Source organism: Sorangium sp. So ce590 (assembly GCF_051521365.1).
Taxonomy (GTDB): domain Bacteria; phylum Myxococcota_A; class Polyangia; order Polyangiales; family Polyangiaceae; genus Sorangium.
Genome location: NZ_CP150346.1, coordinates 2,772,501 through 2,830,171 on the forward strand (window position 1 = coordinate 2,772,501; position 57,671 = coordinate 2,830,171).

The following is a 57,671-nucleotide window of genomic DNA, read 5'->3' on the forward strand; positions in this document are numbered from 1 at the left end:
ATGGCCACGACCGAGGTCGGGATGCTCGGCGCGATGAACCTCGAGAAGACGATCGTCGACCTGGCCGGCCTCAACGACCGGCGCTTCGCGCTCGAGCCGTTCTCCGCGGACAGGCTCTTCGAGGCCTACAAGCCCGAGCTCATCTACATGCCACATCCTCATTACGTGAAGATGATCGATGACCTGGGGCCCACCCGGAGATGTCCCGTTATGTCGTTACTCGCAGAAGAAGCTCGGGACAGCGCTGTTCGGCATCGCCGTCCGGCGCGACGGCCCCTACTTCGAGCGATTGCAGCAGATCGTGAAGAAGAAGCTGGGCTCGAAATGACGCCCGCGGCGCGAGGTCGCTCGTCCAGGCGCTGCGGCTCGCGCCGGACTGCTCCGCGTGACGCCGGCTCTTCACGCGCTCCGACCCGTCTGATAGCATCGAGCCGGACCGCGGCGCCCGCCGCACTGGAGAGCGCGACGTGAACTGCCCGAAATGCACGGCCTCGATGGATGTCATCACCTTCGGCGGGGTCGATGTCGACCGGTGTACCGCGTGCGGCGGGATCTGGTTCGACAGCCGTGAGAAGGAGTCGCTCAAGGCCATGGAGGGCTCGCAGCAGATCGACACCGGCGACCCCGCGGTGGGGCGGAAGAACAACCAGATCCGGCGGGTGCCGTGCGCCCGCTGCTCGACGCCGATGGTGCGCATGGTCGACCCGCAGCAGCCGCACATCTGGTACGAGAGCTGCAGCGTCTGCGGCGGCGTCTACTTCGATGCCGGCGAGTTCCGCGATTACAAGGAACACACGCTGAGCGATTTCTTCCGGGACCTGTTCGCGCGCCCGCGCGGCTGACCGCGATCCGCCGTCCGGCGCCGCGGATGGAAGCCACCTCAGCCGTGCAGCTCAGCCGTGAGGCGCCTGCCCGGCGCCCCCCGGGAGCTCGCTCGACACGGGGGCCTCGGGGCCGGAGGCCTGGGGAACGACGCCAGGAGCTCGCCGGCGCGGAACACCCAGAGGGTGCCGGGCGTCGCCTTGCGCCAGAGCTCGTCGCGCGTGAGCGGCTCGGTGGCCACGACCGCCATGCGCGCGTCGGGGCCGAGGCCCTGGACGTCGTTGAAATTCACCTTGAGGTCGGCGTCCACGAGCGTGGCCTCGCCGAACGGGGCCTGGCGGAGGATGCAGGACAGCACACATGGCGCATATCCTCCCGTGGCGTGCGCGCATCGTCGACGATCAAGAGCCCTGTGACGCCGCCGCCCGCAGAGACGTTGCTCACCGCCGAGGCCGACAGCCGCACCATGGCGCCCTCCATGCGACCGGCGAACACGAAGGGGCAAAGGTCGAAGTAGACCTCCTCCTCCACGAGGCCGCCGCCTCGGAGCGTCGGCATGCGCGCCGTGCGCGCGCGGCTGCGCTCCTGCACGATCGTGCGCTGATCCGCGGCGCCGCGGACAGCCTTCCTCCACGCGTCCGGAGGCGTCTGCCACCCGAGCAGCACGCCTTTGCCGCCGTACTCGTCGTTCGGCTTCAGCACGAAGCTCTCCTGCTCGCCGAGGACGAGCTCGACTCCGCCGGCGGAGAGGCGGTCGCCGTCGATCTCGAGCTGGCCCGGATCGAGGATCAGCGTCCGGTGCCCCTCGGCCGAGAACAGCCCGGAGAGCACCTTGAACTCGGCCGAGGTGTCGACAGCGGCCCGGTCGACGATGGCTATCGTCGGCCTCGCCTCGCGCCCGCCCCACGCAGCGTACCCCTCGCGCAGGGCGCGCAGGAGCCCCCGGTGCGGCGCCGGCGTGCGCACGCCTGGCCCGCCCCGGAGCGGCGCCAGGTGGGGGGAGCGCCATCAGCGTCTGCTCGACGAGGAGCTGGTCGGTGATGCCAGCGGGGGAGTCGGCGTTGTACTCGATGAAGGAAAAGCCGCCCTCGGTGACCAGCATGTCGAGCCGCCCGACCGTGAGGAACGGCCCCTCGCCGGGATCGAGGGCGGCGAGGGCGCGCTCGTCCGCGGAGAGCCCCAGCTCCTCGGCGAGCGCGGCGTCCTCGAGCGCGCGCCGCGCGACGCGCTCGAGCGCGGCGGCGATCCGCTCGGCGGCGCGCGCGACCGCGGCGTAGTCCTGCGCCGCGATGAGGTAGGGCCGCAGGTGGCGGCACAGCGCGCGCGCGCCGTGCACCAGCCCGAGCCTCCACTGGCCGTCGAGGAACGACGCGAACCGCGCCGCGTCCATCGCATCGGGCGCGGCCAGCCGAGCGTCGATCTGCTCGGCGAGCGCTCGTGTGGCGTCCCAGGTCATGGCGACCTCATGTCGCGCCGGCGCCCGGGATCGCCCAGGCGTGCACGGGGTTGCCGGAGTCGACCTCGGCCATGTACCGCTCGAGCATGCGCCGGAGCGCCTCCTCGCGCGGTAGATGGCCCAGGCCGAACCCCGGCCGGCTGAGCACCATCTCCAGCGCGGTGAGGTGCTGCTGGAGGCGCGCTTTGAACAGCCCGTAATCGACGGTCCTGAAGTGATCTTGCTGGATCTCGATGCCCAAGGGACCTCCCGCGGCGATCTCGGCGAGAGCTGAGCCGCTGTTCTTCACGGCGAGCGCCGTGGGGTGGAGGGTCGTCCGTCGCCGGGATCGCGATGTTCCCGGCTCTGCGCAGTGCAAACACAGGGCCAGGACCGGCGGCCTCGGCGCGAAGGACGCCGGAGAAGGGCCGCCTGGCGGCGTTGGGCTCGATCGATGTGGCGCAGGTGCGGCCTGTGGCGAAACGCACCGTGGGGGGGTTGCTCGGCGGCGCCGTTCACCGGCCGGCCGCGCAACGGCAGGTCACTGTTCGACGTGCGGGACGCGCTCGACGACGCACTGCCCCGCCTTGCAGCGGGCGACCGAGTCCTCCTTCGGCGCCATGCACTTGGCGACCGGGCAGCTCTCGGCGGCGCAGCTCGCGGCGCGCCACTGCTGGAGCGCCGCGAGCGCGTCGCGGTGGAACGCCTGGTCGCACGGCGGGCACAGCTGGTCGCAGCACTGCCCGGCCCGCGCGCAGGACGCCACACAGTCGGCGTCCGCCTCGCATCGCGGCTCGGTCGCCGCGCCGCTGCCGTCGGCCGACGCGCCGCTGCCGTCGCCCGGTGCGGCGCCGGTCGCGGCGGGGTCCTGCGTCCGAGGCATTGCGTCGACCGCCGGCGGGGCCTGCGCCGGGGCTTCCTTGTGACAGCCGGCGGCGAGACCGGCGAGACCGACGAGCATGAGGGACGGCGAGAGCGACAGGGGCTTCATGCCGGCCATGATGGCACGGGAGGCGGTCGTCCTGGGGTCCGTGGGGCAGGGGACCATTGCCGCGCAGTCGGGCAGGGCTCCCAGCGGCACCCGCGCGATCGAGGCGCCTTCCTGGCGCCGCGCGGATCCGGTAGTCCTCGCCCTGCTCCGGTTCCCCGCATGCTCCCGTCGAACACGCCTCTCCCCGTCGCCCAGCGCCTCGCGCGCGCCCTCGAGGTGCTGGCGCCGGCGCTCGATATCGTCGAGGCGCGCGTCGACGAGGGCGCGCCGCCGGCCTGGTGCGAGGCGCGGGGCTGGACGGGCTTCCTCCTCTCGCTCACGGACGGCGAGCTCGCCCGCTGTGAGGCCGACGGGCTCGCGGCGTGCATCGACGGCCTCGACGGCGCGCCGGCGAGCCTCAGGGCCCTGGCGGGCGCCGCGGACGAGGCCGCGAGGCTGCCGCGGCGGCCGGTCCAGCCGCTCCCGCCGGCGTCGCTGGACGAGCTCCGGGCGGTGCCGGCGCGCAAGCGGCTCCAGCTCGAGGCCCTGCTCGGCGCCGTGGCTCCCATGGCCGTCCGCGCCCGCCGCCTCGTCGACGTGGGCGCGGGGCACGGGCACTTCACCCGCCTGGCCGCCGCGCGCTTCGATCGCGACGCGATCGGCCTCGAGCGCGAGCCCGACCGCGTCGCGACGGCCTCCGCGCTGGCCGCCGGGGGCCGGGCGCGCTTCGTGGCGTTCGACGCCTTCCAGCAGGCGCTCGCGTTCGCGCCGGACGACCTGCCGGTCGGCCTGCACGCCTGCGGGGAGCTCGGGGATCGCATGGTGACGGCGGCGGGGGCGGCGCGCTGCGATCTCGCGCTCGTCTCGTGCTGCTTGCAGAAGATCGGCGCCCCGGCCCGCGCCCCCCTCTCGGCGGCGGCAAGGGCCGCGGGGCTCGTCCTCCGGCGCGAGGCGCTGGGCCTCACCAACCTCACGGCGCGCCGCGCGGGGGTCGAGGCCAGCCTGGACGAGGAGCTCGCGGCGCGCGAGCGGCGGCACGCGCTGCTCTCGCTGCTCCGCGGCCGCGGGCTCGACGTCGCCCTGGGCGAGGAGATGCGCGGGATCAACCGGCGTCGCGCGCACGGCGGCCTGCGCGAGCTCGCGGCGCGGGCGCTCGAGCTGCGGGGCCTCTCGCCGGCGACCGAGGTCGAGCTCCGCGAGCGCGAGCGCGCGGCGCGCGCGGCGTTCGGCCGGATGCGCCGGCTCACGCTGCCGCGCTCTCTCCTGGCCCGCCTCACGGAGGTCGCCGTCGCGCTCGACCGCGCGATGGCGCTCGGCGAGCAGGGTCACGAGGTCGAGGCGGCGATCGTCTTCGACCCCGAGGTGACGCCGAGGAACGTCGCGATCTTCGCGAGCGCGCGCCCGGGAGGGCTCGGCGGCTGACTCCGAGCCGCCCCGGCCGCGCGCGCCCGGCCCGGGGCGAGCCGCGCTGGGGCACGCTCCGCCGCGCGCGGCGCCCCGCCTGGCCTACACGGTGTCCCCCCGCCAGCATCGTTGCGGATCGAGTGCTCCCCTGGAAGCAGCACGACGCGCCGGACCGCTGATTTCAGGGGCTCCAGCGGGTGGCATGTCCGGTGCACATGGCCGCACCATGGATAGACGTCAGTTCTTGGGAGGCGCTGCGGCGGCGGTTTCCGGAGCGCTCCTGGCAGGCAGCGCCCAGGCCGCTGGGCCCAGTGTGATCCGTGTTGGCGTGCCGGGCGTCGGCGTGGGCAATCGCCCCGTCACCGGGGGCAGCTATTTCAGCCTCTTGCACCTCCAGGGGACCCTGGCCGAGGAGTTCAAGAAGGACGGCATCGAGGTCAAGTGGAGCTTCTTCCGCGGCGCCGGTCCGGCCGTGAACGAGGCGGTGGCGAACAACCTGCTCGACATCTGGACTCACGGTCACCTGCCCTCGGTGGTCGGCCGGGCCAGCGGCCTCAAGACGCGGCTCCTGGCCAGCGCCAGCCGGCGCGGCCACGCCTATCTGGTGGTGCCCGCGGACTCGCAGATCAACGGGGTCCGTGATCTGCGCGGCAAGAAGGTGGCCTACCAGAAGGGCACGGCCACCCAGCTCTCAGCGAACCGCGTCCTCGAGGGCCACGGCCTGACCGAGAAGGACATCCGCTCCATCAGCATGGACACGGCGACGGCGACGGCGGCGCTGGCCACGAAGGACGTCGACGCGGTGTTCGGCGGCACGAGCTTTCTCTCCCTGCGCGATCAGGGGATCGCCAAGATCGTCTACTCGACGAAGGGCGATTCTCCGACCTACCCGAGCAATTCAGGCGTCGTCGCGCGGGAGGACTTCATCAACGAGCACCCCGGCATCGTGCAGCGCATCATCACCACCGCGGTGAGGTCCGCGGCGTGGGTCTCGGACGAGAAGAACCGCACGCAGGCCTTCCAGCTGTGGTCGAAGTCGGGCACGCCCTTCTCGAACTTCAAGGAAGCGCAGCAGGGCGAGGACATGAAGCAGAACGCCAGCCCGCTGCTCGACGAGTACGCCATCGCCCGGTACAAGTCGGCGGTCGCCGATTCGAAGAAATTCGGCCTGATCAGGAGCACCTTCGACGTCGAGTCCTGGACCGATCGGCGCTTCCTCAACCGCGCGCTGAAGGACCTCGGCCACGAGCGCTTCTGGGTGGAGTGGGACGCGAACGGCAAGCCGAAGGGGTGACGGCGCGCGGCCCGCGCGCTGCGGCCCGCCCCAGCGCAGCGCCCCGGCGCACGCGTCGAGCCGCCGTCGCGAGGAGCCATCGCGCGCTCCCTCGAGCCTCGACGGCCTCTCGCAGCGGGAAAGCAGGATTCAACGCTCAGGCGCAAAGAGGCAAGGGATAGGGTGCATGGCAGTTTCGTCATCAGCGGTGCGTGTGCAGGCTGCCGTCGAGCAGCTCCGGTCCGGCGGCATGGTGATCCTCGTCGACGACGAGGCGCGCGAGGACGAGGGAGATCTCGTCGTCCTGGCGGAGCACGCGACGCCGGCCGCCATCAATTTCATGGCGACCCACGGCCGGGGGCTGATCTGCCTCGCGCTCACGGAAGAGCAGGTGGACCGCCTCGGGCTGCCGCTCATGGCGACCCGGGCCGGCTCCCGCCGGACGACGGCGTTCACGGTGAGCATCGAGGCGCGCGAGGGCGTCACGACCGGCATCAGCGCCCGCGACCGGGCGCGCACCGTCGCGGCCGCCATCGCCCGGGGCGCGGCGCCGCGCGACGTCGTGTCGCCGGGGCACGTCTTCCCGCTCCGGGCGCGCCGCGACGGGGTGCTCGAGCGCGAAGGGCACACCGAGGGCGCGGTCGACCTGGCGCGGCTCGCCGGGGCGACCCCGGCCGCCGTCATCTGCGAAATCATGAACGATGACGGGACGATGGCGCGCCGCCGGGACCTCTCGCGCTTCGCGGCGCGCCACGGGGTGCCGTTCGTCGCCATCGGGGACGTCATCCGCCACAGGGTGCAGCGCGAGGACATCGCCACGCGCGTCCGGACCACCCCGTTCCGGCCCGCGGGCCTGAGCGGCGAGTGGCGGGCGCACACGTACAGGCTGCGTCGCGAGCGGCAGCTGCTCCTCCTGACGCACGGCGCGCCGGCGCCCGCCGACGCCCGCGCCATCGTGTACACCCACCGCGCGGCGCTCGTCTCGGACCTCCTCGGCGACGCCGACCTGTTCGGCGCCCTGCGGGACATCGAGGCCGCCGGCTCCGGCGCGGTGGTCTACATCCCCTCGTCGGCCGACCCGGGCGCCGACGACACCGCCGGCCTCGAGCTCGCCGTCGCCGCGCGCGAGCTGGGGGCGCTCGGGTACCGCCGGGTGACGCTCCTCGACTCGAGGCCGTTCCGGCCCGCCGGGTCAAGGAGAGAGATCGACCTCGAGACCGGCGAGCCGCCGGGCGCGGTCTGGGTCGGCGCGCACGAGAGGCGCAGCGGCGAGAGCGAAAAAGTGGCTTTACAGATCGTGTAAGAGGTGGATCATGCGGTGACATGAAAGTGTTTCGGTTTGCAGGTGGCGGCGGGCCGCGCCTCGGGCTCGAGGACGAGCGGGGAGCGCGTCACGATCTCACGGCGGCGTCCCCGGAGGCGTTCGCGTCCGTCGCCTCGTGGCTCGCCTTGCCCGATCCCCTCGGCGCTGTGCGCGACGCGCGCGCCACAGCCCACCCCCTCCCGCCCGACGTCCCGCTGCTCGCCCCGATCGACGTGCAGGAGGTCTGGGCGGCGGGCGTCACCTACGAGCGCTCGCGCAACGCGCGCAAAGAAGAGAGCGCCGGCGGCGGCGACTTCTATGACCGCGTGTATGACGCCGAGCGCCCGGAGCTGTTCTTCAAGGCGATGCCCCGCCTGGTCGCCGGCCCGGGCGCACCGGTGCGCGTCCGGCGCGACTCGAGCTGGAACGTGCCCGAGCCGGAGCTCTCGCTCGTCGTGTCCGCGGCGGGCCGCATCGTCGGCTACACGGCCGGCAACGACGTCTCGTCGCGGTCCATCGAGGGCGACAACCCCCTCTACCTGCCGCAGGCGAAGGTCTACGACGGCTGCTGCGCGCTCGGCCCCGTCATCGCGCTCGCGGACGAGCCCGGGCTGGATCTGCGCGCGCTCCCCATCGAGCTCGCGATCCGGCGCAGGGGCGAGGCGGTGTTCACGGGGGAGACCTCGACCGCGAGGATGCGGCGCTCGCCCGAGGAACTCGTCGCCTACCTCATGCGCGAGCTGAGCTTCCCCGCGGGCGTCGTCCTGATGACCGGGACCGGCATCGTGCCGCCAGACTCGTTCACCCTGGAGCCTGGCGACCTCGTGGAGATCACGATCCGCGGCGTCGGAACGCTGGCGAATCCGATATCTCAAGGTTGACGAGGCGCATCTTGCGAAGAGCACGCGGCTCGATGCGTTCCTCCTCGTTTCCGCGTAGGCCCCCGAGTACGTTCACGCCCCAGGAGAAGAATGAAATGCTGCGTTCGATCGATCCGGCTGGCACGCTCGTGAGCTTCGCTTCCCGCTGACCCCATGGAATTCTTCGCCCACAACGCCGCCACCGGGGAAAAACTCGGCGCCTACCGCGACGCCACCGCCGCCGAGATCGACGCCGCCGCCCGCGCCGCCGCCGCGGCGGAGCGGGCCTTCGCCGGCCTCGCGCCGGAGATGCGCGCCCGGTTCCTGGAGACCGCCGCCGACGAGATCATGGCGCTCGGCGAGGTCCTGATCCAGACCGCACACAGGGAAACCGGGCTGCCCGTCGCCCGCCTCGAAGGCGAACGCGGCCGCACCACCGGCCAGCTGCGCCTCTTCGCCGCCGTCGTGCGCGAGGGCTCCTGGGTCGATGCCCGGATCGATCCCGCGCTGCCGGATCGCAAGCCGCTCCCGCGCCCCGACGTGCGCCGCATGCTGCGGCCGATCGGCCCGGTCGCCGTCTTCGGCGCGAGCAATTTCCCCCTCGCGTTCTCCGTTGCCGGCGGCGACACCGCCTCCGCCCTCGCCGCAGGCAACCCGGTCGTGGTCAAGGCCCACCCGGCGCATCCCGGCACCTCCGACCTCGTGGCCTCGGCCCTGCGCTCCGCCGTTCAGAAGGCGAACCTGCCTGCCGGCGTCTTCGGCATGGTGCACGGTGCCTCGCCCGAGGTCTCGCTCGCGCTTGTGCGCCACGAGGCCATCCAGGCGGTGGCCTTCACCGGGTCCACCCGCGCCGGTCGCGCCCTCTATGACGCCGCCGCCGCCCGCCCGCGGCCCATCCCCGTCTTTGCCGAGATGAGCAGCATCAACCCGCTGGTCGTGCTGCCCGGCGCGCTGCGCGAGCGCCGCGACGCGATCGCCGAGGCGCTGGTCGGCTCGTGCACGCTCGGCGTCGGCCAGTTCTGCACCAAGCCGGGCCTTGTCCTGGGGTTGGCCTCCCCTGAATGGGATGCGTTTGCGCAGTCGGTCGCCAGCCGAGCCCGCGCCGTCACCCCCGGTGTGATGCTGCACGCCGGTATCCAGGCGTCGTTCGACCGCTCCGTGCGGGAGCTGCAAGGGGTGGCGTGGCTGACCGACACCGGCGCGCGCGTCGCTCGCGTCTCCGCCGCCGACTTCGCGCGGCAGCCGCACCTCGCGCACGAGATCTTCGGACCGTACACGCTGCTCGTCACCGCTTCGAGCCGCGGAGAGCTACTTCAGCTCCTCGGCGCGCTCGATGGCCAGCTCACCGCCACGCTTCACGGGACCGCCGACGATCTCGCCGCCGCCCAGGACCTTGTCGATGTCCTCAGCCGGGTCGCGGGCCGCCTTGTCTTCAATGGCTACCCGACGGGCGTGGAGGTGTCGCACGCCATGCACCACGGCGGGCCGTATCCAGCGAGCAGTGACGCGCGCTTCACCTCGGTTGGAGCCGCGGCCATCCTGCGCTTCGCAGGTCCCGTCTGCTACCAGTCGTGTCCGCCCGCGCTGCTCCCGTTGGAGCTGCGCGACGAGAATCCGCTCGGGATATCACGGCTCGTCGATGGCCGCGCCACCCGTGACCCCATCGCGCCCCGCGCATGAACCACGACCCGGTGTTCGAGTCCGGCAGCGAGGCGATCTACACCCTGCGCACCACCGCGCCCGGACCGTCGGGGCGCCTCCCGCTCGGGGCCGAGCAGCTACGCGCCATGTCCAGCGGCGAGCTGTTCGGCTGGACCCAGAATGCCGGGATGGGGTGGGATCCTGCGCGCCTGAGCGGGAAGCAGTTCCTCGTGCTCAGCACGCAGGGGGGGATCCGCGCGCCCGACGGCACGCCGATCGCGCTTGGGTACCACACGGGGCATTGGGAGGTGGGGCTGCTCATGGAGGAGGCCGCCCGCACGTTCACGGCCAGCGGAGCCATTCCGTTCGCCGGCTATGTCAGCGATCCGTGCGACGGGCGGACCAATGGCACCGTCGGCATGCTCGACAGCCTCGCTTACCGCAATGACGCCGCCATTGTATTCAGGAGGCTGATCCGCTCGCTGCCCACCCGCCGAGGCGTGCTCGGCGTCGCCACCTGCGACAAGGGCTTGCCGGCCATGTTGATGGCGCTCGCCGGCACGCTCGACCTCCCCGCGGTGCTCGTGCCGGGAGGCGTCACGCTCCTCGCCGAGGAGGCGGAGGACACCGCCAAGGTCCAGACCCTCGCGGCGCGCTATGCGCGCGGGGAGGTGAGCCTCGACCACGCCGCCGAGATGGGCTGCCGCGCCTGCGGTTCCCCCGGCGGCGGCTGCCAGTTCATGGGGACGGCCGCGACGAGCCAGGTGGTGGCGGAGGCGCTCGGCCTCGCCCTCCCGCACGGCGCGCTCAGCCCTTCGGGCGCCGAGATATGGCGCGACCTCGCCCGCCGTTCGGCGCACGCGCTCATGGCCCTCGAGCGACGTGGCGTGACCACGCGGGACATCGTCACCGACGATTCCATCCACAACGCCATGGTGCTGCATGCCGCCGTCGGCGGGTCGACGAATCTGGTGCTCCATGTGCCGGCCATCGCCCATGCGGCCGGACTCCGACGCCCCACGGTGGACGACTGGGCGCGCGTCAACGCCCTCGTTCCGCGCCTGGTGGACGTGCTGCCCAACGGGCCCCGACACTATGCCACGGTGCAGGTCTTCCTCGCGGGAGGCGTCCCGGAGGTCATGCTCCATCTGCGCGCGCTTGGCCTGCTGCGGCTCGATGCGCGTACCGTGAGCGGCCTCACGTTGGGCGAGAACCTCGAGTGGTGGGAACGCAGCGAGCGGCGCCGGCGCCTGCGCGACAAACTGCGGCAGCTGGACGGCATCGACCCGGACGACGTGATCATGTCCGCCGGGACGGCACGCGAGCGCGGGCTCACCAGCACGGTGACCTTTTTGCGCGGCAACCTCGCGCCCGAGGGAGCGCTCGTGAAGAGCACCGCGATTGCTCCCCAGGGGATCGGACCGGACGGCGTCTATCTGCACGAAGGACCTGCGCGCGTGTTCGGCAGCGAGCACGCGGCGATCGAGGCGATCAAGACGGGCGCGGTGCAGCCGGGTGACGTGATGGTGTTGATCGGCATCGGTCCCGGTATCGGAATGCCGGAGACCTACCAGATCACCTCCGCCCTCAAGCACGTGAAGGACGGGCACCGTATCCCCCTGGTCACGGACGGTCGTTTTTCCGGCGTCTCCACCGGGGCGTGCATCGGCCACGTCAGCCCGGAGGCGTGGGCGGGGGGGCCCATCGGCCGCGTGCGCGACGGCGACCGCATCAGGCTGCGGATCGACACGCGCAGGCTGGAGGGGACGGTGGACGTCGTGGGCGTGGAGGACGGCGGTCTTGCCGCCCGTTCGCCCAATCCAGCCCTTCAACCGGACGGCCGAGTGAACCCGGATACGCGGTTGTGGGCTGCGCTTCAGGATGCCAGCGGCGGCAGCTGGGGTGGTTGCGTCTATGATGCGGAGCGCATCATCGGGCTCCTCGGTCGCGCCATCGCCGCTGAGCGGAGCTCCTCTGGCACATAGGCTTCTGATGTGGCGTTATTTTTCCAGGAAGGCGGATCGCGCGAAGTTCCATCATTCAGCCAGCGCGTGCAGCGTGGCTGTACGATGTGAACGGTCACAACGAGGAACTTGACTTCCGGATCGCGTTTGGATTTCCTAAGCCCCGAAACCAGAAGATCTCTCGTGGCAGGCCCCACGAGCGTCGCCGATCGGATCATTGAATTTTGAGGGCGCTCGCGAAATCCGCGTGGTGCCCCGGGAATGACGCGCGACACCGTCGCTCGCCAAACGCGGATCGTTTGTACCCCAGTGCTTTTGCCGTGAGCAATACGGCGGCACGCAGACATTGCCCTCGTAGCTCGTGAGGGCGAGAACGTGACGACGTCTGATGGGCCGTAGAGGTCTCTATCCGACCACGTCTCTTTGCTCGAAAGGTAGCGGCACGATGTCGATTGGCCAGTTGAAGTCACGTGGATCGGCGCGGCGCGCAGCGGCGGTGTTGAGCTGCGCGCTCGCGCTCTTGGGTCTGTCTGGTCTGTCTGCTTGCAAAGACAAGCCCGACAGCGCTCCGGCCGCAGGAGGCTCCGCCAGCGCCGCGGCCGCGCAGGCGCCGAGCGGGCAAGGGCCCAAGGTCGTGCCAGGGCCCGGCTATAACCCCGAGTGCTTCGCGCCGTGGAAGCAGGACACCAAGTATTTGCAGTGGACGGCGCGAAAGCCGCCGTTCCGCCTCGCGCTCGTCAACGGCTACGTCGGTAACGCCTGGCGCATCCAGATGGTCAAGACGGCCAAGGCCTTCGCCAAGGACCCGGCCATCGCGCCGCTGCTCAAGGAGTTCAAGGTGGTGTCGACCGGCACCGACGTCGCGGCCCAGCTCGGCGCGATCGAGGACTTCATCAACCAGGGCTTCGACGGCATCGTCACGCTCGCCGTCAGCCCCGACGGCTTCGATCGCGTGATCCGTCTCGCTGACAAGAAGGACGTCATCCTGGTTCCGTTCGACAACGTGCTCGACACGGACAAGGTGATGCAGGTCAACGAGGACCAGCTGGCGATGGGGCGCCAGTGGGGCGAGTTCCTCGACAAGCAGCTCGGTGGGAAGGGCAAGGTGCTCGAGGTCCGCGGCCTGCAGGGCAACTCCGTCGATCGCGACCGCCACGTCGGCTTCCGCGAGGTCATGGAAGCGCCGGGGAAGAGCTACACCATCGTGGAGGTGGTCGGCAGCTGGGACGACGGCAAGGCGCAGAAGGCGGTGGCCGACGCGCTGGCCGTGCACCGCCAGTTCGACGCGCTCTTCGCGCAGGGCGGCTCGACGGGCGCCGTCCGCGCGCTGCTCGACGCCGGCCACAAGCCGATCCCGGTCGCCACGGAGGCCGAGAACGGCGTGCGCAAGCTGATCGCGAAGCACCACGAACAGGGCATGAAGGGCCTGTCGCTCGGCCAGTCGCCGGGGCTCGCGGCCATCGCGATGAAGGCGGCGCTCGAGGGCCTGCAAGGCAAGGTGCTGCCGCAGATGATCTCCGTGCCGATCCCCGCCGCCGATCACACAACGCTGAAGGACGGTGAGAGCTTCTTCTCCGAGCTCTCCGACAACTTCTTCACGCCCAACGAGTTCCCGCCCTGCGGGGTCAACATCTCGGGCATGAAGATCATGAACGAGTCGGAATCCGACGTGAAGTAGCGCGCCGCGGGCGCCCCAGCATGATGACCGAACCGGTGAGCCCTCCGCTTCTCCAGCTCCGGGCCGTCTCCAAGCACTACGGCGGAGTCACGGCCCTGAGCGGCGTCGACTTCGCCTGCGAGGCGGGGAAGGTGCACGCGATCCTCGGCGAGAACGGCGCGGGCAAGAGCACCCTGATCAAGATCATCGGCGGCGTGGTCGAGCCGAGCGCCGGGGAGCTCTTGCTCCATGGCGAGCCGGTCCGGTTCGACCACCCGATCGAGGCGAACGCCGCCGGCATCGTCTGCGTCTTTCAGGAGCTGTCCCTGATGCCGACGCTGACCGTGGCCGAGAACATCGGTATCACCATGCCGGTAAACCGCCTGGGGCTCTTCGATCGCAAGGCGCAGGTCCGCAGGGCCGAGGAGCTCTTGGCGCGCGTCGGCTGCGAGGGCGTGAACCCGGACGCCTGGGTGAGCGACCTGCCGCTCTCGCGCCGCCAGATGGTCGAGATCGCGAAGGCGCTCGGCAAGAACCCGCGGCTGCTCATCCTGGACGAGGCCACCTCCGCGCTGACCAGCAGCGACGTCAAGAAGGTCTACGCGCTCCTGGCCGAGCTCAAGGCTCAGGGCGTCGGCATGCTCTACATCTCGCACCGCATGCACGAGATCAAGGAGCTCGCGGACGTGATGTCGGTGTTCCGCAACGGTCGGCACATCGAGACCTTCGCCAAGGGCCACCACAGCGACGACCAGATCGTGGAGCTCATGATCGGCCGTGACATGGGTCACGTCTTCCCGCCGAAGCCGGCGGCGCGCAGCTTCCCGGCGACGCTCCTCGAGGTGAGCGGGCTGAGCTGGGAGCGGCAGCTCGATGACGTGTCGTTCAAGCTCGGCAAGGGCGAGATCCTCGGCATCGGCGGGCTCGACGGCCAGGGTCAGCGCGAGCTGTTGCTCGGCTTGTTCGGCGTGCTCAAGGATCTGCGCGGCGAGATCAAGATCGACGGCAAGCCGGTCAAGCTGACGAGCCCGCGCCAGGCCAAGGACCGTGCGCACGGCATCGCCCTCGTGCCCGAAGACCGAAAGACCGAAGGCCTGATGCTGCCGATGGCCATCGCCGCGAACATGTCGCTGGCCTCGCTCGACAAGTTCACGAGCGGCGTGGTGCTCGACCGCCAGCGCGAGGCCGCGCGCGTCGACGAGATGGTGCGCCGCATCCAGATCAAGATCGGCTCGCTCAACGACCCGGTGTCGTCGTTGTCCGGGGGCAACCAGCAGAAGGTCGTGCTGGCCAAGTGGCTGATGACGGAGCCGCGGCTGCTGATGCTCAACGACCCCACCCGCGGCATCGACGTCGGCACGAAGCAGGAGATCTACCAGCTGCTCCGCGAGCTGGCGGACGCCGGCACGTCCATCCTCTTCTACACCACGGACTACGACGAGCTGATCGGCTGCTGTGACCGCGTGCTCGTCCTCTACCAGAACCGCGTGCAGGGCGAGCTTGTGGGGGCCGACATCACCGAAAAGAACATCCTGGACCTGGCCCTCGGTCTGCGCGGCGGGCCCGAGCGCGCGCAATCAGAGGCACGATGAAGGACTGGAAGCTCCGCGTACGCCAGAACCAGGGCCTGCTCGTGGCCGTCGGTCTGTGCATCTTCTTCTACGGGCTCTACTCGCTGTCCCATCCCAAGGGCTTCAGCGCGTCGCTGGTGGGGCAGAACGCCAACGAGTCGTTCGTGCTTGTGGCTGCGGCCATGGCCCAGACGATCCCCGTGCTGACCGGCGGCCTGGATCTGTCCGTGGGGGCGGTGATCACGCTCGTCAACTGCGTGGCCTCGCACGTCCTTGCCGGCGGCGCGCTCGAGAATTTCCTGGGCATCCTGCTGTGCCTGGCCGTGGGCATGGCGGCGGGCCTGCTCAACGGCTGCCTCGTCGTGTACGGCCGCCTGCAACCGATCATCGCCACCCTGGCCTCGGGCACGATCTTCATCGGCATCGCGCTGTTCCTGAGACCGACGCCCGGCGGCCAGGTCGATGGCGATCTGGCGTTCGCGGCGACCTTCGATCTCAACGAGCTGCTGCAGGCCGCGGGCGCCGCCCCCCTCGACGGCGCGCTGAGCTTCGTCGGCGAGATCCCGTCGCCCGCGATCTGGATGGCGCTGCTCGCGCTGCTCTGGACCTACTACCGCCGCACCCGCTACGGCCTCGGCGCTTACGCCGTCGGCGCGTCGCAGGAGGCGGCGTACATGTCGGGCGTCCGCATCAAGCGCGTCAAGCTGGCCGCGTACACGCTGTCGGGGTTCTTCGCCAGCGTCGGCGGCCTCTACCTCGCGCTGCAGACGACGTCGGGCAACGCCGACATCCCACAAGCCGGCGCCTACACGCTGAACTCCATCGCCTGCGTCGTGATCGGGGGCTCCTCGCTGTACGGAGGCATCGGCGGCGCCATAGGATCGCTCTTCGGCGCGCTGGTGCTCCGCTCCGTCGCCTTCAACTTCCGCGTCCTCAACGAGGGCTCGGCGTTGGGCTTCCTCGCCAACCCCCTCTACCAGCCGCTGTTCGAGGGCCTCATCCTGCTCGCGGCCGTCTCCCTCGGCGCGCTCTGGGTCGTCCGCGTCAAGAACCGGCTGCACGTCTTCAGGTGAGCCCGATGCAACAGCTCCCCTCCCTCAAGAGCCGTCTCGGCGAGATCGACAAGCCGACCTGGTACACGCTGCTGTCGATCGGCGTCGTCCTCGTGATCGGCTCGATCGGCACGCTGCTCACCCAGGGCACGCTGAGCTTCCTGAGCCCGTACTACCTCCTGCAACAGCTGCAGATCGCCGCCTTCCTGGGCGTGGCCGCCACGGGCATGATGATCGTGATCCTGCTCGGTCACATCGATCTCTCGCTGCCGTGGGTGCTCACCTCGAGCGCCATGCTGGCCGCAGGGCTCGGCGGCTGGGCCGCGTTGCCCTGCGGCCTGGCCGTCGGCGCCGCCGCGGGCCTGGTGAACGGGCTCGGCGTCGCCTACCTTCGCGTGCCCTCGATGATCTTCACGCTGGGCACGAACACCGTGCTTCAGGGGCTGATGGTGGTCTACACCGGCGGCTTCGCTCCGCGTAGCGAGGCGCCAGCGTGGATGGAGGTCCTGGCCGTGGGCAAGACGCTCTCCATCCCGAACTCGCTGTTCGTCTGGATCTTGGTCGGCGGCCTCGGCACCTTCGTGCTGAAGAAGACCGCGCTCGGCCGCTACATCTATGCCGTGGGCAACCAGGAGCAGGCCGTCTATCTTTCGGGCGTCAGGACGCACCTTGTGCTGATCGGCGCCTTCGTGATGTGCGGCGTGTGCTCCGCCATCACCGGCATGCTGCTGGCGGGCTTTTCGCACAAGGCCTACCAGTCCATGGGCAACGACTACCTCATGCCGGCCATCGCCGCGGTGGTGATCGGCGGAACCAACATCATGGGCGGACGCGGGACGTTCCTCGGCACCGTCCTCGGCACGATCCTGATCGTGCTGCTCCAGAGCATGCTCAGCGTGCTGCAGATGCCCGAGGCCGGCCGCCAGATCATCTACGGCGCCGTGATCATCGCCATGCTGCTGGTCTACGGCCGACAGCATCAGGAGGGACGATGACCCGCCAGCGAGCGCCCGGCGCCGGGTGATGGTCGGATTTGAACATGAAGGCGGGAAGGCGGGAAGAAAAGCTCAATGATCTTCCCGCCTTCCCGCCTTCATGTGAACTCTCTCTGGGCAAATGCGACCACTACCCGGCGCCGCGGGTGTTCAGGTAGACCGCGTACAGCGAGGTCGTGCCGCAGATGAACAGGCGGTTGCGCTTGGCGCCGCCGAAGCAGACGTTGGCCACCGTCTCGGGGATCAGCACCTTGCCGAGCAGCGCGCCGTCGCTCGCGTGGCAGTGCACGCCGTCGCCGGCCGACAGCCACAGGTTGCCGTGCACGTCGACGCGGAAGCCGTCGTACACGCCCACCGGGCAGGTCGCGAACACCTCGCCGCCGGTCAGCGTGCCATTCGCGTCGACGCGGAACTTGCGCACGTGGTGCGGGCCGTCCGTCACGTGCGTCGCGCCGGTGTCGGCGATGTACAGCAGCGACTCGTCCGGCGAGAAGGCGAGGCCGTTGGGCTGCGCGAAGTCGTTCGCGACGACCGTCAGCGCAAAGGAGACCGGGTCGACGCGGTAGACGCGCTGCGCGCCCTGCTCGCTCGGCGACGCGTCGCCCTCGTAGTCGCTGTCGATGCCGTAGCTCGGGTCGGTGAACCAGATGCTGCCGTCGGACTTCACGACCACGTCGTTCGGCGAGTTCAGCCGCTTGCCGTCGAAGTGCGACGCGAGCACCGTGCGCGAGCCGTCGTGCTCGGTGCGCGAGACGCAGCGGCCGCGGTGCTCGCAGGAGACGAGGCGGCCCTGCAGGTCGACCGTGTGGCCGTTGGTGTTCATCGCGGGCTGGCGGAACACCGAGACCGAGCCGTCGGTCTCGTCCCAGCGCAGCATGCGGTCGTTCGGGAGGTCCGACCAGACGAGGTAGCGCCCCGCTGCGAACCACGCCGGCCCCTCCGCCCAGCGGCAGCCCGTGTACAGCTTGTCGACGTGCACGTGCGGGAGCGCGAGCTTACGGAAGCGGGGGTCGAACACCTCGAAGCTCGGGGTCAGCTCGATGATCATCGGGTTCTCCTCCTTCTGGCGAAATGAACAAGGCGGCCTGTTGATGCCCGACGGGACGTCGACGAGAGCCCTTCGTGTCAGGTCGCCGACCGGGAATTCGGTCCACGCCTGCGAGAATGCACGTGCTGGATCTCTGACGCACCGAACTTAGGGATAGCTGACGGTGATCTCGGCGAGGAACGTCCTGCCGTTCTGCCGGCTCGTGGACGAGAGGTAGGTCTCCGCGGCCGGGTAGTCGTACCGCGTGCCCATCGCGTTGTAGAGGCCGATCACATAGCGCGTGTGGAAGCGCTGGAGCTCCCCCGACACCGTGAGATCCGCGACGATGGCGGCCTCGGTCGCGCCGCCCGCGCTGCGCGAGATCCGACGCGGCGCCTCCAGGTTGATCCGCAGCGCGGCGGCGGCGAGCCGCTCCACCACCGGGACGACGCCGCGGAACGACGCGAGGTGCTCCGGGGCGTTGATCAGCCGCTCTCCGCCCTCGTGCTGGGCGCGCTGGTAGCCGTACATCGCCGCGAGCATCCAGCCTTGCCGCCACTCGCGGCGGAGCTCGACGTCGCCCCCCACGACGAACGCGTCGTGCTTGCTGTTCGCGTAGCGCAGCAGCCCGCCGTTCTCCTCGATGGAGATCCCCTCCGACAGCCTGCTCGCGTGGACGGCGCCGAGCGCGATCCAGGCGTCACCGATGCGCTGCGTGTACTCGATCTCGGCGGAATGGATGGACTCCGGCCGCAGCACGAGGCCTTTCTCGGGGTCGACGGCGGGCACCTGCGTCTTGCCGTCCTCGTAGTACTGCTCGGAGACGCTCGGCGCGCGGAAGGCGCTCCCGCCCATGAGCTTCAGCACGCCGCCGGGCGCGGGGCGGAAGATGACCGCGGCGCGCGGCACGACGATGGGATCGAACGTGCTGTAGACGTCGAGGCGCGCGCCCGCCGAGAAGCGTATCCACGGCGCGGGCGAGCCGTCGACGATGACGTACCCGGCGCCGAAGCCGAACGACTCGCGCTTCGTGCTGACGCGCCCGTCCGCGAAGACGCCGCGCAGCGTCGCCTCGGGGTGCCCCTGCATCTCGCCGCCCGCGGTGACCCGGAGCTCGGGGAGCGGCGTCCACGCCGCCCTGATCTCGGAGCCCAGCCAGGTGCCGTGCTGCTGCTCGAAGATCGTCTCCTCGTCGAACCTGTAGACCCCGTGCCAGACGAAGCGGTTCGCGTGGACGCGCGCCATGAACTGCAGGTCGGCCGCGGGCCGCGGCTCGAAGCGCACCTCGGCCATCATGTGCGCGTCCTCGTAGCTCGTTCCGAGATCGTTGAGCCGCGTGCCCACGTAGCCGGTCGGGATCCGCTGCTCGCGCGTGTGGTACATCCACTGCGCCGTGAACGGGCCGTACCAGGCGCGCCCGGTGGTGCCGCCGGCCCGGAAGATCTCGGCGCGCTCGGCGATCTGCGCGCGCGGCCCGGCGCCGGGCGCCCTCAGCGCCACCGGGACGTCGAACCCGTCGGAGCGGGCCCCGGTGACGCTCGCCCGCACGCCCGCGTCCTTGCCGGCGTTGTAGTGGAACCCGGCGCGCGCGTGGCCCACGCCGTCGTAGTAGGTGCCGGCCGTCACGTGCGCGCCCGTGGGCTCGTCGCGGCCGCGCGGCACGAGGTTGACGATGCCGGAGAGGGCGCCCGTGCCGTAGAGCAGCGAGCCCGGCCCGCGGACGACCTCGATGTGGTCGACGTCGTGGAGGTCGTCCCGCGCGTCCGAGCCCACGAACGAGGCGTTCAGGATGTTGTCGTTCGTCGAGTGCCCGTCCGAGAGGACGAGGAGCCGGTTGCCGTAGTCGAGCGGCTCGCCGAGCCCGCGGATCCCGGCCGAGTAGACGACGTGGTCGTTCGACAGGTAGACGCCGCGCGTGCCGCGCAGCGCCTCCGCGATGGTCGGGTACCCGAAGGCGCGCAGCTCCTGCTGCTCGATGACGCTGATCGAGGCGGGCGCGTCGTCCACGCGCTCGAGGACGCGCGAGGCGGACGAGACCTCCCGGAGCGGCTCCAACGCGAGGTCGCGCAGCTCCGCCTGCTGGCCGGCCGAGACCTCGATCGTCCGCTCGATCGGCGTGAAGCCCCGCAGGCTGACGCGGACCCGGCGCCGGCCCACGGCGACGCCCTGGATCACGGACGGCGTGAAGCCCATCGGCCGGCCGTCGATCTCGACGAGGGCGTCGGGCTCGCCGGCGCGCACGAGGATCGAGCCCGTGAGCGGGCTGAGCGCCGCCGTGATCGACATCGTCTGATGCGCGGCGACGGTGAGCGGCTGCGGCGCCGCCTGGTAGCCGGCGCGCGAGAAATAGAGCACGTGGCGGCCCGGCGGCAGGTCGAGCTCGCAGGGCGCGGTGCAGGCGGGCGGCGCGCCCTCGCTGTCGACGTGCACCGTGGCCTCGCTCGCGCCGCGCACGTCCACCCGGACCGAGCCCACGATGCGGCGGAGCACGATGAGCACGTCCTTTGTCTGCCCGAGCCTCACCGCGATGTCCTCCACCGCCAGGGGCTCGTGGCCGGCGAGCTCGACGAGGATGCGGTGGCGCCCCTCGGCCAGGGCGAGCCGGCGCGGCGCCGTGCCGCGCGCGCCGAGGTTCCTGCGATCGACGTAGATCGTGGCCCCCGGCGGCGACGTGACGATCTGCAGCACGGCCACGCGCGGCGCGATCCGCGCGAGCGCTGCCTGCACCTCGGCGACGATCTCCGCGTCGGTCTCGCCCTCGAGCGCGTCGTCGTAGTACCGGTGCGCGTCGGCGAAGCGGCCCAGCTCCTCGTAGGTGAGCGCGATGTTGAAGACCACGTTGCGGTTCGGCACGAGCCGGTTGGACGCGAGGAAATGCTCGAGGGCCGCGGGGAACTGCCCCTTCTTGTAGCTGTCGCGGCCCATCTCGAAGTGGAGATCGGCCTCGTCGGCCTGGCCCTCGCCGTCGGCGCGGGCGGCGGGGGCCTGGAGCAGCAGCGCGCCCGCGAGGAGGGGCAGGGCGGCGAGGCTCCACCGGCGAGCGCGCCTCCACCGGCGAGCGCGTGTGCTCGAGGGCGCTGGATGCATGCCGCTAGCGGTGCTCGCGCAGGCGCACCGGCCTCGTCGTCGTGCGGTCGCCGCTGGCCGCCGGCTCGGCGCCGGTCGCCGGCGGCGGGAGCACGGCGCGCGGGCGCGCGGGCCTCGCCGAGCTCGACGGCGCGAGCGCGGCGCCGGCCGCGGCGAACCCGCTCGCAGCAGCGGCGGCGGCGGCCGACGCAGGGGGGGTGAGGAGGACGGACGGCGCGAGGGGCGAAGCCCCGGGCGTCTCGTCCGCGAGCGCCGCCGCCGGCTCGTCCTGCGCCGGTGCGGCCCGCGAGGCCGCCTCGCCGGCAGGCGGCGCGCCCGCGACCGGCGCCGCCCCGCGTCCCAGCCACACGAGCGCCGCCGCACCCCCGAGGAGCACGACGAGCGCCGCCGCCACGGGCGCGAGCGCGCTCCGCCGGCCACGGCGCCCGCGGGCGTCTCCTGCGGGGCTGCTCTCGCGCGGCTCGTCCTGCGCCGCCGCCGGCGCCGGCAGCTCGTCCGGGCGCGACGCCCTCGCGGCCGACGTGGCTCCAGCGAAGGCCTGCGGGGGCGGCACGGAGGTGAGCGTCGCCGTGGGCCAAGGGGCGGAGGCGGGCGGCACGGAGGCCTGCGGGGGCGGCATGGAGGCCGCGGTCGCCGCGGGCCACGAGCCGGCCGCAGGCGGCACGGACGCCGCCGTCACCCCCGCGGGCCACGAGCCGGCCGCAGGCGGCACGGACGCCGCGGTCGCTGCCGCGGACGGCTGCGTGGACGGCGTGGACGTCGCCCACCCCTGCGCCCTTCCGAGCGCGGCGATGCGCGGTCCGGTCAAGGTCTGGGCGTCCTCCTCGACCTCCCTCGGGCGGCCCGGCGCCGGCGGCGCGTCCACGGTCTCGTTCCCCATGGCCCTGCGCAGGATGCGCGCCGCCGTCAGGCGCGCGGACTCCGACCCCAGCGGCTCGAGCAGCGACACAAGCTCGGCGACCGTCTGCGGGCGGCGCGCCGGGTTCTTCTCCAGGCACATCAGGAGGATGAACTCGAGCTCGACCGGGATCTCGGGCCGGTGCGCGCGCGGCGGCACGGGCGGATCTGTAACTATGCTTACAAATAGCGCCGAGATGGCCTCGTTCTCGAACGGCAGCCGCCCTGTCAGGAGCTGATACAGCGTCATGCCGAGCGCCCAGATGTCGCTGCGGGCGTCCACGGTCCGGGTATTGCGGATGTGCTCCGGCGACATGTAGCGGGGCGAGCCGAGCACCACGGACGATGTGGTCAGCTTGGCGTTCGAGCCGAGCACGCCCGCCTCCGACGCCTTCGAGATGCCGAAGTCGAGCACCTTGATCAGGGACGAGCCGTCGGCGCGGCTCGCCAGGAAGAGGTTGCCCGGCTTGAGGTCGCGGTGGACGATCCCGAGCGCGTGCGCCTCGGCGAGCGCCTCGCAGGCCTCGATCACGTAGCTCACCGCCTGCTCGACCGGCAGCGGGCCTCGTGTCTCCACGAGCGCCTCCAGATCGATGCCATTCAGGTACTCCATCACGAAGTAGGGCAGCTCCTCGTCGGTCTGCCCCACATCGATGACGCGCGCGATGTGCTCGCTGGCGATCGCCGCCGCGGCCTGCGCCTCCCGGAGGAAGCGCTCGACGGCGCTCGGCGTGGTGTGCCCCTCGGGGAGCAGGAATTTCAGCGCGACGCGATGGCGGAGCGAGACGTGGTGCGCCGAGACGACGAGCCCCATGCCGCCGCGCCCGAGCACCCGCTCCACGCGGTACTTGCCGCCGACGATGTCCCCGACCCGCGGAGTCTTGCGCCACGAAGCCGGTTCCACCGCTTCCCAGCCTGCTTGGGCCATCGGCCGATCACTATACACCAGCACCCCCCGGCCTCCGGCAGAATCTCGCCCCTGCCCACATCCGCGCCAGCGTCGTGTGCGACACGCCCCGCTCCCAGCCCCACCTGCGCTGTCCGGAGACGGTCGGCGGTCCGAGCCGGCCCGGCGGAGATCCAGGCGGGTCGTCGCGCTGCGCGTTCACTGTAGCGCGGGCGCGGCGAGATCTGCGTTGCCCGCTCGACCCTGGCCGTGGCGCGCAGCGTTCAGGTGCCGGCGGCCGTCCACACCCTGCTTTCGCCGGCCGCCATCCCGGCGCGCGCGCCGCGACTCGCGATCTCGACGCGGGTGTGCGCCTCGCCGGCGGGGGATCTCGGCCTGTCCTTCTCGGCGGGAGGTCGGGCCTGCCTTCCCCTGGAGGATCTGCGGCGCGCGTTGCTATGCTGTCGCCCGATCACCCCTCGAGGTCTCATCGTGCATGAATTCACCGTGACAGGCCCGCTCGTCGGCGGGGCCCTCATCGGCCTCAGCGCGTCGCTGCTCCTGCTCTTCAACGGGAGGGTCGCCGGCATCAGCGGCATCTTCGGCGGGCTCCTCTTCCGCGAGCCCGGCGACACCGCCTGGCGCGCGGCGTTCGTCGCGGGCCTCCTCCTCGGCGGCCTCGCGCTCGCCGTCGCGCATCCCGGCGCCTTTCCGCCGGCGGGCGGCGGCTCGCTCGGCCTCATGGTCGCCGCGGGGCTGCTCGTCGGCCTCGGCGCGCGGCTCGGCAACGGGTGTACGAGCGGCCATGGCGTCTGCGGCCTCAGCCGTCTCTCGGCCCGCTCGCTCGTCGCCACGATGACGTTCATGGCGACCGCGGCCATCACCGTTTACGTCAGCCATCATCTGCTCGGAGCGGCGCGATGAAGCAGAGCGCGCTCGCGCTCGTCACCGGCGCGCTGTTCGCCGTGGGGCTCGGCGTCTCCGGCATGACCCAGCCGTCCAGGGTCATCGGCTTCCTCGACCTCGCCGGCGACTGGGACCCGAGCCTCGCATTCGTGATGGTGGGCGCGATCTCGGTGCATCTCCTCGCCTACCGTGTCCTTCGCTGGCAGCAGCGCGTTGCCGCCGCCCGCGCGCCGCGCTTCCCCCTCCTGGCCGATCGCGTCTCCCTCCCGACCCGCAGCGGCGTCGACGCGCGCCTCCTCGGCGGCGCCGCGCTGTTCGGCGCCGGCTGGGGGCTGGCCGGTTACTGCCCCGGGCCGGCGCTCGTCTCGCTCGCGACCGGCTCCGGCGTCGTCCTCGCCTTCGTCCTGGCGATGGCCGCCGGGATGGCGATCGAGCGCCTCGCCACCGTCACGACGGATCGGCGTCCTCCACGTGACGCAGGCCGGGAAGGGCGGCAAGCTCAAGCGCATCGCGCCGATCGCCAACAAGGACGTTGACGGCGTGGAGCGGGCCGCCCCGCGCGCGGCCCAGGTGCGCTTTCTCTGAGCGAGCCGGCCGCGCCCTCCATGGCGTGCTCCGCTCTTCCCAGGTGGGGACGGCAGGTTGCGACGCTGCCCGTGGCGGCGCCAGCTGGCGCCCTGGAACGGCCGCGCTCGAGGAGTGGAATATTGAGAGTGCTCGATGATCTATCCGGTTTGTCGATGTTCGTGCGCATCGTCGAGGAAGGCTCGCTCAGCGCGGCCGGCAGGGCGCTCGGCCTGCCGAAGGCGACGATCAGCCGCAACCTCGCGCTGCTGGAGAAGCGGCTCGGCGCACCGCTGTTGATCCGCTCCACGCGCGCGCTCAGCCTGACGGATGCTGGAAGGCGCTTCTTCGACAGGGTAAAACCCATCGTTCGGGACGCGCAGCAAGCGACCGCCGAGGTCAAGAGCCACAATGCGGCTCCCGCGGGGCTGCTGCGCATCGCCGCGTCCGTCGCCTATGGTCAGGCGGCGATCGCGCCCCGCCTGCTGGCGTTCATGAAGCGTTATCCCGCGGTTCGCATCGACCTGCATCTCCATGATCGGCGCGTCAACCTGGTCAGCGACGGCTACGACCTGGCCATCCGCATGGGCGCGATCGGAGACAGCGATCTGGTCAGCCACAAGCTGGCCGATATCCATATGGTCATCGTCGCTTCGCCCGGCTGGCTTGAGCAGCACGGCGCGCCCCGGAGACCCGGCGACCTCGCCCGGCATGTCGCCGTCGTCACGCGGCCCGACATCGTCCGCTGGCAAGTCGGCGGGGAGACCGTTCGTGTCCCCTGGCGCATGAGCACTGGCAACATGATCGTCACGCGGGACGCCGCGAGGGCCGGGCTAGGGATCGCTCTCGTACCCGAGTTCCTCGCGTCGCGTGACCTGGAAGGCGGCTCGCTGGTTCGCCTGCTCCCCCACCTGGAGCTGCCGGTCATTCAAGCAACCGCCCTGTATACCCGGGGCGCCAATCGATCGGTGGCGCTGCGCGCCTTGCTCGACGACCTCCTGGCCAGCCGGCCCATCGAAGTCGACGCCGCGCCGTGACTGGAGCGGCGGTCACCCGCTTCGGATACGGGCCCACCTCGACGTTTTCGGTGCTCGGCGTACTGGAGTACGCCTGCGCGCCGAAAACGCCGATCTGGGCCCGTCTCCTGTGCGGGTGACCGCCGCTCTGCGCGGCATTTACCAGAGGGGGGTGACCGTCGCTCTAGCCGGATCGACGGAACCGGTCCAGCAGCCGCCGGAGCAGCCCGGGCTTCTTGGCCGGCGCTTCCGCCGCGGCCTCCTGGTCGCGGCGTCCCGAGCTGGGCGCGGCGTCGCGGGACTTCGCCGCGCCGCCATCGCGGGGCTTCGCCGCGCCGCCATCGCGGGGCTTCGCCGCGCCGCCATCGCGGGGCTTTGCCGCGCCGCCATCGCGGGGCTTCGCCGCGGCGGACGCCGTGAGGTCGTCGCGGGCGGCATCCGTGGCCTGGGCCGTCGTGCGCTCCGCCGCCTGGCTCGGCGCGGGGTTCGCTGCCTTCTTGCCGGCTCGCGCCTGCACCTTGGCTTTCATCGCCTCCTTGGCGGTGAGCGCCGGCTTCTTCTTCCGCGGGAACGCGGGGCTGGGAGGAGGCACCCACGCGGTCTCCCGGCGCGGCTCGGAGGGCGCCGCCGTTTCCGGTGGCGGCGGCGGAACCGGGGCCGCCTTGTGGGGCGCGGCGCGCTGCGGCTGCCGGGCCGCATTGCGAGGAGCCTCGGGCTCCCCGCCGGCAGCGGCGCGCTTCGACGCAGCGAGATCATCCGTCCGTGCTGCGTCACCCTGCGCAGGATCCCCTGCGACGGCCGCGCGGCGCTCTCGCGTGGCGGCGCCCGGCGCGGTTCGGGGTGCGGGCGCACGGGTCGGGGGAGCGTCGCCGGCGCGGTCGACGTCTGCCCGTCCGCGGTGGGGCGCGCCATCTCGCGGCGCCCTGGCCCTGTCCGCCGGGCGGTGCTCTGTCGCGCCGCCGTCGCGAGGGCCTACCGCACGGCCGTCGCGAGGGCCGCGCTCCACCGGCCCGCGCTCGCGCGCTCCACGCTCGTCCGATCCACGTTCCCCTGGGCGTGCCGGGGGCCGCGGCGACGGCTCCTGCGCGGGCGCCGGCGTGCGCGGCCGTCGCATGTCGATGACCCGCGGAGGCCGCGCGCGAGCAGGCGCTGCGGTGGCTGGCGCTGCGGCAACGGGCGCCGTGTCCGCAACGCCCGCTCGGGCTGCTGCTGCACCCGTCGTCGCGGGGGCCGCCGTGCCGTCGGGGGACGTCGCCGCGCTGCCCTCCGCCGCCCCTCCGGCGGTCTCGGTCGCTCTCTGGTCCGGCGCGCGCTCCTCGACGGGCTCCGCGTGTTCCGGCTGCCCCGCCCCGTTTTCCGCTGTGTTTTGCTCGGCCATGGGGCTCCTCCATAGCGTTGTCCGGCGCTCCGCGAAACCGGATCTCACCGCCTCCCCCGCCGTCGGCGTGGGCGTGCATCGCTTCCTCCGCCTGGACCTGGGTGATCCGCGCGGGCCGCTGGAGGGTGAATCGGGAAGGTGGAGGACGCGGCCGCGATGGATGACGGGGCCGCAGCGTCGCGACGCCGTCGCGGCAAGCCGGCCCGGCGCGCTCGCCCGGGCCGGCCGTCCGGCTACTCGCCCAGGTAGGGGACGAGGTTGACGGTCTCGCGGTCGAGCTGGTGAATCCCGAAGCGGCCGGCGGCGAAGAGGACCTCCTCACCGCTGGTCACGAATTTCTCGGGCCAGCCCCAGGTCTGGAAGAACGCCTGCGCCTTCGGCGCCTCCGGCTGCTCCAGGGAGATCGCCAGCACGCCGCCGGGCACCTCGAAGAGCGCGCGCATGTCGGCGGTGTGGCGCAGCGACGCCCACGACGCGAGGCGGACCGTGGAGAGCTGGTTGAACTCGGGGGTCGTCGGGTTCTCGTTCTCCGGCGGCGGAGGCGGCGTCTCCCCCGCGGGCACCGGCGAGAGCGTGGTCAGCTTCTGGTTGGGATCCCAGCCGTTGTACCACCCGTAGCCCGGACGCCAGATCAGGCTGTGGCTCAGGACGGGCAGCCCGCGGCCGTCGATGGAGATCGCGTTGACCTGCCGGTTCGGGAACTGCTGGTACTCCTGGAGGTACGCGAGCCCCTGGTGCAGCTCGAGCCGGGCGATCGCCGTCTCGATGAACTGCTGGCCCCACACCCTGTCCCTCGCGTAGATCGAGTCGCCCTGGATCGCGAGGATCTCCCCGGGCACGTTGATCCCCGGGTCGAGCGCGGGCTGCGACGGGTTGGACAGGTCGAGGTGCGTGAGGAAGTACTGCGTGTGCGGCCGCGGGTCGTCCGGCGCGCCGACCGAGCGCTTGATGTTGAAGTAGAGCTCGCCGTTGTCGTTGAGGACGTTCACCGTCTCGCTGTTGTCAGGCAGCGTTAGGGCCGGCCTTACGGTCGGGCTGTCCGGGTCGGAGAGGTCGAGCACGTGGATCTCGATCTGAGCCCAGGTGCGGCGCGGGACGTACTCGTAGCAGTAGGTCGAGGTGACCCCCGGAATGTCGTTCCGGTCGACCTCGATCGGCGTGCAGGTCGTGTCGGCGCCGACGTGGTCCGTGCACTCGGCGAACCCGCCGTTGCAGTACTCGTCGCTGCCGATCCTGCGGCACATCCGCTCTCCGGCCGTGTACGTGCAGCCCTCCTGCCCGAAGCAGGTCGGGTTCTGGATGGAGTTCGTCCGGCACGCCCAGCCGACCCCGAGATCCTCGGTGTGGCCGATGACGCGCAGGAACGCGAGCGCATCGCGCCCCGGGTGCACGGTCGAGAACGAGCTCGCCCCGCCGTAGTAGCTGCCGATCGAGGGGAGGTCGCTCGTATCGAGCGTGCCGGCCTGCCGCGGCGCGGTCGGATCGGACAGATCGATCACCTGGATATGGGCCACCTTGCCCACCCAGTTCTCGAAGGTGGTGGTCAGCGACACGAGCAGGTCGCCCACCTGGTAGAGCTGCGCGCCGAGCGGCAGATCGAAGGCGGCCACCGGCTCCACGAGCTGGGTGAGCCCGGTGCTCGGGACGACCTCGGCCTTCATCTTCCGGTTCTCCTGGGGAGTCCAGTAGAGGTCGTACGGCAGCTTGATGCGCACGCGGTGGTCGCCGAAGGCGAAGACCTTCGTGAAGTCCGGGGCGAGCTCGAGCTGGCCGAGCCGGGTCGTGGTGTCGAGGTCGTCCTGAGCGTAGAGGGTGAGCTGCTCGTCGGACACGTTCGCCGTGGCGATCTCCTCGGCGCGGAACGTGCGGCGCACCGGCGTCCCGTGCTCCATCAGGCCGCGGCGGGTCAGCGTGGTGTCCGAGAAGGTGAAGATCTGCACGCCGGAGAACGGCCGCCGGTAGTTGTCCACGGTCCTTGTCGCGGAGAACGGGAGCAGCACGAGGCCTGTCTCGGCCTCTCCGGTCGGCGCCACAGCCTCCACCGCGTCGTCGAGCACGGTGAACGCGCGATGGTCCCAGTCGGCCTCCGACCAGCTCCAGCCGTCGGCGGCGCTGTCGACCTCGGCGCGCGCCACGAGGGGGTTCGCGCTGGTCAGATCGGTGATGTCGTAGAGGCTGGCGGCGAGCCGGCGGCCGTTCGTGTCGTTCACGCCGATGCCGATCAGGCGGGTCGCGCCGAGGACGGGGCGGAAGAAGTTGTTCCACCCGGACACGATGAACTCGCTCTCCTCGACGACGTTCCCGCTCGGATCGATGGAGAAGGCGTGGAACGGGTCCTCGCGCCGGTAGGTGACCGCGAACGCCCTGTCGTCCATGAAGATGGCCCCGAAGAGCGACTGCTCGCCGCCGAAGTCCTCGCTGTCGATCGGCGCGATGTCGTCGCGATCGGACGCGTCGAACGTCTCCAGGTGGCTGGGCGTCCCGTCGGCCCACCTCGGACCGGAGAAGACGCGCAGCATGTCGTCGCGGAAGTCCATGTGGAACTGGGAGCGCACGTAGCCCGCCGTGTTGACGCTGCCGCGCAGGGCCATGGAGCCGTCGGTGTTCGAGATGTCGATGATCGAGATCTCGCTGATCTCCTGCGACCAGCTGAGATTGTTGCGCGCCACGAGGAGCACGTCGGCCTCGGCGTGGATGGCGGTCACGGCGTCGCCGAGCTCGATCCCGGGGCGCTCGACGAGCGCGTCGGCGCCGACATCGAAGCTCCTGACCAGGGTCTTGTTGACCCACTGGAACTGGCCCGGGGCGATCTCCGCGAGCTCCGATCCGTTCGAGGCGATGTAGAGCGAGGTCGCGCTCGTGCCGCGCGCGAGGCGGCTCGTCATGATGGAGCCCGTGACCGGGTACTGCGACAGGAGCTTGGGCGCGGTGCGGTCGGCGATGTCGATGAACAGGACGGTGCCGCCGGCCCGCCGCTCGACGGTGAGGCCATCGGCCTTGAGCTGGTAGCCGGCCCAGTCGTTCAGGAGCACGACCGCGCGATCGCCGACGGCGTACATCTCGACCGGGGTGCCGGCGATCTGCAGCTGGCCGAGGAATTTCGGGCTCGACGGGTCCTGGATGTCGATGACCTGGAGGCCGCGGTAGGGGTTGAGGTTGAGGAGCTGCCCGCCGCCGAGGACGCGGTAGATGTCACCTTCCTCGATATCGCGGCCACCCTCTTCTTCCTCCTCCTCTTCTTCCTCTTCTTCCTCTTCTTCCTCCTCGCCGAGGTACCCCTCGGTGAAGGGATCGTCGGCCGACGTGAACTCGCTGGGCCCCTCCGGGGTCTCGGGTTCCTCCTCCTCGGGTTCCTCCTCGTCGGGAGGTTGGGGCTCGGGCTCCTCCTCCTCGGGCGGTGGGTTCTCGTTCTCTTCTTCTTCCGGAGGGGTTTGCTCCTGGGGCTCGGGTTGCTTCTCGTCGCCCCCGCATCCCTGTCCTAACAGCAAGAGGAGCGCGGCCATCACGCTGGCCTGCGCCGATAGCACGCCTCTGAACAAAGCTCTCTTCGCCACTGCCTACTCCTCCTCAGCACCTCGCGCGAGGTGCTGAGCCTGCGCACATCGATGTGTCCTACACGGGTGACCCGCGGTTTGAACGTCCCGGTCGATGGGCGACGACGCCTCGAGTTCCGGTCGAGTGGTCGAGGACGCGTCCGGCACGGCGCAGCCCGCGATCGCCCTGGTCCTCGCGGCCTCGCGCTACCCTGGACCGTGAAGTTGCATCGCGCGGATTATCCACGTTCTGGAGGACGCGCTCAACGCGGAACGCGGTGACAGGACGGAGGCGAACGCGGATCTTCACGTGACGCAGGACGGCGTCGGGGCGGATGTCCGGCGGCGCTGGGCGGACCGGGGCGGAGTGGAGCGCCGCCGTGCTCACACGGGAGCCGCATGCCCACACCCAAGGCGGGGCGGCCCTGACTTGAGTCCCGCCGCGCGGCGCCGGTGACCCGCGGGTCGACGCGACATCGATCTTCCCTCGGCCAGCCGTGTTCCGTTGCGCTGGACAGCCGGCCCGCTGCAAGATGGCCAGCGCGCGACGCCCCGCGCCTCCCCGGCGTGGCCGTGTCGAACCGCACCGACTTCACTTCCGAGCACCACGGCCAAAGCGATGACCAACGAACCGAGATTCATCGAGAACCCCGTCCTCCGGGGCTTCCATCCCGATCCCTCCATCGTCCGGGTCGGCGAGGACTACTACATTGCGACCTCCACCTTCGAGTGGTTCCCGGGCGTGCGGCTCCACCACAGCCGCGATCTCCGCCACTGGAACCCCATCGGCTATGCCCTGGACCGCCGCTCCCAGCTCGACCTGCTCGGCAACCCTCGCTCGGGGGGCATCTGGGCGCCTTGCCTCTCCCACGCAGGCGGCGTGTTCTATCTCGTCTATACCGACGTCAAGTCCTGGGGCCACGGCTTCGTGGACGCGCACAACTACTACGTCACCGCGAGCCGCATCGAGGGGCCGTGGTCCGAGCCCGTCGCCCTGAACCGCGGCGGCTTCGACCCGTCGCTGTTCCACGACGAGGACGGCCGCGCGTGGCTCACGAACATGGTGTGGGACCATCGCCCCGGCAACAACCAGTTCCCCGGCATCGTGCTGCAGGAGCTCGACCTGCAGCAGCGCCGGCTGGTCGGCGAGCGTCGCTGGATCTTCTCCGGCAGCGGCCGCCGCCTCACCGAGGGGCCGCACCTCTACCGGCGCGGGGGCCACTACTACCTCCTCGTCGCCGAGGGCGGCACCAGCTACGAGCACGCCGCGGTCATGGCGCGCTCCCGCGGCATCGAGGGGCCGTACGAGGTCGACCCGAGCGCCCCGCTCCTGACCTCTCATCACGACCCGGGCCTCGCGCTGCAGAAGGCCGGCCACGCTTCCCTCGTCGAGACCACGACGGGCGAGTGGTACCTCGCCCACCTGTGCGGGCGGCCGCTCCCCGGCGAGCGCCGCTGCTGCGTCCTCGGCCGCGAGACGGCGCTGCAGCGGGTGCGCTGGACCGACGACGGGTGGCTCGCGCTCGACGCGGAGCGCCCGGCCACGCCCGCCGTCCGCGTGCCGGCGCCCCGGCTGCCGGACCACCCCTTCGAGGAGGCCCCGGCGCGCGACCACTTCGACCGGGGAGCGCTGGGGGTCGCGTACCAGGCGCTGCGCGACGTGCCCGACGAGAGCTGGGTGTCGCTGCGCGAGCGCCCCGGCCACCTGCGCATCCGCGGCCGCGAGTCGCCGCAGTCGCTGCACCGGCAGAGCGTCGTCGGCCGCCGCATCCAGTCGCTCCGCTGCCGCGTCGAGACCTGCCTCGAGTTCGAGCCGGCCTCGTTCCAGCAGATGGCGGGGCTCATGGCCCTGTACGACGACGAGAACTTCTTCTACGCGCTGCTCAGCCACGACGAGAGCGCCGGGCGCTCGATCGCGCTCCTCGGCAGCGAGCACGGGAAGCTGACCTGGCTCGCGCGCCCGGTCGCCTTCTCCGCCCCTCGCCTCCACCTCCGCTTCGAGCTCTCCGGCAAGGAGCTGCAGTTCTCGTCCTCGGAGGACGGCGAGCGCTTCGACGCGCTCGGGCCGGTGCTGGACGCGTCGCTCCTGTCCGACGAGCGCACCTCGCTCGGCATGGGCTTCACCGGCGCCTTCGCGGCGCTGTGCGCCCATGATCTCACGGGAAAGAGCCTCTCCGCCGATTTCGATTACCTCGATTACGCGGAGCTCCCGCAGAAGCCCTGAGCGCGGTCGGTGTCCTGAGCGGAGCGGACCCCGCGGATCTCGCTCCCCGCCACCCGGCCGAGCGCTCCTTGCGTCTCCCGTCAGGCCGCCGCCTCGCCCCCCACCGACGCCGCCATCGGCAGCGCCACGAAGAACGTCGCCCCCTTCGAGAGCACGCTCTCCACCCAGATGCGCCCCCCGTGCCCCTCGACGATGCGCTGCGCGATGGCGAGCCCGAGCCCCGTCGAGCGCTCTCCGCCGGTGCTGACCGTCCTGGCCCGGCCGAACGGGCGGAACAGCTTGCCGATGTCCTCCGGCGCGATCCCGGGCCCCTCGTCCTGGACCGACAGGATCACCTCGGCCTCGGCCCCGCCGGGCCCCGCGGCGGCAGGGGCGCCCTCGACCCGGACCCGGATGGCCTTGCCCGGAGGGGAGTAGTGAATGGCGTTGCTGATCAGGTTGTTGAGCACCTGCTCCAGCTTGTGGACGTCCACCTCGACCCGCGGGACCTTCTCGTCGCTCTCGACGACGAGCCTCATGCTCTTCTGCCCCGCCAGCACCATGTTGAGCGCCACGTTCGACTCGACGAGCTGGACGATATCCGTGCTCTTCCGGTCGAGGTTCAGCTTGCCCAGCTCGATCATCGACACGTCGAGCAGGTCGTTGATGAGCGAGAGCATGAACTTGCTCGAGCTCCTGATCATCTCGATGATCTCGACCCCGCCCTCCCGGAGCAGGGACGACGGCTCCCCGCGCCGGTGGGTCATCAGCATGAAGTCGCTGTAACCCAGGATGACGCCGAGCGGGTTCCTGAGGTCGTGGGCCGCCATGCCGACGAAGCGGTTCTTCTCCTCGTTCAGCCGGACGAGCTCCGTGTTCTTGGCCGCGAGCTCCTCGTGCATCTGGAGGAGCTGCCGGTTGCTCTCCTCCAGCGTGTCGGCGTACTGCTTGAGCTTGAGCTGGCTCCGCTTGTGCTCGATGGCGTAGCGGATCGTGCGCTCGAGGACCTGCGCGTCGAACCTCCCCTTCATGAGGTAATCCGCCGCGCCCGCGCTCATCGCGGCCATGTCGATCTCCTCGTCGCCGACCCCCGTCAGCATGATGATGGGGATCGCGCAGCCGAGGCGGTTCGCCTCGTGCACGACCTCGAGGCCGGTGCGGGCGTCGAGCCGGAAATCGAGGAGGCAGACGTCGTAGCCGCCGGCGAGCAGCGCCTCGATCGCCTCGTCCGAGGTGCTCAGCCACGTCACGTCGTAGCGGGTCCGGGAGACCTCGCGGAGGAGCCTGCGCGTGACGAGATGATCGACCTCGTCGTCATCCACCAGAAGGATCTTGATCTCGCTGTCGTTCATCAGGAGCCTCGACGCCGCCGACCTCGCGGGCCATCGGCGATCTCGCGCCGACAGGCCCCGCGCCACGGCGCCCGCGCTGGCGCCGTGGTCATGGTCCTCGTTCTGAACCTCATTGCCGGCGCTTCTGCTCGTCGGCGACGCCCACGAGCGCGCGCGCCAGGGTGATGAGCTGCCCGGCGTCGAACGGCTTGACGAGGAACGCCGAGGCGCCGAGGCGCGACAGGCATTGCCAGTCGGCCGCGCCCCCCGTCCCGGTCGCCACGACGATCGGGAAGTCCCCCTGCGGGAGCTCCCGCACCGCCGCCGTGAGCGAGATGCCGTCCAGGCCGGGCATGTCCAGATCGAACACGCCGAGCGACGGGGGGTTCGCCTCGATGGCGGCGAGCGCCGTCGTGCCGTCGGGCGCGGTCTCGATGACGGCGCCGGGCAGCGCCTGCGCGAGGACGCTGACGAGGAAGCTGCGGAACGACGGGCTGTCGTCGGCCACGAGGACGCGCGTCGCGCGGGTGTACGCCGGCATGGCGCCGCGGGCGTCGAGGAGCGCCTCGCGCAGCGCCTCCGCGCTCGCCGTGCGCTCCTCGGGCTCCTTGGCCAGCGCCCCGAGCACCGGCGCGTCGAACGACGCGGGGAGGTCGAGGCAGAGCTCGCTCGGCGGGATCGGCGGCTGAACCGCGTGCTGCATCACCAGATCGACGGTGCTCGTGCTCTGGAAAGGCAGGCGGCCGGCGAGCAGGTAGTAGGCGACCACCCCGAGGGCGTAAACGTCGATCCGCGGCAGCAGCGCGGGGTCGAGGTGCCGGCCCAGCGCCACCTCGGGCGCCAGGTACGCCGGGGTGCCGGAGAAGGCGAGCTCGATCCGATCGCCGCGCGGGATGCGCTTCGCGAGGCCGAGATCGGCGACCACCACGCGCAGGGCCTGGCCGACGAGGATGTTGCTCGGCTTGATGTCGCGGTGGGCGATGCCCGAGGCGTGGATCGCCGAGACGCCGAGGCAGACCTGGTCGAGGAGGCTCAGCGCCTCGTCGAGGACGAGCCGGCCGCCCTTGCTGTGGACGTAGGTGTCGAGCGTGACCCCGGGCACGTACTGCATCACGAAATACGGGGCGTTGGCGTACTCCCCGAACGCATGGATCTCGACGACGTTCGGGTGGTGGACGCGCGCCATCGCCCGCGCCTCCGCGAGCAGCCGGGCCTGCATCTGCGCGTTGTCGAGCTGCTCCGGCCGGAGCAGCTTGATGGCGACGTCCCGCTGGAGCTGCTCGTCGCGCGCCAGGAGGATGACCCCCATGGCCCCCTCGCCGAGGCGGCCGCGAATGCGATAGACGCCTCCAAGTAAAGTGCCATCGGGCGGCACCTGAACGTGGCCTCCGCCCTCGTGCATGCTCGAGCGCGTGGCGGCCAGCGCCAGGTCCTCGTCGCTGAGCGTCGAGCTGTCGACGGGCCGCTCGACGGGCGGCTCGACCCGCACGGGAGATCGGTCGCGCACGACGGTGTCGACGCCCGGCAGCGTATCCACGACGTCGTGCACGAGCGGCGCCGGGGGATCGCCGCCATTCTCGCTTCCGGCACTGAAGCCGGGCGGGCCGTCCGCCGCGTCTGTCATAGAGCGCATGATACGTGCCCTGCTCATGCCTATCAACGAAGAGCGACACGTGCTGCAGCTGCGAAGCGGCGTGCACGCGACTGTTGGTGGACGTGCCGCGGGCGCGTCACGTCCGCCGCCATCGCTGTGCACGCGTCCGCGCGGCGTCAAGCACGATGTCGAGGGTGTGTCGGAATGCCACGCTGCTCAGCGCGGCTGGTCCCTCGCGCCGAGCGGCGCGCGCCAGCACGGCTAGGCGTCTCGCATGAGGATCGGCTCCAGCCGGGGCAGCCTCGGCAGTAGCCGCTTGCTGATGCGGACTGCGCGGAGCACCTGGAAAGGGTCCTGGAGGAGCGTGCGGGGGGGCCTGCGGTGCATCCGCGCGAGCAGCGCGCCGAGCGGGTGCTTGAGCTGCTGCTGCGTCGCCACCATGGTGCAGAGCAGATCGGCGCCCGCCGTGATCAGCGGCCCGGCGCCGTAGCGCGGCTGGCCGAGCCCGAAGACGTAAAGGTTCTTGTGGCTCGGCGGGACGATCCCGTCGATGAGCTGGGGCAGGCCGTCCTTCCAGGCGATCACGCCGTCCGCGAGGAAGGGGAAGCTGACGCGATATCCGGTGGCGGCGACGATGAGGTCGAATCGCTCGCGCGCCCCGTCGGCGAACTCCACGGTGTCGCCTTCGACGCGCCGGATGTCGGGGAGGGGCGTGATCCTGCCGTGCCGGAGGTGATAGAGCAGCTCCGAGTTGAGGGTCGGGTGCCGCTCGAACGGCTCGTGATCGGGGTGGGGGAGCCCGTAGCGCTCGTAGCGGCCGACGGAGAGCCGGACCAGGCTCTTGACGAAACGTCGCTGGAACCAGGGCGGCATCCAGGGTTTGAGCAGCTCGATGGTGGGGACGCCGAGCATCATCTTCGGCAGGAACCAGTAACCTCGGCGCAGGCTGATGTGCGAGGAGGCGCCGAACCGCGACGCCTCGACCGCGATGTCGCACGCGGAGTTGCCGCCGCCGAGCACGAGCACCCGCTTGCCGGCGAGCTCCTCCGGGCTCCTGTAGTGCTTGGCGTGGATGAGCTGGCCGCTGAAGGTGCCCGGGAGGTCGGGCATGCGCGGGTCCCAGTGGTGGCCGTTGCAGACGACGACGCCGCCGTAGATGCGCGTCTCGCCGCCCGACGGGCCGCTCAGGGTCACCTCCCAGCGGCCGTCCCCCCGCGGGGCGACGCGGGTGACCCGCGTGCGGAAGGCGATGTGCTCCCGGAGCCCGAAATGCTCGGCATAGGCGCGCAGGTAGTCGAGCATCTGCGCGGCGCTCGGGAAATCGGGGTAGTCCGCGGGCATCGGGAAGTCGGGGGACTCGGTGGTCCTCCTCGACGAGATGATGTGCACCGTCTCGTAGACGCCGTGGTACCAGTTGCCGCCCACGTCGTCGTCCGCCTCGAAGACGTCGAACGGGATGCCGCTCCGCTTGAAGGCCCGAGCGACGCCGAGCCCGCAGAACCCTGCGCCGATGATCGCGTGCTTGTGCTCGTAACCGCTCATGGCGTCCGCCCGGCGCTCAGGAGACGCCGATCCCGGCGAGGTAGGCCCTCGCGAGGTGGATGTTGTCGTTCTGGGAAGGGTGGAAGTCGCGGCGCACGTACTCGCGGATGCCGCGGAGGAACACGCCTTTCAGGACGGACCTGCGCCTCGTGAGCGGGAGTCGCTCTGTCGACGATCCGAGCGGCCCGCACGCTCCGCGCTCTCCGCGGTCGCCGCGGCGGGGGAGCTCCTGGGCGAGCAGCACGAGCAGGGCGGCGAGCCAGAACATCGAGAGGGTGACCGTGGCGAGCGCGAAGCCCAGGATGCGCAGGGCGTAGCTCGGGTTGACCAGCTTCAGCACGTCGAAGGCGACGGTCTTGTGCTCGATCTCCTCGGCGGCGTGCCAGAGCAGGAGCGCCCTCGCGGTCGGGTGGGCGAGGTCGAGCGTCCCCTCCTGGAGCGCGTCCTCCGCCATGATCGCGGTGTAGTGCTCGAGGGCCGCGGTGACCGAGAGCCGCAGCGCGGGAGAGCAGACGCGCTCGATGCCGTCGTAGGCGACCCGCTCGTAGGCGCGGAGGAACCGGTCGATCTCGTAGCCCTGCCCGCGGAGCAGGTCGAAGAACCGCTCGTGCGCCTTGGCGTGGTGGCCCTCCTGCCCGAAGAACGCCTTCACCTGGGCGCGCAGCGCCGGGTCCTCGACGCGGTCGGCGTAGCGCGCGACGCTGCGGATGAAGAAGCGCTCGCCCGCGGGGAACAGCAGGTTGACGGCGTTGGCGACGTGGGTCGGCAGCGCCTGGCCCCCGAGCCAGTGGCGGGTGAGGCCCTGCTCGAACGCCACGGGCGGCTTGCGCGGTCTGAGGGGCGACGGGTCGGTGATCATCGAGCTCTCCTTCCTCCCGAGGTGCCCTCCGGTGCCGGTCGAGGGGCCGGAGGAGCCGGTCCCGGGCGCGCCGCAGCGCGGCGCAGCTCAGGGTACGGGCGCCGATCCGTGTTGATATCAGCTATTGAACGGGAGTCAATAGTGTCGCGGGCGACGCACGTCGTCGGGCGGGTGGGGCCAGGGGTTGTTGCGGCGGCTCGGTGGCTCGCAAGCGCGAGCTCCACCGGGCGTGCGCGGGGCGCCCTCTGGCATCGCGGGGCGGCTCTGCGGTGATCCAGATTGCGGGGGAGCCTGCATGCTCAGGGCAAGGAAGCGGGCCGTGTCGGTCGCCGTCCGGACCGGGATGGCAGGGCTTGTGCTGGGCGAGCGGAGAGGTCCGGGGGATGAGGTGGCGCTTGAAATTATGTTGGACTCAGTGGCTCTTTGTACTCGCCATACAGGCTCACGATCTCTTCGCTCGCTTCCCGGGATACTTCGCCAATTTTGGCAGGAAACGCCTCGCGCCGGAGCTCGCAGGCCACCTCGCCGCGCTCGTCGACGAGCCGCTCCGACGCTCACGCCCTTCGGCCTTTTCGAAGGGCTTGGGGATTGGCCATCCGCTCTTCAAGCCAAAGCACGACCGCCTGAAGGCTCCGCGCAACCAGTTCGTTGAGAGGGCTGTCCCAATTGTCATCGGCAACAAATATCGCTCGATAGCTGCCGTCTGGGCTCAGTGCCGGATACCACCCCCACGTCCACCGCGACCTGATAATGGTCGTGCCGCGCCGAGAACATATCTTCTTCGAAGTACTCCCACCGTTCGTCGCTCGGATCGTTCATGGTGCTCGGATCGATCTCGCACAGATTGTTAATCACGATTCGCCAGTCGGCTGGGACACGGAGAGGCTGAAGGGGAGCTATGTGGAGAGGTTTCATGGCTTTGCCGCTGGAATAAAGATTGGCGATGTGCTCGCGTATGTCCAAGCAGATCTCGTTTCAATGTTTATGAATTCTCGGCAGACCAGTAGATGCCACAGCGCGCGGGTGACACCGCGAGCACGCCAGCCTCACGATCGGTAAAAAACAGACTGCGATTGAGATGGTCGAAGTATTTGTCGCGCGTCGTCGATGTCGAGACGTTTCCATTGACCAAGAAAACCGTCCCCTCGCCAAATTGACCAAGCCATGTCGTCGCCAGTTCGGTGGTCACGTCACGAGGCATCTGGCGGCCAGACATGACGACATCAAACTCCGCAATAGTCATACAGGCATCCTCTGCGGCGCTGCGGCATGTCTGGCAAAAGTACGAGAGCTGCTCTGTCTGCAACTGCAGGAGCTCCGCGTACTCGCAAGCGACAGCACGAGCGTCGAAATTTGCCTCGGTTGCCACTCGGTCATGCACGGAAATGTGAATGGTCTGCCAACGTCGAGGATGAACACGGGTCGCGATATTTGTTTTGGTTGCCTCGAATTCGGCGTTCAGTGTACAGGTCGCGCTCGTTTTCATAGGTTCGATCATTTGGGGTAGGATGTCTGTATATGGATTCGGTCTCCCGCTCCGGGGAGCCGGTGTACTCTCGCGAACGTCTCTGCGGATAGTTGCTGACGTGGCCCAGCGCCACCTGGCGAGGCAATTCGCGCCTTTGACTGAGTCGAAGCGGTTATGTTGACCGCTGTCAAGCCAGGGTTGGAGTCCAGCTGCGCCAGCGCCGCTTGCCCCTGGGGTGAATTGAGGGCGTCGAATGTCGCTCGCGCTTGTTGCGCACAGGTGCGGTAGCTTGACCGATTCGCAACGTCGGCATTGGCGCGAGCTTGTAGGCCAGCATTTGCCGAGCACGGCCTCGCCCTCGGCGGGCTTCGGCAGGTCCACCGCGGTGCCCAGCCCCGTCCACACCCGGACCCGATGGCTCCGCACCTCGAGCTCCCAGCCCAGGCTGTGGCCCCAGCCATGGCCCAGCCCCGCGTCGCGATCCGCCATCGCGGCGCTGTACGAGCGCTCCCACACGAGCGGCAGTGGAGCTGGCAGATCGCAGATCGGGATCGCGTGCGTGAACACCCGCCCGGTGACGACATCGATCGGGTGAGAGACCGTCCCGCACTCCGGATACCGGTTGGATCCGGCGCGCTCTTGCCCCCGCCGCCCGCGCTGTCCCCGCCGGCCCCCTGGCCCCCGGCGCCCCCCCCGGCGCCCGGGCCGCCGCTGCCGCCGGCCCCGCCGCCTCCTCCCAGAACGAAGACGCCGGGGTTCATCCCGGGGATTGGGGGGATGTTCGGCACGGGCGGTACGGGCCATGGAGACAGGGGTATCTGCTGCCGGCGGCGCGGGGGCGACCGATGCGTGGAGCGGCGGCGGTGGCTCAGCCGGGCGGCACAGGCGCCGCCGTGTCGGACGGCACAGGCGCCGCCGTGTCGGACGGCGCCTGTGCGGCCGCGCCGGGCGCCGCCGCGCCCGGCTGCGCCGGCGGAGCGACCTGCGGCGCGGCGTCGGTGTCGCTCGACGACGCCCCGCGACCGCCGCGGCCCTTGTACAGGGACGGCGCGATCGTCTCGACGTCATCTTCGTTCCAGCGGAGGTAGGCGACGGCGCGGCGGGTCTGGTCGTACGCGTTCACGAACAGGGTGAACGCGCGCGCCCTCCTGTCCGCGGCGTCGCTCGGGCTCGGGGCGGCGCCGTGCTCCCTCACGCCGAGGGCGGCGAGGAGCTGCGGCCCGAGCTCGCCGGCGCGCCTCACCTCTTCCTCGGTCGCGGCGGTCTTCCCCGCGATCTCGGGCCAGCTGCCGCTGAACAGCGCCGAGAGCGCGACGAGGTCGTTGGCCGTGTCCATGTGACCGTTCCCTGTCCGGATGTCCGCCACCGTCTCTGCGTCGAGCAAGCCGCGGCGGGCCAGGGCCTCCGCGTCGCCGAGGAGGTTCGCGCGCAGCGGCGCCGCCTCCTCGACGAGCGGCTTCAGCCCGTTCTGAGTTCCTCCGCTGGACAGCCACGCGAGGTGAGCAACCCAGGCGGCGAGCGCGTAGGTCTCCAGCCGGTCGACCAGCCCGACATCGTGCGTCGGCAGTCGCTCGGCGATGAGGGGGCGCAGGGCGAGCAGGCCGGGGAGCACCCCGAGCACCTGGGAGACCGCGCGGGGGATATCGATGTTGATGGGGATGAGCGCGTGCCGCTCCAGCGCGTCCATGTCGGGCGCGGCCCTGTCGAACGCCGCCGCCGCCTGGGGCGGCGCAGCGGGCTTCCTGGGAGCTGGCTTTTTCTTGAGCGGAGCAGAAGGCTTGACCATGAGGGGACCACCTCTCGTCGATGTCGGACGCGGAGAGGCGTAGAGCACCCTGTCGTGCTCTCTGTCCCCCGCGCTGGATTCGATAGATCGTCCGGCGCGCGCCGGGCGGTCATCCAGGGATAGTCACCCTGGTCAGGACGTCAACGTCACCAACTTGCTCTTCTGGACCTGGATCGATGCCCCGGAGGCAGCCAGCTGCCTCCCCGGGATCGGGATCGATGCCCCGGAGGCAGCCAGCTGCCTCCCCGGGATCGGGATCGATGCCCCGGAGGCAGCCGGCTGCCTCCCCGGGATCGGGATCGATGCCCCGGAGGCAGCCAGCTGCCTCCCCGGGATCGGGATCGATGCTCCGGAGGCAGCCAGCTGCCTCCCCGGGATCGGGATCGATGCTCCGGAGGCAGCCAGCTGCCTCCCCGGGATCGGGATCGATGCTCCGGAGGCAGCCAGCTGCCTCCCCGGGATCGGGATCGATGCCCCGGAGGCAGCCAGCTGCCTCCCAGGACCCATGACGGTCCACGCCGCTCCGGTGCCACGTGCGGCGCTTCCGCGTCGAGCGGCTCCTCGGCCAGGGCGGCATGGCGGCGGTGTACGCCGTCGCCGACAAGGGGCAGACGGCGGCCGAGATCAAGGCGGAGGTGGTGGCGGCGGGGCCAAGGTCGGGCTGTTCTGCAAGGTCGGATCGGACATCGTTGACGGCGTGGGGCCAGCGGCGGGGGCGGCGGGGCCGGGGGCTGCGGTGGGAAGGGAGGCGGCGGAGGGCAAGCGGCTCGAGCCTCGGGATCGTGAGCCTGGGCAACCAGCTGAAGCTGACCGGGGTGACGATCGCGGTGGGGAAGGGCGATAACGGAGGCGTCGGGGCGGCGGGGCAAAATGGAGCTACCGGCGGCAATGGCGCCCTCGACGGGACGGCGTCGACAACACCGCCCAGCAAAGCCGGCTGCGACGGCGGAAAGGGTGGCGCCGGCGGCCCCGGTGGCGCGGGCGGTGGCAGGCGGGGCGGCTATGCCGTAGGCCTTGCGTATGCGGTGATGCCGAGCGAAGCACCGGCGGTGCAATTCGCGGCCGGCACAGCCGGCACCGGCGGCGACGCCGGCCCGGAGGAGCCCCGGAGAACGCCGGAGCGCCGGGGAGCGAGGGGAGCTGCTGGGACTTCGCGACGCAGTCGCCGTGTGGAGAGTGAGCGATGACATCACCGAAAGAGACGCCGGCCCGCCTCCTGCCTCCGTGGGTCGATCCGGTGTGGAGCTCGACCACGCCGGAGGCGCGGGAGGAGCAGCTCCGGAGGCTGGCGCGGGCGCAGGCGCGCGGCTCGCTGCTTTGTCGGATCGCGTGGGGCGAGGACGTGCGGGCGGAGCTCGCGAAGATGATGGCCGAGGCGGACGCGATGGAAGCCCTGGAGCAAGAGGCCAACGAAGCGTGGGTGGGCGCGATGGTCGTGGAGGGCGAAGACGCCAGGCGCAGGTCGGGCCTGGCGTGGCTCGGCACGGCGGTCTTGGTGCTGGCGATCCTGTGCTGCCTGGCGCTCGTGGCGCTGCGCCTGGGCTGACATAGCGACGTGGCGAAGGCCGCGCGGTGCGGCGCGCCTCTGGCTCGGCTCGCCTCATCGACGAGCGCGCGAGGAGAGTCGCGGGTGGAGGCGACGGCCCCGGGCAACGTGTGGCGCGGCTCGGAGGCGGGTGACCTGCGCTGCGGCGACGCGCTGCGGCTGGAGCTGACGAGGCCCGGCGCAGGGCGGCGGCGCCCCGCGCCGGCCAGGTGGATCAGGGGTTGTAGCGGCGGCCGCTGCAATAGCTCGCGATCGCGAGCTCCACCGGGCGGAAGAGCGGCTCGGGGAGAGCGTCGAGGGAATACCAGCCCCAGCCGGCAATCTTGTGAGGCTCGCGCTCCTCGGGCTCGCCCTCGAACTCCTCGGCGAGGAGCTGGATGTCCACGTAATGCTTGCCGTAGGCGATGATGTTGCTCAGGCACAAGAACGAGAGCTTGTTGACGACGAGGCCGCTCTCCTCGAGCACCTCGCGGACCGCGCAGGCCTCGAACGACTCGCCGAGCTCGAGGTGGCCTCCGCACCACGAGTAGCTGCCGTCGCCGTGGCTGCCGCGCCGCCGCGCGAGGAGCACGCGGCCATCGCGCACCAGCATGACACCTACGCCCACCAGCGGACGATCCGCGGCGGGAGCTCCGACGATCGGGGGGAATCCCACAGAATACCTCCGGGCCGCGCGCAAGCGCGGGCGCGGGCGCTGTAGCACAGGGAGGCCTGCGGTCGTCGATGTGCAGGAGGTTTCAGGGGGGCATGGCGGTGGGGCGAGAGGTGATTGACTTTTCAGTGAACATGCGTAGCGTGCAGGTCCGATGGATGCCGCCCTTCCCTGGGAGCTGAACCCCGTCCTTGAGCAGAGCCGGCTCGTCCTGCTGGCGCAGACGGCGGTCAATGTCCGCAACAAGGCGTTCAGCGAGGCGAACCGCGAAGAGGGCGATACAAGCTGGGGCATCGGCTGCAAAGCGCACGAGCGGTTCGGTCATGCCCTCTGCAGGCTGGCGGAGGGCGGAAAACACCCGTGGCTGACCGTGCAGCGAGACGGGCTGTACCTGATGCCCCATATCGAGGGGATCGCGGTGCGCGTGTACCGCGGGCCGGCCGATAAACCCTCGCAGAGACACCTCGAGGCCGCCCGGAGCGAGCACAACCGGCGCAGCGAGCCGCGACAGATGACCTTCTCGTTCCTCGGACAGGAAGCCGAGCCGGATGGGCCGTGGTTCTGGATGATGGCCGTCGAGACGGACGTCGAGGGGAGAGCGCTCCGCGCCGTGTTCTTCCAGGCCAACGAGGCGGGCGGGACCCGAAACGCATGGGAGGCGCCGGTCGAGATGGCGCCCGCTGCGCCTGCGCCCGAGCCGGGAGACAAGCCGGCGCGACCGGCGCGCCCCGCACGGCCGCGCGCGGCCGCGGGCCAGCCGGCGAAGGAGGCGCTCCTCTCGCGCGACGGACAGCCGCTGTTCCGGGCGCAGACGATGTCGCTGCCGCTCGTGTCGCAGCCGAGCTGACCCTCGGCGCCAGGCGCGGATCAGCGGGCAAGAGGGCTGTCCGAAGGGAGAGAGCCCTCGCCCCGGATGTTCGGCTCCGCGCGGAGCGCCTGTGTGAGGCCCGGGAGAGGATCCGCCTTCTCTTCCCGCTTCGCGGGGAAATCCAGCTCGATCCAGCCGCCGTCGCGGCGAGAGGCGGTGAGCAGGCCGCTCTGCGTGGAGAAGCGAGCCTGCTCGTCGCGCGCGAGCTGGCCTGCCTCCCAGAGCACATGCGCGCTCGCGAGCGTGGCGTGCCCGCAGAGCGCGACCTCCACCGCCTCTCGCCGCGACGGCGGCTGGATCGAGCTGGAGATCACCGAGAACCGTGGTGCGCGGACCCGTCGTCACACAGGCATTCCCATCGTCCGGAGGAGCGCGTTGTGCTCCTCCGTGAAGCGCCCGTCCGGGCCGCGCAGCACGAGCGGCGCCTCGTCGCGGCACGACGCCGCGTCCCCGGCGCGGCGCAGGGCATAGACCGAGAACAGCGCGGCCCTGCCCTCCTTCGGGACGACGTCGCGCCACGCCTCGAGCGCGAGCCCCGCCGCCGCCGCCGCCGCCTCGACCCGCCCCCGCTGCCGCGCCGACGCGCAGGCCACGAACGGCGCGCCGGGCGCGAGCAGCCGCGCCGCCACGAGGCAGTAGTCCTCCACGCCGCCGCGGTGCTCGAAGCGGCACGGGCCGCGCTGGACCCGATCGGACTCGATGCCTGTGCCGACAGGCAGGTACGGCGGCGTCCCCGTCACGAGCTCCGCCGGCCCGAGCCCCTCGACCGACGCCGGATCGCGCAGGTCCCCCAGGCGCACCTTGCAGCGCGCGTCGACCCCGTTCCACGCGACCGAGCGCCGCGCCATCGCCGCGCTCACCTCCTGCGCCTCCACGCCCGCGCAGCGCGCGTCCGGGAAGCGCCACGCGGTGAACAGCAGCACCGTGCCGATGCCGCAGCCGAGGTCGACAGCGCGGCGCGGGGGCGCGTGCGCGACCCGCTCCGCCGCGAACCACGCGGTCACGAGGTCGTCGGCCGACCAGCGGTGCCCGTCGAGCCGCTGGAGGATGCGGAAGTCGCCGGAGAGGTAGCAGAGGTCCTCGCCGGGGGCGGGCCATACCTCCGGCCTGTCCGGCGGCGTCTCCGGCCGCGGCCCCGGGGCGATCCATCCAGGCGGCCGGCGCGCGGGCCGGACGACCCCGCCGCGCGGCGCAGAGGGGGGCTGGGCGTCGAGCTGCACGTCAGGCGGGGCGATCATCGGACCCCCATGTACCACGCCGCCGCGCCCTCAGGGATCCGTGCACCCCTCGTGGTATTCGGGGTCATCGCAGAACAGGCACGGGGTCGTGCTGCAGTCCAGCGCTGGACACGACTCGGGGCACCCCGGGTCGTTCGGGTCGCAGTTGATGAGCTGCCAGGTGAGCGAGCTCATGTCCTCGGGATCGGCCGGGCAAAAACACCGGTTGACGGCGTGCGACGCCATCAGCGTGATGGTGTGGCACTCCTGCTCCGGCGTCACCCCGTCCGTCGGGAGAGGCAGGCGTTCGTTGGTCCACGGGACCGGGATGGGGCGCGGTCCGCCGGCGATGGTCCCCGCCGTGACGTCGTGCAGGCTCAGGCGCCTTCGAAACGGGTCCCCGCTGCGGCTGCGCCGGCCGTAATCGATGTAGAGCGCGACCAGGACGGGATCGCCGTTGTCCTCGGACAGCACCGTCGCGCCGAAATCCTGGGCGGCGTCCAGCCCGTGGACGTGGATGGGGATGTGCTGCGGAGGGAAGACCGCGGTGAGCACCGGCGCTGTCTTCTCGGGGTGGTCGTACTCCGGCGGCGAGATCACGAGGCAGCCCGCGGCCGGCGCGGCGAGCGCCGCCGCCGCGAGCGAGCGCGCGACGGCGGCGGTGAGGCGCGGGCGCGCCGAGGGGGCGGCGGCGCGGAGGAGGGAAGGGCGGCGGGGAGCGGTCATGATGGCGCTGTCGAGGGGCGGAGGGGTGTGGGGTCAGGGCCGGTCGCTGGAACTCTATCTGCCCGGGTGACGCGCGGTTGGGTATAGCTGCGAGCGCGCGTGAGGGGGGCATTTGCCGAGAGAGATGTCCCATGAAGGCGGGAAGATCATTGATGATCTTCTTCCCGCCTTCATGTTCAAATGACCCCACCACCCGCGTGAGGGCCGGCGCGACGAGTCGAAGGGCTGCGCCGGGGGATCACTTGCGGGGGCTCGCCGGCGCGTTCTCGATGGCGTAGACGACCTTCACCTGCGTGCCGAACGACACCTCGCCGGGCGAGACGGGGGTGCCCATGTCCGCGGCGTACGAGGCGGCAGCGAGGCGGGGGGCGTGGATCGGGCCCTGGTCGACGATCTCGCTGATCGCGACGACGCGGCCGAGCGAGACGCCCTGGAGCCTGGCGAGCGCCTCGGCGCGAGCCCGCGCGTCCGCGATCGCCTTCTCCCTCGCCTGCGCCTCGAGCGGATCGGTCTTGTCGAGGCCGAACGAGATGCCCCACACGTTGTTCGCGCCGGCGGCCACGGCGGCGTCGAGCACCGCCCCGACCTGATCGAGGTTGCGCACGACGACCATCACCGTGTTGCTCACCTGATAGAAGTGCGCCGGCTGGGCCGGCGGCGCCGGCTGGGCAGGCGCCAGATCGGGCGGCGCCGGCTGCTTCTGCGCCGGCTTCGGCCCTCGTCCCGCGGGCGCCGCGGGCGCCGCGGCCGGCGCAGAAGCCACCGCGGGCGCCGAAAGGGGCTGCGGGGGGAGCATCCAGGGCGGCACGTCGGCCCGCCGCACGAGCTGGATGGAGTAGTTGCTGGTCTGGATGTCCTTGTCGGCGACGCCGGCCTGCCTGAGCGCCGCGATGATCTCGGTCATGCGCGCCGCGGCCGACTTCGTCGCCTCGGCCACGGTGGGCGCCATGACCTCGATGCCCATCTGGGCGCGCGCGACGTCGGGCTTCGCGCTGACCTCGCCCCGGCCGACGACCGTGATGGTGTGGGACTCCGGAGCGACGGCCTGAGGCGGCGTCGCCTGCGCCGCGCACGCGGCGAGCAGGGGCGCGGTCGACAGCAGGAACGCGGCGACGCACAGCCGGCGCGACAGAGAGCTCTGGTTCTTCATCCCCGTGCAACGCGCGACGCCCGCGCCGCCTTACAGGGCGCGCCGGGCGCCGCGCGGGGGATGCCCGAGGGGGCCGCATTGCCCCCCTCGGCAAGCTGTTCCACGGCGCGCCGGGTGCGCTATGGTCGTTCACGTGCTCACAATACCCAGCGATGAAGAGGCCCTCGGAGGTCTGCAGGGGGCCACGATCCCCAGCGACCTCTCGCCAAGCATCGGCTACCGGATCGTGTCGCGGGCCGGGGCCGGGGCGATGTTCGTCTCGTACTACGCGGTCCGCACCGCCCCCGAGGGCGAGACCCCCGTCGTCGTCAAGGTCCTGAGGCCGTCGCTCTTCCGGCAGATGGGTCCGTCGGCGGCCGTCATCGTGAAGAAGGAGGCGGTGTCCCTCGGCCGCCTCAACGAGCAGGTCCCCCCGACCCCCTTCGTGGTCCGGCTCATCGACACCGGCACGTTCGAGGTCCGCCGCGGCACGAAGACGCTCGACCTGCCCTGGATCACGATCGAGTACGTGCACGGCGGCGTCCAGGGCGTGACGCTCCGCCAGCGGGTGCAGGGGACGATCCAGGCCACGGGCCACGCGTTCGATCCGGCGCGCGCGACGCGCGCGATCGAGTGCATCTCGAGCGGGCTGTCGGCGGTGCACGACGTGGGCGTCATCCACCGGCAGCTCACGCCGGAGAGCATCCTGTGCTGCGGCTCCGGCGACGACGAGCTGTTCAAGATCAGCGACTTCGGCATGGCCCGGCCGCGCGGCATCCGCGAGACGATCATGGCCGGCGTCGTCGGCAGCTCCGGGGTCGCGCCGCCGGAGATGCTGTCCGCCGATCCGAGCACGATCGGCCCGTGGACCGACATCTTCAACCTCGCGTCCGTCATCTTCTTCCTGCTCACGGGCGAGCAGTTCATCGTCGCGGAGTCGCAGGCGCAGGCGCTCATGGCGGCGATGGCGCGCACGCGCCGGAGCCTCCTCGATACGCGGTGGCTCCACCCCGCGCTGCGCGGGAACGACCAGGCGTGCAAGTCGATCGACTTCGCGCTCCGCTGGGCGTCCGCCGGCGAGGCGCAGGAGCGCCTCCAGGAGGCCGTGGCCGTGGCCGCGATGCTCTCGCCGTACCTCCGCCCCGCCTCGCCGGTCTCGGCGCTGGAGCAGCGGATCGTGGCGAGCGCGGGCGAGCAGCGCACGCGCGCCCAGGAGGAGATGGCGCCCATGACCCTCCCCGCGACGCACGTGAAGGCGCCGGCGCAGCTCAAGGGGGAGCTCGGCCAGACGCTGCTCTCGCCGCGCCAGCCGAGGGGCGACGCCGCGGATCGCGCTTCGGATCGCGGCGCAGATCGCCCGAGCACGGACCGCCCGATCGAGGCCGAGCTCATCAGCGCGCCGCCGCGCGCCAGCCGGGAGCCGCCGCCGCGGCAGTCGTCGTTCATCGTCGAGCGCTGGACGTGGAGCGTGCTCCACCACCCGAGCCTCGACTCCGTCATCCGGAGCGTGGCCTGGGACGGCTACGGCCGGTGCCTCGCGGCGGGGACGGGCGGGCTGCTCTTCTGGAACGGGACGAGCTGGAGCGAGGCGTCGTCCGGCGGCCTCCCGAGCCCGCAGGGCGTGCGCTTCGTGCACCGGATCGGGCCCGGCCGCTGGCTGCTCGGCGGCGACACCTCGACGCTGGCGGTGTACACGACGGGCGGCGTCACGGGCGTCTTCCAGCTGCCGGGCGAGCCGCAGAGCCACGTCGCGCTGAGCGGCGACCTCGAGGACATGGGCATCCTCGTCTCGACGACGCCGAACGATCCGCGGCCGCTCCTGCACGCGTTCATCGCCAAGCGCTGGCTGCGGCCGATGCCGGCCGAGGGGGTCGCGCTCCTCGCCGCGGTCGCGCGCGTCGAGGACGAGCGGTGGCTGCTCGTCGGCCGGTCGACCACGGGCGAGGGGCTCGTCGCGCTCTACGCGCCGCTCGACTGGCACATGGAGCGCCTCCCCGCGCCGCCGGCGCGGGCGTTCGTCGCGTGCGCCGGGCGGCCCGATCTCGGCGTGGGCATCGCGGTCGGCGCGGACGGGAGCGTGGTCTGGCGGTACGGGCAGAGCGTCTTCACGGAGCACATCGAGCCGCGGCGCGCCCTGTCGGCGGCGACGATCGACGCGGAGGGCCGCGCCTGGGCCGGCAGCGCGGGGCGCATCTGGGTGCGGCGCGGCGGCATCCCGCCGATGGCGGGGACGTGGGAGTGCGTCTGGGAGAACGACGCCTGGGTCGGCCCGGTCGTGTCGCTGTTCGTCGACTCGGAGGTGGTCGTCGCGATCACGGCGGACGGCGGCATCATCGAGGGGCGCGTCACCGGCTGACGGTCGGCAGCGCGCTGCCCGCTGTCACGCGCGCGCTCCTCCTCCCCGGGGCGGAGCCGGGTTACCCGCCTTCCGGGGGCGCGCGGTGCCTCGCCACGACGATCGTGATGTCGTCGTCCGGGCTCGCGCTCCAGCTCTCGACGTCCCTCAGGATCCGGTCGCGGATGACCTCGACCGGCGCGTCCTGGGAGACCTCGACGGCCGAGCAGAGCCGCTCCAGCCCGAACTGCTCCTGCTCGGCGTTGCGCGCCTCCGTCACCCCGTCGCTGTAGAGCACGAGGAGGTCGCCGTCCTCGAGGCGGAGCTCGGCGTCGTGGGTCATCGCGTCGATCGACGGGAGGACGCCGACCCACACGCCGGAGCTCGGGACGCACTCGCACCGCCGCGTGCCCGCGCGGCACACGACGATGTCGTCGTGCGCGCCGGCGAACGTCACCCGCCCGCTGCGCTCGTAGCGGAGCAGGAGCAGGGTCGCGTGCTCGTCGCGCTTCAAGCGATCCCGGACGTTCTCGTAGAGCGCCCCGTTCAGCGCCGAGACGAGCTCGCCCGGGCTGGCCATCGGATCCCTGCGCGTCATGGCCGCGACCATGCTCTGGATCATCAGCATGACGAGGCCCGCCGCGAGCCCGTGCCCCGCGACGTCGCCGATCCCGAGCCACCCGCCCTCCTGCGTCGCGATCACGTCGTAGTAGTCGCCGCCGACCTCGGCGGCCGGCTTCATCGCGGCGCAGAGCTCGAGCCCCTCCAGGTGCAGCCGCGACGGGACGAGCGTGGTCTGGATGCGCTCCGCGACGAGGCTCTCCTGGCGGACCCGCTCCTGCTCCAGCCGCTCGCGTATCTCCACCTGCCGGACGATCTCCCGGTGCATCGACACGGCCTTCATCGCCGAGCCGATCTGGAGGCGCACCGTGTCGTAGACCACCTCGTTCGCGCCGCTGTTGACGAGCGCGATGCCGAAGTGCTCCGCCTCGCCGAACGTGAGCGGCATCGCGACGACGCTCCAGCGCTCGGCGGAGCTCAGGAAGCCGGGCGGCGCGAGGCACGAGGACGCGAAGCTCGCGGGCGGCGGCTCCACCTCGCGGCTGTTCTCCATCAGGAAGAGCGACCGCAAGGTGGCGTGCTGCGGGTCGTCGTAGAGCGAGATGGCGACGTGCGTGAGATCCACCCTGGGCAGCTCCGCCGCGAGCGTGCGCCGGAGCGTGGGCATGCTCAGGCTGGTCGAGAAGCACCTGCCGGTCCAGCTGAGGTTGATCGACGCGCGCTCCAGGTACAGCCGCTTCTCGCCCTCGGCGCGCACGGAGGCGCGGCCGATCAGGACGCGGGACGCGTGCCAGAGCCGCTCGAGGTCGTCCTCGGGGGCGCCGCCGGGGGCCCGGCGGACCCCCGCCCGGAGCAGCGTGATCGCGCCCTGGAGCTGGTCGAGGGCGACGCCCTCGCGCCCGGCCGCGTCGAGGAGGCCCTGGAGCGCCCGCAGGAAGCGGCCCTCCTGCCCGGCGAGCTCCTCCGCGAGCGCCGAGAGCAGCTCCCGTGGCCAGGCGCTGAGCGAGGCCGGGGCGGTCACGGACCGCGCGAGCGCTCGCTCCAGGTCCTCCCGCTGCTCGGCGACGGAGAGCGGCTCGCCGCGCGAGGGCGCCTCGGCGGACGCGCGCGGGAGGGCGGCGTAGTAGCCGCAGCCGCACGACTCGCGCCGCGTGAGCTCGACCGGAAGCAGGCTGCACTCCGGCACCCGCTCGCCGCCGAGCTGGCGCACGACCGTCGTGACCGCGAGCGCCCCGAGCTCCTTGATCGGCTGGCGGACGGTCGTCAACGACGGCCTCGTGACGCGCGACACGGCGACGTCGTCGAACCCGCACACGAGGACGTCGCCCGGGACGTCGACGCCGTGCGCCTTCAGCGTGTCCATCGCGCCGAGGGCCATGTTGTCGTTGCCGGCGATGACCGCGTCGAAGTCGACCCCGCGCGCGAGGAGCTCGCGCATCGCGCGGCGGCCGCCGTCGATCAGGAAATCGCCGAACACGAGGAGTCGCTCGTCGTAGGGGAGCGCGCGCGCCTCCAGCGCTCTCCGGTACGCCCGGGCGCGCAGCTTCGCCTCCTCGTTGCTGATCGGCCCGCTGATGTACGCGACGCGCCGGCACGCGTGGTCGTCGACCACGTGCGCGACCACCGCCTCGACCCCGAGCGCGTTGTCGACGATGACGCTCGGGATGCCCTCCATCGCGAGCCCCATGCTGCACATGGGCAGGGGCGCGTACGATCGGCAGAACGCGTACGCTCCCTCGACGCCGAGGTGGCTCGTGAACGGCGAGGAGACGATCACCAGCCCGTCGACCGTCGCCGCGCTGACGAGCGAATAGATGCTGCCCCGGACGTCCAGGGTGTAGGCGCTGCGGGCGGGCGTCTCCCAGAAGGCGACGACGAGGTTGACGTCGTGCGCCTCGGCGGCGCGCTCGACCCCGAAGCGCACCTCGGACTGGTACTCGCCGCAGAGATAGTCGGTCAGGAGGGCGATCGTGGGCCGCTTCGCCGCCATGCTCGAGCGCTCCCGGCTCACGCCTCGTCGATGGACACGAGGCTCGGGGACATGCGCTGGAGGGCCGCCAGGCTGCGCCGCTGCCACCCGAGCCGCGCGTCCGTGACGAACCTGATCTCGCACCCGAGCCCGTGGGCGGCGACGCCGCAGATGAAGGCGATGAACGCCTTCAGGCAGCTCGAGTTCAGGAAGTACAGGGCGCGGATGTCGAACACGACGGTGGTCAGCGAGAGGCGCTTCACCTCGTACTGGACCTCATTGCAATAGCTGCCGAGCGGCGCGGCCGCCGCCATGTCGCCCGTCCCGGTGAGCTTGATGCTGAGCCGATCGCCGTTGAGGGCCGGCTCGATGCCGAAGCTCTCGGTGACGACGGGCTCAACCCTTAAGCTGCTCATTCAGCCTCCACCGCTCGAGCGGCGCGTGCGCGATGATCGTGAGCTCGTTGCCCTCGATCTTGTAGTCGACGTCGAGCCCCCCCTCGGCGCGGACGCGCGCGAGGCCCAGGCCGGAGACGCCCTCGATCAGCGCTGTCTCCGTGATGAGCTCGTCGTAGTGCTTCAGCGGGTCGCTCGCGGTCTTCAGATCGAGCAGCCGCTTCTCGACCTCCCGCAGGCGCTCCGGGGACGCCTCGTTGCGCGCGCGGATCTTCATGATGTGCGACCTGTCGTCCTCCTCCAGCGCGAGCTCGAGGCTGACGCGAGGGCCGGTGGAATACTTGGTGATGTTCTCGGCGAGCTCATGCGCGGCCATGTAGAACCGCGAGCTCACGTTCGCGTCGTCCAGCACCGCACCGCAGAAGCTGGACACCAGCCGCAGCACCGCCGTCGCCAGGCGCTCGCTCGGAAAGAAGGTGATGCAGAGGAATAGCGAAGCGCTCTGCGTTGGTTCGGGGGATGACACAATCTGTTATTATACGCCGTCCTCGCGCCGGATCCAACCGCGTACTTCTGCGAGCGGCGTGACTGCGGCTCGGCGATTCCGTGCCTCCAGAGAAGGTACGTTTACGGCGACCACGGGACACACCGCCTCTGGACGCTGCGGTGGGACGGCGCGGGATCACGTGGAGAGCACGGCGGACCTCGCGTCGAGCCTGCCGGCGGCCTCGGTCGGCGAGGACGCCGCCGGCGAGCCGTCGCAGGGGGTGGCTCGCCCGCGAGCGCAGGGCTAGCCGGCGAGCTGCCCGTACCCCGCCCGGAGCTTCGCGAAGCGCGGGCGCCACGCCCTGCTCTCGGCGAGCAGCGGCGCGGTGCGCGCGAGCAGCAGCGCCACGTCCTCGGGGCGGCCGGCGTCGAGCAGGGCGCGCGCGCGCCAGTAAAGGAGCTCGACCCGCTGGTCGGCGCTCAGCCCGCTGCCGAGCTCGCCCGGCGGCTCTCCCTCCTCGCGCATCGTCGCCCGCGTGCGCGCGCCCTCCATGCTGTACCTCGGGTCCCTCACGGCGAGCTGCATCACGCCGAGGAGCGCCTGGGCGTACGGCGGCAGGTCCGCGATCGCCCCCTGCGCCCTGAGCCACCGGAGCTGCCGGCTCGCGTCCGCGTGCTCGTCGCGCATCGCGTGGATCCGCGCGAGGAGGAGCGCGCTGCTGTAGACAGGCCGGTCCTTGAACTGCTCGTCCAGCGAGCGCACCTGCCGCATGAGGGGCAGCGCGTCGTCCTCGCGCCCCCAGAGATAGAGCAGCTCCGCGAGCTTGATCGTCGCCTCGCGCTCGGCCCAGGTGTTGGCCTCCTCGCGGGCGAGCCGGACCGCGCGCCTGAGGTCGGCCATCCCGCGATCCGGCGCGTCGAGCGCCGGCCAGAGCTCCGCCCGGCGGACGAGCGCCGCGCAGAGGTGGACCCGATCGCCGCGCGCCTCGCAGCTGCGCACCGCCTCGTCGAAGCGCTGCTCCGCCTCGTCGAGGTGGCCGCACCGCATGAGGACGCAGGCCAGCAGCGTCAGCCCGGTTGCGTGCGTGTCGTGGTCGGCCTCGCGGACCCGCTCGACGCCCTGCGTCAGCCGCTCGAGGGCGTCGTCCAGGTTGCCCTTGCGGAACGACGAGCGGCCGGCGGCGACCTCGAAGCGCGCGGCGAGCGCCGGGTCGACGTGGCCTTCGCGGACGTCGAGCAGCGGGATCACCTCCTCGACCCGCGCCGCCGACTCCTCCCAGGCGCCGGCCCAGTCGAGCGCCGTCGCCTCCTCGAGCAGCGCCTCGGCGATCATCCGCGGATCCTTCATCGTGCGGGCCAGCGCGCCCGCGGAGCGGAGATCGTCGAGCGCCTCGCCGGTGCGCAGGACGCGGTAGCGCACGCGCGCGCGGCCGAGCAGCGCGAGGTAGCGCTGGCGCTGATCGTCGCCGTCGGCCCAGAGGAGCGCGGACGAGTAGTGGCCCTCGGCCACGGCGTTGTTGTGCCGGTCGCGGTGCAGATCGCCGAGGATCAGGTACGCGTGCGCCGCGCGGGCGTGCGCCCCGGCGGCCGCGGCGTGCCACGCGACCGGCTCGAGCAGATCCGGCGCCCTCGGCTGGGCCTCGGCCAGGCGCTCCCAGACGGCGAGCGCGTGCCGGTGCATCCCCGCGCGCTGCTCCTCCGTGAGGAGCGCGTAGATGGCCTCCTGCAAGAGCGCGCTCCGGAAGGCATAGCGGGGGCCCCCGGACGGGGTGCCCTCGCCGCGCGCGGCGTCGTGCGCGCCGCGGGGAGCGAGGATCCCCCGCGCGACGAGCGCGCGCAGGCCGCTCGGGACGTCGACGCGCAGCGCCGCCGCGTCCTCGCGCTCGAGCGCGCGCTGCGCGCCCGCCGCCACGTCCTCCGAGAGCTCGAAGCCGAGCACGGCGCAGAGCTGCGCGCACGCGCCGAGCTCCGGCGGGAGCGCCTCGAGCTGCAGCGCCGCGAACCACTGCCACGCGGGCGACGGCGGGAGCTTCTCGAGCTCGGCGGTCGCGAGCTGGTAGCTGTTCGAGCGCGCCCGCAGCCGCACGAGGCCCGCGCGCTTGATCGCGCGGGTGAGCTCCACGAGGCAGCGGGGGTTGTAGCCGGCCCAGGCGCAGATGCGCCGGAGGGCGGCGCTCGGCGGGTGCTCGGCGGGCCGGAGGAGCTCCGCGCAGAGGAGGAGCCCGGCGGCGTCGTCGAGCGGCAAGAGCGCGACCCGATCGCGCGCGTGATCGCGGGCGCTCAGCGCGTGGCGTCGCGCCTCGAGCTCCGGCGCGCCGGTGAGGAGCACCCAGAGCGGGAGGTGCGCCTCGCGCCGCGTCGCGAGGTCGAGCGCGTCGAGCGCGGCGCTGTCGGCGAAGTGCGCGTCGTCGACGATCACGACGACGGGGCGCTCCGCCGCCCGGCGGCGGAGCCCCTCGGCGATCGCGCGGATCACGCTGCCGCGGCGCGCCGGCGGCGGCCGGTCGGGCGAGCCGTCGAGCCAGCCGAGGGAGGCGGCGACGGCGGGCCACACGTCGCCGCCGAGCGGCTCGCCGAGCCGCTCGACGCAGAGCGCGCGCGGGTCGCGGGGCGCCGCGCGCGCGCCGTCCTCCGCGCCGTCGTCGACGCCGAGCACCCCGGCGAGCAGGGCGGCCGCGGTCTGTCCGGATCGGCCCCCGGTGCGTCCGGAGAGCTCCAGCTCGGCGCGCACCGAGATCACGAGCGCGCCGGGGTGCGCGAGCCGGCTGCTCTCGGCGATCTCGTCGGCGAGCCGCGACTTGCCGACGCCGCGCTCGCCGATCAGGGCGCACAGGCCGGGCCCGAGGCCCGCGAGCGCACGCTCGCGGCTCCCCTCGACGGCGCTCTGGGGGTCGCCGCGCCCGACGAGCGGCGGCGGCGGGGCGCGCGCTGTGTCGCGCTCGCCCGGGGACAGGGGCGCCTCCTGCGCGAAGAAGTAGCGGCCGTCCTCGCTCGCCGCGGCGATGTCGAAGCCGGGGTGCGCGGTGACGAGCTCGGCGCTGAGCGCGATCCCCCGCCATGGATCCGCGGGGAGCCACGCCTCGGGTCGCTCCACGGCGAGCCCGGTGACGGCCTGGACGCTGTCGGCGTCGCGCGCCTCGCGCCGGAGCTTCAGCGGCGCGACGTGGATCGCGAGGGGCGCGCCGACCGACGCGACGATCTCCCGCCCCGCGAGCAGCGCGCGCTCCGCGGCCGCCTCCTTCGGCCCGGGGAAGATCGCGACGAAGCGGTAGCCGCGCTGCCGCGCGAGGTGCCCGTCGTGCCGGGCCACGGCGGCGCGGACCTCGGCCTCGGCGCCGCGGGCCTCCAGCGCGAGCACCACCGTGTCGTGCCGGTCCGAGGAGCTGCTGACGGCGTCCTCCCCCGCGGCGTCCGCGGCGCCGACCGCCGCGGCGAGCACCGCCGCGCCTGCCGACGCGAGCGCGGCCCGCAGGCCGGCGGCGTCGTGCGGGCGGAGCGCCCGCTCCTTGGCGAGGCAGGCGAGGACGAGGGCCTCGATGGACGGCGGGACCGGGGCGAGCTCGCTCGGCCGGGGGGGCTGCCGGCCGAGGTGCCCCTGCGCGACGTTCGCGCGATCGCCCGCGAACGGCGGGCGCAGCGTGAGCAGCTCGAAGAGGAGCGCGCCGAACGCGTAGAGGTCCGCGCGCCCGTCGATCGGCTCGGCCCGGAGCCGCTCGGGCGAGGCGTACTCGGGCGTCCCGAGCATGACGCCGAGCGTGGTGAGCGCGCTGTCCGCCGGGTGGCAAACGACGCCGCGATCGCGCTGTGTGAGGCCGAAGTCGAGGAGCCGCACGCCCCCGCCGGGCTCGAGGAAGAGGTTCTCGGGCGCGAGGTCCATGTGGACCAGGCCGCGCTCGTGCACGACCTGGAGGCAGCTCAGCACGGCGAGCGCGACCTCGAGGGCGGAGCGCAGATCGAGCGCGGCGGGCAGGCCCTCGAGGCGCGCGGCCAGCGTCTCGCCCTCGAGCCGCTCCATGGCGATGTACGCGCGCCCGTCCTCGAGCACGCCGTTCTGGAGCAGGCGCGGCGAGACCGGGGGGCCGAGCTGCTCGAGCGCCCACGTCTCGCAGCGGAAGCGCTCGCGCGCGAGGAGCGAGTGGGCCCTGCTGATCTTGAGCACGGCGGGGGCGCCGTCCTCCAGCCGCGTCGCGCCCCACACGACCGAGAACGCGCCCGCCGCGAGCGGCTGGCCAACGAGGAAGCCCGCGAGGGACGGCGGCGCCTCGGCGCCGAGATCGATCGGCGCGGCGCGGAGCGGCGCCAGGGCGCCGTCTGCCGGGCAAGGGGCGAGGGCTGCGAGTCGTCGATGGCAGGATGGGCAGCGCGGCAAGAAGACCTCGAAATGACCTCGGAATGGGGGCCGGCGCGATACGTGGCCGATATTACCGGGTCTCCGCGCGTCACAGGCGAGAAAAGCCACGTTGCACGCGCAGCTTTACGCCCCTGGCAAAAGCGCACGGCGCAGGTCGCACGCGACAGCGTGGGCGTCGTGTCGACACGGGGGGACAGGTGCGGCGATGGTCGCAGTGCGCGAAACGTGTGGCGGCCATCGTCTTCGAGCGGCGGGGTGGCCTGGCGGGGGGCCGGGTATCCGGAGAACCCACCTGCGGAGAGGCGGAGTCGGGCCGCGCCGGGGGAAAGGCCGAGTCCGGTCGCCCGTCGGGGTGCGGCTCGGCGCGCGGGGCCGGGAGCTGTGGTGTATGCTGCGCCGAGAGGTCGGAGGG

45 protein-coding genes and 1 pseudogene (1 of these 46 only partly in view) are annotated in these 57,671 nt (G+C 71.8%); 20 read left to right on the forward strand and 26 right to left on the reverse strand.

What is annotated here, in order from left to right; all coding sequences use genetic code 11:
• Positions 1 to 471: the 3' portion of a hypothetical protein gene (locus WMF28_RS10560; RefSeq protein ID WP_437602038.1), read on the forward strand. Its footprint begins 495 nt before the window's first position; only the last 471 of its 966 coding nucleotides appear in the window; its start codon lies off the left edge, out of view; it ends in the stop codon at positions 469 to 471.
• The gene (locus tag WMF28_RS10565) at positions 468 to 842 is read left to right on the forward strand and encodes a zf-TFIIB domain-containing protein (RefSeq protein ID WP_437602040.1); all 375 of its coding nucleotides are present in this window, start codon (positions 468 to 470) and stop codon (positions 840 to 842) included. The genes WMF28_RS10560 and WMF28_RS10565 overlap by 4 nt, the downstream gene beginning before the upstream one ends.
• A gap of 38 nt (positions 843 to 880) precedes the next feature.
• Here WMF28_RS10565 and WMF28_RS10570 read toward each other — a convergent pair whose 3' ends face one another.
• Positions 881 to 1,132, reverse strand: a complete 252-nt coding sequence (locus WMF28_RS10570) for a class II glutamine amidotransferase (protein WP_437602041.1) — start codon at positions 1,130 to 1,132, stop codon at positions 881 to 883.
• The gene (locus WMF28_RS10575; RefSeq protein WP_437602042.1) at positions 1,111 to 1,788 is read right to left on the reverse strand and encodes a hypothetical protein; all 678 of its coding nucleotides are present in this window, start codon (positions 1,786 to 1,788) and stop codon (positions 1,111 to 1,113) included. The genes WMF28_RS10570 and WMF28_RS10575 overlap by 22 nt, the downstream gene beginning before the upstream one ends.
• 71 nt (positions 1,789 to 1,859) lie before the next feature.
• Here WMF28_RS10575 and WMF28_RS10580 point away from each other — a divergent pair, with 71 nt between their 5' ends.
• On the forward strand, positions 1,860 to 2,099 hold the full coding sequence (locus WMF28_RS10580) for a hypothetical protein (protein ID WP_437602044.1): 240 nt from the start codon (positions 1,860 to 1,862) through the stop codon (positions 2,097 to 2,099).
• A gap of 186 nt (positions 2,100 to 2,285) precedes the next feature.
• Here WMF28_RS10580 and WMF28_RS10585 read toward each other — a convergent pair whose 3' ends face one another.
• Both WMF28_RS10585 and WMF28_RS10590 read right to left on the reverse strand, forming a co-directional pair.
• Positions 2,286 to 2,519, reverse strand: a complete 234-nt coding sequence (locus tag WMF28_RS10585; RefSeq protein ID WP_437602045.1) for a hypothetical protein — start codon at positions 2,517 to 2,519, stop codon at positions 2,286 to 2,288.
• A 279-nt stretch (positions 2,520 to 2,798) separates the two neighbouring features.
• Positions 2,799 to 3,248 carry a hypothetical protein gene (locus WMF28_RS10590; protein WP_437602046.1) on the reverse strand — a complete coding sequence of 150 codons (450 nt, stop codon included), beginning with the start codon at positions 3,246 to 3,248 and terminating at the stop codon, positions 2,799 to 2,801.
• 159 nt (positions 3,249 to 3,407) lie between these two features.
• On the opposite strand from WMF28_RS10590, the gene WMF28_RS10595 reads away from it, so the two are divergent.
• The 10 genes from WMF28_RS10595 (at position 3,408) to WMF28_RS10640 (ending at position 16,947) form a co-directional block, all read left to right on the forward strand.
• Entirely contained in the window at positions 3,408 to 4,649 is a 1,242-nt protein-coding gene (locus WMF28_RS10595) for a methyltransferase (protein WP_437602047.1), read from the forward strand.
• 295 nt (positions 4,650 to 4,944) lie between these two features.
• Positions 4,945 to 5,925 (forward strand): ABC transporter substrate-binding protein, encoded by a 981-nt coding sequence (locus WMF28_RS10600; RefSeq protein ID WP_437602048.1) that lies wholly within the window; start codon positions 4,945 to 4,947, stop codon positions 5,923 to 5,925.
• Between the two features lie 166 nt (positions 5,926 to 6,091).
• Complete coding sequence (gene ribB / locus WMF28_RS10605; protein WP_437602049.1) at positions 6,092 to 7,207, forward strand: 3,4-dihydroxy-2-butanone-4-phosphate synthase; 1,116 nt, start codon at positions 6,092 to 6,094, stop codon at positions 7,205 to 7,207.
• Between the two features lie 20 nt (positions 7,208 to 7,227).
• Positions 7,228 to 8,088, forward strand: a complete 861-nt coding sequence (locus tag WMF28_RS10610) for a fumarylacetoacetate hydrolase family protein (RefSeq protein WP_437602050.1) — start codon at positions 7,228 to 7,230, stop codon at positions 8,086 to 8,088.
• 153 nt (positions 8,089 to 8,241) lie between these two features.
• Positions 8,242 to 9,747 carry an aldehyde dehydrogenase (NADP(+)) gene (locus tag WMF28_RS10615; protein WP_437602051.1) on the forward strand — a complete coding sequence of 502 codons (1,506 nt, stop codon included), beginning with the start codon at positions 8,242 to 8,244 and terminating at the stop codon, positions 9,745 to 9,747.
• A complete protein-coding gene (locus WMF28_RS10620) occupies positions 9,744 to 11,693 on the forward strand; it encodes a YjhG/YagF family D-xylonate dehydratase (RefSeq protein WP_437602052.1) in 1,950 nt (649 codons plus the stop codon). The genes WMF28_RS10615 and WMF28_RS10620 overlap by 4 nt, the downstream gene beginning before the upstream one ends.
• A gap of 499 nt (positions 11,694 to 12,192) precedes the next feature.
• Positions 12,193 to 13,350, forward strand: coding sequence for a sugar ABC transporter substrate-binding protein (locus WMF28_RS10625; protein ID WP_437602054.1), 1,158 nt, complete (start codon positions 12,193 to 12,195; stop codon positions 13,348 to 13,350).
• Positions 13,351 to 13,373: 23 nt separating this feature from the next.
• Positions 13,374 to 14,921 carry a sugar ABC transporter ATP-binding protein gene (locus tag WMF28_RS10630; protein ID WP_437604240.1) on the forward strand — a complete coding sequence of 516 codons (1,548 nt, stop codon included), beginning with the start codon at positions 13,374 to 13,376 and terminating at the stop codon, positions 14,919 to 14,921.
• A complete protein-coding gene (locus WMF28_RS10635) occupies positions 14,918 to 15,973 on the forward strand; it encodes an ABC transporter permease (protein ID WP_437602055.1) in 1,056 nt (351 codons plus the stop codon). Before WMF28_RS10630 ends, WMF28_RS10635 begins: the two co-directional genes overlap by 4 nt.
• A gap of 5 nt (positions 15,974 to 15,978) precedes the next feature.
• Positions 15,979 to 16,947, forward strand: a complete 969-nt coding sequence (locus WMF28_RS10640) for an ABC transporter permease (protein WP_437602056.1) — start codon at positions 15,979 to 15,981, stop codon at positions 16,945 to 16,947.
• 130 nt (positions 16,948 to 17,077) lie between these two features.
• Here WMF28_RS10640 and WMF28_RS10645 read toward each other — a convergent pair whose 3' ends face one another.
• From WMF28_RS10645 to WMF28_RS10655, 3 genes are all read right to left on the reverse strand, one after another.
• Positions 17,078 to 17,995, reverse strand: a complete 918-nt coding sequence (locus tag WMF28_RS10645) for an SMP-30/gluconolactonase/LRE family protein (protein WP_437602058.1) — start codon at positions 17,993 to 17,995, stop codon at positions 17,078 to 17,080.
• 147 nt (positions 17,996 to 18,142) lie between these two features.
• Positions 18,143 to 21,061: a TonB-dependent receptor domain-containing protein gene (locus tag WMF28_RS10650; protein ID WP_437602059.1), complete on the reverse strand. Its 2,919-nt coding sequence runs from the start codon at positions 21,059 to 21,061 to the stop codon at positions 18,143 to 18,145.
• A gap of 4 nt (positions 21,062 to 21,065) precedes the next feature.
• Entirely contained in the window at positions 21,066 to 22,886 is a 1,821-nt protein-coding gene (locus WMF28_RS10655) for a protein kinase domain-containing protein (RefSeq protein ID WP_437602060.1), read from the reverse strand.
• A 450-nt stretch (positions 22,887 to 23,336) separates the two neighbouring features.
• Here WMF28_RS10655 and WMF28_RS10660 point away from each other — a divergent pair, with 450 nt between their 5' ends.
• From WMF28_RS10660 to WMF28_RS10670, 3 genes are all read left to right on the forward strand, one after another.
• The gene (locus WMF28_RS10660) at positions 23,337 to 23,768 is read left to right on the forward strand and encodes a YeeE/YedE family protein (protein WP_437602061.1); all 432 of its coding nucleotides are present in this window, start codon (positions 23,337 to 23,339) and stop codon (positions 23,766 to 23,768) included.
• Positions 23,765 to 24,286 carry a DUF6691 family protein gene (locus WMF28_RS10665; protein ID WP_437602062.1) on the forward strand — a complete coding sequence of 174 codons (522 nt, stop codon included), beginning with the start codon at positions 23,765 to 23,767 and terminating at the stop codon, positions 24,284 to 24,286. The genes WMF28_RS10660 and WMF28_RS10665 overlap by 4 nt, the downstream gene beginning before the upstream one ends.
• A gap of 177 nt (positions 24,287 to 24,463) precedes the next feature.
• A complete protein-coding gene (locus WMF28_RS10670; RefSeq protein ID WP_437602064.1) occupies positions 24,464 to 25,351 on the forward strand; it encodes a LysR family transcriptional regulator in 888 nt (295 codons plus the stop codon).
• 163 nt (positions 25,352 to 25,514) lie between these two features.
• Here the strand turns inward: WMF28_RS10670 and WMF28_RS10675 are convergent, their stop codons facing one another.
• Together WMF28_RS10675 and WMF28_RS10680 are read right to left on the reverse strand one after the other, a co-directional pair.
• Complete coding sequence (locus WMF28_RS10675; protein ID WP_437602065.1) at positions 25,515 to 25,922, reverse strand: hypothetical protein; 408 nt, start codon at positions 25,920 to 25,922, stop codon at positions 25,515 to 25,517.
• A 1,019-nt stretch (positions 25,923 to 26,941) separates the two neighbouring features.
• Positions 26,942 to 30,196, reverse strand: coding sequence for a beta-propeller domain-containing protein (locus WMF28_RS10680; protein ID WP_437602066.1), 3,255 nt, complete (start codon positions 30,194 to 30,196; stop codon positions 26,942 to 26,944).
• A 664-nt stretch (positions 30,197 to 30,860) separates the two neighbouring features.
• On the opposite strand from WMF28_RS10680, the gene WMF28_RS10685 reads away from it, so the two are divergent.
• Positions 30,861 to 32,465: a glycoside hydrolase family 43 protein gene (locus tag WMF28_RS10685; RefSeq protein ID WP_437602067.1), complete on the forward strand. Its 1,605-nt coding sequence runs from the start codon at positions 30,861 to 30,863 to the stop codon at positions 32,463 to 32,465.
• An 80-nt stretch (positions 32,466 to 32,545) separates the two neighbouring features.
• Here WMF28_RS10685 and WMF28_RS10690 read toward each other — a convergent pair whose 3' ends face one another.
• From WMF28_RS10690 to WMF28_RS10725, 8 genes and pseudogenes are all read right to left on the reverse strand, one after another.
• Positions 32,546 to 33,796: an ATP-binding protein gene (locus tag WMF28_RS10690; RefSeq protein ID WP_437602068.1), complete on the reverse strand. Its 1,251-nt coding sequence runs from the start codon at positions 33,794 to 33,796 to the stop codon at positions 32,546 to 32,548.
• 109 nt (positions 33,797 to 33,905) lie between these two features.
• Entirely contained in the window at positions 33,906 to 35,399 is a 1,494-nt protein-coding gene (locus WMF28_RS10695; RefSeq protein WP_437602069.1) for a protein kinase domain-containing protein, read from the reverse strand.
• A gap of 231 nt (positions 35,400 to 35,630) precedes the next feature.
• The gene (locus WMF28_RS10700; protein WP_437602070.1) at positions 35,631 to 36,911 is read right to left on the reverse strand and encodes a flavin-containing monooxygenase; all 1,281 of its coding nucleotides are present in this window, start codon (positions 36,909 to 36,911) and stop codon (positions 35,631 to 35,633) included.
• A gap of 16 nt (positions 36,912 to 36,927) precedes the next feature.
• Positions 36,928 to 37,770 carry a metal-dependent hydrolase gene (locus tag WMF28_RS10705; protein WP_437602071.1) on the reverse strand — a complete coding sequence of 281 codons (843 nt, stop codon included), beginning with the start codon at positions 37,768 to 37,770 and terminating at the stop codon, positions 36,928 to 36,930.
• Positions 37,771 to 38,439: 669 nt separating this feature from the next.
• The gene (locus WMF28_RS10710) at positions 38,440 to 38,733 is read right to left on the reverse strand and encodes a hypothetical protein (RefSeq protein WP_437602072.1); all 294 of its coding nucleotides are present in this window, start codon (positions 38,731 to 38,733) and stop codon (positions 38,440 to 38,442) included.
• Between the two features lie 19 nt (positions 38,734 to 38,752).
• Entirely contained in the window at positions 38,753 to 39,256 is a 504-nt protein-coding gene (locus WMF28_RS10715; protein WP_437604398.1) for a hypothetical protein, read from the reverse strand.
• Between the two features lie 372 nt (positions 39,257 to 39,628).
• Positions 39,629 to 40,042: pseudogene (locus WMF28_RS10720) on the reverse strand (DUF6531 domain-containing protein); the annotation flags it as partial.
• A 64-nt stretch (positions 40,043 to 40,106) separates the two neighbouring features.
• A complete protein-coding gene (locus WMF28_RS10725) occupies positions 40,107 to 41,024 on the reverse strand; it encodes a hypothetical protein (RefSeq protein ID WP_437602074.1) in 918 nt (305 codons plus the stop codon).
• A 1,183-nt stretch (positions 41,025 to 42,207) separates the two neighbouring features.
• On the opposite strand from WMF28_RS10725, the gene WMF28_RS10730 reads away from it, so the two are divergent.
• Entirely contained in the window at positions 42,208 to 42,570 is a 363-nt protein-coding gene (locus WMF28_RS10730; protein ID WP_437602075.1) for a hypothetical protein, read from the forward strand.
• Between the two features lie 214 nt (positions 42,571 to 42,784).
• Here the strand turns inward: WMF28_RS10730 and WMF28_RS10735 are convergent, their stop codons facing one another.
• Positions 42,785 to 43,225, reverse strand: a complete 441-nt coding sequence (locus WMF28_RS10735) for a nucleotide triphosphate diphosphatase NUDT15 (protein ID WP_437602076.1) — start codon at positions 43,223 to 43,225, stop codon at positions 42,785 to 42,787.
• 151 nt (positions 43,226 to 43,376) lie between these two features.
• On the opposite strand from WMF28_RS10735, the gene WMF28_RS10740 reads away from it, so the two are divergent.
• Positions 43,377 to 44,069, forward strand: coding sequence for a hypothetical protein (locus tag WMF28_RS10740; protein ID WP_437602077.1), 693 nt, complete (start codon positions 43,377 to 43,379; stop codon positions 44,067 to 44,069).
• A gap of 20 nt (positions 44,070 to 44,089) precedes the next feature.
• On the opposite strand, the gene WMF28_RS10745 is transcribed toward WMF28_RS10740, so the two are convergent.
• From WMF28_RS10745 to WMF28_RS10760, 4 genes are all read right to left on the reverse strand, one after another.
• Positions 44,090 to 44,404 (reverse strand): PhzF family phenazine biosynthesis protein, encoded by a 315-nt coding sequence (locus WMF28_RS10745; RefSeq protein WP_437602079.1) that lies wholly within the window; start codon positions 44,402 to 44,404, stop codon positions 44,090 to 44,092.
• 27 nt (positions 44,405 to 44,431) lie between these two features.
• Positions 44,432 to 45,328: a tRNA1(Val) (adenine(37)-N6)-methyltransferase gene (locus tag WMF28_RS10750; RefSeq protein ID WP_437602080.1), complete on the reverse strand. Its 897-nt coding sequence runs from the start codon at positions 45,326 to 45,328 to the stop codon at positions 44,432 to 44,434.
• Between the two features lie 30 nt (positions 45,329 to 45,358).
• Positions 45,359 to 46,033 carry a hypothetical protein gene (locus tag WMF28_RS10755; protein WP_437602081.1) on the reverse strand — a complete coding sequence of 225 codons (675 nt, stop codon included), beginning with the start codon at positions 46,031 to 46,033 and terminating at the stop codon, positions 45,359 to 45,361.
• 238 nt (positions 46,034 to 46,271) lie between these two features.
• Positions 46,272 to 47,183 carry an SIMPL domain-containing protein gene (locus tag WMF28_RS10760; RefSeq protein WP_437602083.1) on the reverse strand — a complete coding sequence of 304 codons (912 nt, stop codon included), beginning with the start codon at positions 47,181 to 47,183 and terminating at the stop codon, positions 46,272 to 46,274.
• Between the two features lie 133 nt (positions 47,184 to 47,316).
• Here WMF28_RS10760 and WMF28_RS10765 point away from each other — a divergent pair, with 133 nt between their 5' ends.
• The gene (locus WMF28_RS10765) at positions 47,317 to 49,518 is read left to right on the forward strand and encodes a serine/threonine protein kinase (protein ID WP_437602084.1); all 2,202 of its coding nucleotides are present in this window, start codon (positions 47,317 to 47,319) and stop codon (positions 49,516 to 49,518) included.
• Between the two features lie 61 nt (positions 49,519 to 49,579).
• Here WMF28_RS10765 and WMF28_RS10770 read toward each other — a convergent pair whose 3' ends face one another.
• The 4 genes from WMF28_RS10770 to WMF28_RS10785 all read right to left on the reverse strand — a co-directional run bounded on the left by WMF28_RS10770 (position 49,580) and on the right by WMF28_RS10785 (position 57,277).
• Positions 49,580 to 52,048 (reverse strand): SpoIIE family protein phosphatase, encoded by a 2,469-nt coding sequence (locus tag WMF28_RS10770; protein WP_437604241.1) that lies wholly within the window; start codon positions 52,046 to 52,048, stop codon positions 49,580 to 49,582.
• A 17-nt stretch (positions 52,049 to 52,065) separates the two neighbouring features.
• The gene (locus WMF28_RS10775) at positions 52,066 to 52,443 is read right to left on the reverse strand and encodes a hypothetical protein (RefSeq protein ID WP_437602085.1); all 378 of its coding nucleotides are present in this window, start codon (positions 52,441 to 52,443) and stop codon (positions 52,066 to 52,068) included.
• Positions 52,424 to 52,948 carry a hypothetical protein gene (locus WMF28_RS10780; RefSeq protein ID WP_437602086.1) on the reverse strand — a complete coding sequence of 175 codons (525 nt, stop codon included), beginning with the start codon at positions 52,946 to 52,948 and terminating at the stop codon, positions 52,424 to 52,426. The genes WMF28_RS10775 and WMF28_RS10780 overlap by 20 nt, the downstream gene beginning before the upstream one ends.
• A gap of 264 nt (positions 52,949 to 53,212) precedes the next feature.
• A complete protein-coding gene (locus WMF28_RS10785; protein ID WP_437602087.1) occupies positions 53,213 to 57,277 on the reverse strand; it encodes a serine/threonine-protein kinase in 4,065 nt (1,354 codons plus the stop codon).
• Positions 57,278 to 57,671: the final 394 nt, after the last annotated feature.

What these genes read in the sequence shown, in the direction of transcription:
- WMF28_RS10650 (WP_437602059.1), bottom strand. Translation starts at nt 21,061, where the DNA reads ATGCATCCAGCGCCCTCGAGCACACGCGCTCGCCGGTGGAGGCGCGCT.
- WMF28_RS10775 (WP_437602085.1), bottom strand. Translation starts at nt 52,443, where the DNA reads ATGAGCAGCTTAAGGGTTGAGCCCGTCGTCACCGAGAGCTTCGGCATC.
- WMF28_RS10655 (WP_437602060.1), bottom strand. Translation starts at nt 22,886, where the DNA reads ATGGCCCAAGCAGGCTGGGAAGCGGTGGAACCGGCTTCGTGGCGCAAG.
- WMF28_RS10595 (WP_437602047.1), top strand. Translation starts at nt 3,408, where the DNA reads ATGCTCCCGTCGAACACGCCTCTCCCCGTCGCCCAGCGCCTCGCGCGC.
- WMF28_RS10730 (WP_437602075.1), top strand. Translation starts at nt 42,208, where the DNA reads ATGACATCACCGAAAGAGACGCCGGCCCGCCTCCTGCCTCCGTGGGTC.
- WMF28_RS10615 (WP_437602051.1), top strand. Translation starts at nt 8,242, where the DNA reads ATGGAATTCTTCGCCCACAACGCCGCCACCGGGGAAAAACTCGGCGCC.
- WMF28_RS10690 (WP_437602068.1), bottom strand. Translation starts at nt 33,796, where the DNA reads ATGAACGACAGCGAGATCAAGATCCTTCTGGTGGATGACGACGAGGTC.
- WMF28_RS10685 (WP_437602067.1), top strand. Translation starts at nt 30,861, where the DNA reads ATGACCAACGAACCGAGATTCATCGAGAACCCCGTCCTCCGGGGCTTC.
- WMF28_RS10725 (WP_437602074.1), bottom strand. Translation starts at nt 41,024, where the DNA reads ATGGTCAAGCCTTCTGCTCCGCTCAAGAAAAAGCCAGCTCCCAGGAAG.
- WMF28_RS10590 (WP_437602046.1), bottom strand. Translation starts at nt 3,248, where the DNA reads ATGAAGCCCCTGTCGCTCTCGCCGTCCCTCATGCTCGTCGGTCTCGCC.
- WMF28_RS10635 (WP_437602055.1), top strand. Translation starts at nt 14,918, where the DNA reads ATGAAGGACTGGAAGCTCCGCGTACGCCAGAACCAGGGCCTGCTCGTG.
- WMF28_RS10695 (WP_437602069.1), bottom strand. Translation starts at nt 35,399, where the DNA reads ATGACAGACGCGGCGGACGGCCCGCCCGGCTTCAGTGCCGGAAGCGAG.
- WMF28_RS10705 (WP_437602071.1), bottom strand. Translation starts at nt 37,770, where the DNA reads ATGATCACCGACCCGTCGCCCCTCAGACCGCGCAAGCCGCCCGTGGCG.
- WMF28_RS10700 (WP_437602070.1), bottom strand. Translation starts at nt 36,911, where the DNA reads ATGAGCGGTTACGAGCACAAGCACGCGATCATCGGCGCAGGGTTCTGC.
- WMF28_RS10620 (WP_437602052.1), top strand. Translation starts at nt 9,744, where the DNA reads ATGAACCACGACCCGGTGTTCGAGTCCGGCAGCGAGGCGATCTACACC.
- WMF28_RS10715 (WP_437604398.1), bottom strand. Translation starts at nt 39,256, where the DNA reads ATGAAAACGAGCGCGACCTGTACACTGAACGCCGAATTCGAGGCAACC.
- ribB (WP_437602049.1), top strand. Translation starts at nt 6,092, where the DNA reads ATGGCAGTTTCGTCATCAGCGGTGCGTGTGCAGGCTGCCGTCGAGCAG.
- WMF28_RS10755 (WP_437602081.1), bottom strand. Translation starts at nt 46,033, where the DNA reads ATGACCGCTCCCCGCCGCCCTTCCCTCCTCCGCGCCGCCGCCCCCTCG.
- WMF28_RS10665 (WP_437602062.1), top strand. Translation starts at nt 23,765, where the DNA reads ATGAAGCAGAGCGCGCTCGCGCTCGTCACCGGCGCGCTGTTCGCCGTG.
- WMF28_RS10645 (WP_437602058.1), bottom strand. Translation starts at nt 17,995, where the DNA reads ATGATCATCGAGCTGACCCCGAGCTTCGAGGTGTTCGACCCCCGCTTC.
- WMF28_RS10760 (WP_437602083.1), bottom strand. Translation starts at nt 47,183, where the DNA reads ATGAAGAACCAGAGCTCTCTGTCGCGCCGGCTGTGCGTCGCCGCGTTC.
- WMF28_RS10610 (WP_437602050.1), top strand. Translation starts at nt 7,228, where the DNA reads ATGAAAGTGTTTCGGTTTGCAGGTGGCGGCGGGCCGCGCCTCGGGCTC.
- WMF28_RS10750 (WP_437602080.1), bottom strand. Translation starts at nt 45,328, where the DNA reads ATGATCGCCCCGCCTGACGTGCAGCTCGACGCCCAGCCCCCCTCTGCG.
- WMF28_RS10640 (WP_437602056.1), top strand. Translation starts at nt 15,979, where the DNA reads ATGCAACAGCTCCCCTCCCTCAAGAGCCGTCTCGGCGAGATCGACAAG.
- WMF28_RS10740 (WP_437602077.1), top strand. Translation starts at nt 43,377, where the DNA reads ATGGATGCCGCCCTTCCCTGGGAGCTGAACCCCGTCCTTGAGCAGAGC.
- WMF28_RS10770 (WP_437604241.1), bottom strand. Translation starts at nt 52,048, where the DNA reads ATGGCGGCGAAGCGGCCCACGATCGCCCTCCTGACCGACTATCTCTGC.
- WMF28_RS10630 (WP_437604240.1), top strand. Translation starts at nt 13,374, where the DNA reads ATGACCGAACCGGTGAGCCCTCCGCTTCTCCAGCTCCGGGCCGTCTCC.